Origin of the sequence: Microbispora sp. H10836 (genome assembly GCF_012999525.1) — a bacterium.
Classification (GTDB): Bacteria; Actinomycetota; Actinomycetes; order Streptosporangiales; family Streptosporangiaceae; genus Microbispora.
This window is the reverse complement of the sequence record NZ_JABBWU010000004.1, coordinates 339,852-396,134: the sequence shown is the minus strand read 5'-3', so window position 1 is coordinate 396,134 and position 56,283 is coordinate 339,852. Positions and strand designations below refer to the sequence as shown.

General features: G+C 71.1%; 57 protein-coding genes (2 of these 57 running past the window's edge). 27 read left to right on the top strand and 30 right to left on the bottom strand.

What is annotated here, in order from left to right; all coding sequences use genetic code 11:
* A protein-coding gene (locus tag HHX30_RS11355) for an acyl-CoA dehydrogenase (protein ID WP_169981841.1) crosses the window boundary here: on the top strand, positions 1-11 show its final stretch. It extends 1,813 nt beyond the left edge of the window; 11 of the gene's 1,824 nt are visible here — the last part of the coding sequence; its start codon lies off the left edge, out of view; it ends in the stop codon at positions 9-11.
* A 71-nt stretch (positions 12-82) separates the two neighbouring features.
* Here HHX30_RS11355 and HHX30_RS11350 read toward each other — a convergent pair whose 3' ends face one another.
* The 10 genes from HHX30_RS11350 to pdhA all read right to left on the bottom strand — a co-directional run bounded on the left by HHX30_RS11350 (position 83) and on the right by pdhA (position 11,625).
* The gene (locus HHX30_RS11350) at positions 83-1,594 is read right to left on the bottom strand and encodes a sodium:solute symporter family protein (protein WP_169981840.1); all 1,512 of its coding nucleotides are present in this window, start codon (positions 1,592-1,594) and stop codon (positions 83-85) included.
* 380 nt (positions 1,595-1,974) lie between these two features.
* The gene (locus HHX30_RS11345; protein ID WP_169981839.1) at positions 1,975-2,268 is read right to left on the bottom strand and encodes a Dabb family protein; all 294 of its coding nucleotides are present in this window, start codon (positions 2,266-2,268) and stop codon (positions 1,975-1,977) included.
* A gap of 43 nt (positions 2,269-2,311) precedes the next feature.
* A complete protein-coding gene (locus HHX30_RS11340) occupies positions 2,312-3,343 on the bottom strand; it encodes a hypothetical protein (protein WP_169981838.1) in 1,032 nt (343 codons plus the stop codon).
* A gap of 28 nt (positions 3,344-3,371) precedes the next feature.
* Positions 3,372-5,516 carry a peptidase domain-containing ABC transporter gene (locus HHX30_RS43210; protein WP_169981837.1) on the bottom strand — a complete coding sequence of 715 codons (2,145 nt, stop codon included), beginning with the start codon at positions 5,514-5,516 and terminating at the stop codon, positions 3,372-3,374.
* Between the two features lie 178 nt (positions 5,517-5,694).
* Entirely contained in the window at positions 5,695-6,672 is a 978-nt protein-coding gene (locus HHX30_RS11330) for a TIGR04500 family putative peptide maturation system protein (RefSeq protein WP_169981836.1), read from the bottom strand.
* Complete coding sequence (locus HHX30_RS11325; protein WP_169981835.1) at positions 6,669-7,652, bottom strand: MvdC/MvdD family ATP grasp protein; 984 nt, start codon at positions 7,650-7,652, stop codon at positions 6,669-6,671. The genes HHX30_RS11330 and HHX30_RS11325 overlap by 4 nt, the downstream gene beginning before the upstream one ends.
* Before the next feature lie 101 nt (positions 7,653-7,753).
* Positions 7,754-7,891 carry a putative ATP-grasp target RiPP gene (locus HHX30_RS11320; RefSeq protein WP_169981834.1) on the bottom strand — a complete coding sequence of 46 codons (138 nt, stop codon included), beginning with the start codon at positions 7,889-7,891 and terminating at the stop codon, positions 7,754-7,756.
* 245 nt (positions 7,892-8,136) lie between these two features.
* A complete protein-coding gene (locus HHX30_RS11315) occupies positions 8,137-9,546 on the bottom strand; it encodes a dihydrolipoamide acetyltransferase family protein (RefSeq protein ID WP_169981833.1) in 1,410 nt (469 codons plus the stop codon).
* A 16-nt stretch (positions 9,547-9,562) separates the two neighbouring features.
* Positions 9,563-10,537 carry an alpha-ketoacid dehydrogenase subunit beta gene (locus HHX30_RS11310; RefSeq protein ID WP_169981832.1) on the bottom strand — a complete coding sequence of 325 codons (975 nt, stop codon included), beginning with the start codon at positions 10,535-10,537 and terminating at the stop codon, positions 9,563-9,565.
* Positions 10,534-11,625 carry a pyruvate dehydrogenase (acetyl-transferring) E1 component subunit alpha gene (gene pdhA / locus HHX30_RS11305; protein WP_310742129.1) on the bottom strand — a complete coding sequence of 364 codons (1,092 nt, stop codon included), beginning with the start codon at positions 11,623-11,625 and terminating at the stop codon, positions 10,534-10,536. Before pdhA ends, HHX30_RS11310 begins: the two co-directional genes overlap by 4 nt.
* 296 nt (positions 11,626-11,921) lie before the next feature.
* Between pdhA and purS the strand changes: the two genes are divergently transcribed.
* The 4 genes from purS to purL all read left to right on the top strand — a co-directional run bounded on the left by purS (position 11,922) and on the right by purL (position 15,899).
* The gene (purS, locus tag HHX30_RS11300) at positions 11,922-12,167 is read left to right on the top strand and encodes a phosphoribosylformylglycinamidine synthase subunit PurS (RefSeq protein WP_169981830.1); all 246 of its coding nucleotides are present in this window, start codon (positions 11,922-11,924) and stop codon (positions 12,165-12,167) included.
* A 198-nt stretch (positions 12,168-12,365) separates the two neighbouring features.
* On the top strand, positions 12,366-12,791 hold the full coding sequence (locus tag HHX30_RS11295; protein ID WP_310742131.1) for an ATP-binding protein: 426 nt from the start codon (positions 12,366-12,368) through the stop codon (positions 12,789-12,791).
* Positions 12,792-12,960: 169 nt separating this feature from the next.
* Positions 12,961-13,644, top strand: a complete 684-nt coding sequence (gene purQ, locus HHX30_RS11290; protein ID WP_169981828.1) for a phosphoribosylformylglycinamidine synthase subunit PurQ — start codon at positions 12,961-12,963, stop codon at positions 13,642-13,644.
* Positions 13,641-15,899 carry a phosphoribosylformylglycinamidine synthase subunit PurL gene (purL, locus tag HHX30_RS11285; protein ID WP_169981827.1) on the top strand — a complete coding sequence of 753 codons (2,259 nt, stop codon included), beginning with the start codon at positions 13,641-13,643 and terminating at the stop codon, positions 15,897-15,899. The genes purQ and purL overlap by 4 nt, the downstream gene beginning before the upstream one ends.
* A gap of 68 nt (positions 15,900-15,967) precedes the next feature.
* On the opposite strand, the gene HHX30_RS11280 is transcribed toward purL, so the two are convergent.
* Positions 15,968-18,076 carry a M6 family metalloprotease domain-containing protein gene (locus HHX30_RS11280; RefSeq protein WP_311922319.1) on the bottom strand — a complete coding sequence of 703 codons (2,109 nt, stop codon included), beginning with the start codon at positions 18,074-18,076 and terminating at the stop codon, positions 15,968-15,970.
* Between the two features lie 108 nt (positions 18,077-18,184).
* Between HHX30_RS11280 and HHX30_RS11275 the strand changes: the two genes are divergently transcribed.
* The 3 genes from HHX30_RS11275 to HHX30_RS11265 all read left to right on the top strand — a co-directional run bounded on the left by HHX30_RS11275 (position 18,185) and on the right by HHX30_RS11265 (position 20,171).
* Entirely contained in the window at positions 18,185-19,363 is a 1,179-nt protein-coding gene (locus tag HHX30_RS11275; protein WP_169981826.1) for a helix-turn-helix domain-containing protein, read from the top strand.
* A gap of 110 nt (positions 19,364-19,473) precedes the next feature.
* Positions 19,474-19,749: a hypothetical protein gene (locus HHX30_RS11270; RefSeq protein ID WP_169981825.1), complete on the top strand. Its 276-nt coding sequence runs from the start codon at positions 19,474-19,476 to the stop codon at positions 19,747-19,749.
* On the top strand, positions 19,746-20,171 hold the full coding sequence (locus tag HHX30_RS11265) for a PIN domain-containing protein (protein WP_169981824.1): 426 nt from the start codon (positions 19,746-19,748) through the stop codon (positions 20,169-20,171). The genes HHX30_RS11270 and HHX30_RS11265 overlap by 4 nt, the downstream gene beginning before the upstream one ends.
* Before the next feature lie 177 nt (positions 20,172-20,348).
* Here HHX30_RS11265 and HHX30_RS42615 read toward each other — a convergent pair whose 3' ends face one another.
* Both HHX30_RS42615 and HHX30_RS42610 read right to left on the bottom strand, forming a co-directional pair.
* Positions 20,349-21,272 carry a collagen-like protein gene (locus HHX30_RS42615; RefSeq protein ID WP_169981823.1) on the bottom strand — a complete coding sequence of 308 codons (924 nt, stop codon included), beginning with the start codon at positions 21,270-21,272 and terminating at the stop codon, positions 20,349-20,351.
* A gap of 203 nt (positions 21,273-21,475) precedes the next feature.
* Positions 21,476-22,273 (bottom strand): hypothetical protein, encoded by a 798-nt coding sequence (locus HHX30_RS42610; protein WP_283246735.1) that lies wholly within the window; start codon positions 22,271-22,273, stop codon positions 21,476-21,478.
* Between the two features lie 238 nt (positions 22,274-22,511).
* Here HHX30_RS42610 and HHX30_RS11250 point away from each other — a divergent pair, with 238 nt between their 5' ends.
* The gene (locus HHX30_RS11250) at positions 22,512-23,963 is read left to right on the top strand and encodes an MFS transporter (RefSeq protein ID WP_169981822.1); all 1,452 of its coding nucleotides are present in this window, start codon (positions 22,512-22,514) and stop codon (positions 23,961-23,963) included.
* Here the strand turns inward: HHX30_RS11250 and HHX30_RS42605 are convergent.
* Positions 23,870-24,565, bottom strand: coding sequence for a TetR family transcriptional regulator (locus tag HHX30_RS42605; protein ID WP_169981821.1), 696 nt, complete (start codon positions 24,563-24,565; stop codon positions 23,870-23,872). The genes HHX30_RS11250 and HHX30_RS42605 overlap by 94 nt on opposite strands.
* A gap of 109 nt (positions 24,566-24,674) precedes the next feature.
* On the opposite strand from HHX30_RS42605, the gene HHX30_RS11240 reads away from it, so the two are divergent.
* The gene (locus tag HHX30_RS11240) at positions 24,675-26,087 is read left to right on the top strand and encodes an MFS transporter (protein ID WP_169981820.1); all 1,413 of its coding nucleotides are present in this window, start codon (positions 24,675-24,677) and stop codon (positions 26,085-26,087) included.
* Between the two features lie 92 nt (positions 26,088-26,179).
* Positions 26,180-26,620, top strand: a complete 441-nt coding sequence (locus tag HHX30_RS11235; RefSeq protein WP_169981819.1) for a sterol carrier family protein — start codon at positions 26,180-26,182, stop codon at positions 26,618-26,620.
* 13 nt (positions 26,621-26,633) lie between these two features.
* On the opposite strand, the gene HHX30_RS11230 is transcribed toward HHX30_RS11235, so the two are convergent.
* A complete protein-coding gene (locus tag HHX30_RS11230) occupies positions 26,634-27,263 on the bottom strand; it encodes a DUF4190 domain-containing protein (protein ID WP_169981537.1) in 630 nt (209 codons plus the stop codon).
* 163 nt (positions 27,264-27,426) lie between these two features.
* Here HHX30_RS11230 and purF point away from each other — a divergent pair, with 163 nt between their 5' ends.
* Together purF and purM are read left to right on the top strand one after the other, a co-directional pair.
* Positions 27,427-28,863: an amidophosphoribosyltransferase gene (purF, locus tag HHX30_RS11225; protein ID WP_169981818.1), complete on the top strand. Its 1,437-nt coding sequence runs from the start codon at positions 27,427-27,429 to the stop codon at positions 28,861-28,863.
* Positions 28,860-29,888, top strand: a complete 1,029-nt coding sequence (gene purM, locus HHX30_RS11220) for a phosphoribosylformylglycinamidine cyclo-ligase (RefSeq protein ID WP_169981817.1) — start codon at positions 28,860-28,862, stop codon at positions 29,886-29,888. The genes purF and purM overlap by 4 nt, the downstream gene beginning before the upstream one ends.
* Positions 29,889-30,250: 362 nt before the next feature.
* Here purM and HHX30_RS11215 read toward each other — a convergent pair whose 3' ends face one another.
* Positions 30,251-30,481 carry a DUF3073 domain-containing protein gene (locus tag HHX30_RS11215; protein WP_169981816.1) on the bottom strand — a complete coding sequence of 77 codons (231 nt, stop codon included), beginning with the start codon at positions 30,479-30,481 and terminating at the stop codon, positions 30,251-30,253.
* A 151-nt stretch (positions 30,482-30,632) separates the two neighbouring features.
* On the bottom strand, positions 30,633-31,751 hold the full coding sequence (locus HHX30_RS11210; RefSeq protein ID WP_169981815.1) for a Glu/Leu/Phe/Val dehydrogenase: 1,119 nt from the start codon (positions 31,749-31,751) through the stop codon (positions 30,633-30,635).
* Positions 31,752-31,885: 134 nt separating this feature from the next.
* Between HHX30_RS11210 and HHX30_RS11205 the strand changes: the two genes are divergently transcribed.
* Together HHX30_RS11205 and bldC are read left to right on the top strand one after the other, a co-directional pair.
* Entirely contained in the window at positions 31,886-32,752 is an 867-nt protein-coding gene (locus HHX30_RS11205; protein WP_169981814.1) for a hypothetical protein, read from the top strand.
* Positions 32,753-33,235: 483 nt separating this feature from the next.
* Positions 33,236-33,439 carry a developmental transcriptional regulator BldC gene (gene bldC, locus HHX30_RS11200; RefSeq protein WP_013133571.1) on the top strand — a complete coding sequence of 68 codons (204 nt, stop codon included), beginning with the start codon at positions 33,236-33,238 and terminating at the stop codon, positions 33,437-33,439.
* 403 nt (positions 33,440-33,842) lie between these two features.
* On the opposite strand, the gene HHX30_RS11195 is transcribed toward bldC, so the two are convergent.
* Entirely contained in the window at positions 33,843-34,523 is a 681-nt protein-coding gene (locus HHX30_RS11195; protein ID WP_310742127.1) for a TetR/AcrR family transcriptional regulator, read from the bottom strand.
* A 222-nt stretch (positions 34,524-34,745) separates the two neighbouring features.
* Between HHX30_RS11195 and HHX30_RS11190 the strand changes: the two genes are divergently transcribed.
* The 4 genes from HHX30_RS11190 (at position 34,746) to HHX30_RS11175 (ending at position 38,962) form a co-directional block, all read left to right on the top strand.
* A complete protein-coding gene (locus tag HHX30_RS11190) occupies positions 34,746-35,849 on the top strand; it encodes a LacI family DNA-binding transcriptional regulator (protein WP_169981813.1) in 1,104 nt (367 codons plus the stop codon).
* Between the two features lie 115 nt (positions 35,850-35,964).
* Positions 35,965-36,231, top strand: coding sequence for a hypothetical protein (locus HHX30_RS11185; protein ID WP_169981812.1), 267 nt, complete (start codon positions 35,965-35,967; stop codon positions 36,229-36,231).
* Positions 36,232-36,297: 66 nt separating this feature from the next.
* Entirely contained in the window at positions 36,298-37,233 is a 936-nt protein-coding gene (locus HHX30_RS11180; protein WP_169981811.1) for an N-acetylmuramoyl-L-alanine amidase, read from the top strand.
* An 88-nt stretch (positions 37,234-37,321) separates the two neighbouring features.
* A complete protein-coding gene (locus HHX30_RS11175; protein ID WP_169981810.1) occupies positions 37,322-38,962 on the top strand; it encodes a beta-N-acetylhexosaminidase in 1,641 nt (546 codons plus the stop codon).
* A gap of 30 nt (positions 38,963-38,992) precedes the next feature.
* Here the strand turns inward: HHX30_RS11175 and HHX30_RS11170 are convergent, their stop codons facing one another.
* Together HHX30_RS11170 and HHX30_RS11165 are read right to left on the bottom strand one after the other, a co-directional pair.
* Positions 38,993-40,123 (bottom strand): DUF4037 domain-containing protein, encoded by a 1,131-nt coding sequence (locus tag HHX30_RS11170; protein ID WP_169981809.1) that lies wholly within the window; start codon positions 40,121-40,123, stop codon positions 38,993-38,995.
* 109 nt (positions 40,124-40,232) lie between these two features.
* A complete protein-coding gene (locus tag HHX30_RS11165; RefSeq protein WP_169981808.1) occupies positions 40,233-40,703 on the bottom strand; it encodes a hypothetical protein in 471 nt (156 codons plus the stop codon).
* 129 nt (positions 40,704-40,832) lie between these two features.
* On the opposite strand from HHX30_RS11165, the gene HHX30_RS11160 reads away from it, so the two are divergent.
* Positions 40,833-41,687 (top strand): pentapeptide repeat-containing protein, encoded by an 855-nt coding sequence (locus tag HHX30_RS11160; RefSeq protein ID WP_169981807.1) that lies wholly within the window; start codon positions 40,833-40,835, stop codon positions 41,685-41,687.
* On the opposite strand, the gene HHX30_RS11155 is transcribed toward HHX30_RS11160, so the two are convergent.
* The 7 genes from HHX30_RS11155 to HHX30_RS11125 all read right to left on the bottom strand — a co-directional run bounded on the left by HHX30_RS11155 (position 41,653) and on the right by HHX30_RS11125 (position 45,866).
* Entirely contained in the window at positions 41,653-42,048 is a 396-nt protein-coding gene (locus tag HHX30_RS11155; protein WP_169981806.1) for a hypothetical protein, read from the bottom strand. The two genes, HHX30_RS11160 and HHX30_RS11155, sit on opposite strands and share 35 nt — an antisense overlap.
* A gap of 41 nt (positions 42,049-42,089) precedes the next feature.
* Positions 42,090-42,287: a heavy-metal-associated domain-containing protein gene (locus tag HHX30_RS11150; RefSeq protein ID WP_169981805.1), complete on the bottom strand. Its 198-nt coding sequence runs from the start codon at positions 42,285-42,287 to the stop codon at positions 42,090-42,092.
* A gap of 29 nt (positions 42,288-42,316) precedes the next feature.
* Entirely contained in the window at positions 42,317-43,369 is a 1,053-nt protein-coding gene (locus tag HHX30_RS11145) for a quinone-dependent dihydroorotate dehydrogenase (RefSeq protein WP_169981804.1), read from the bottom strand.
* A gap of 68 nt (positions 43,370-43,437) precedes the next feature.
* A complete protein-coding gene (locus tag HHX30_RS11140; protein WP_169981803.1) occupies positions 43,438-43,755 on the bottom strand; it encodes an STAS domain-containing protein in 318 nt (105 codons plus the stop codon).
* Between the two features lie 19 nt (positions 43,756-43,774).
* Complete coding sequence (locus HHX30_RS11135) at positions 43,775-44,503, bottom strand: GAF and ANTAR domain-containing protein (protein WP_169981802.1); 729 nt, start codon at positions 44,501-44,503, stop codon at positions 43,775-43,777.
* 66 nt (positions 44,504-44,569) lie between these two features.
* Entirely contained in the window at positions 44,570-45,043 is a 474-nt protein-coding gene (locus HHX30_RS11130; RefSeq protein WP_169981801.1) for a GAF domain-containing protein, read from the bottom strand.
* A 253-nt stretch (positions 45,044-45,296) separates the two neighbouring features.
* The gene (locus HHX30_RS11125) at positions 45,297-45,866 is read right to left on the bottom strand and encodes a hypothetical protein (protein ID WP_169981800.1); all 570 of its coding nucleotides are present in this window, start codon (positions 45,864-45,866) and stop codon (positions 45,297-45,299) included.
* 390 nt (positions 45,867-46,256) lie between these two features.
* Here HHX30_RS11125 and HHX30_RS11120 point away from each other — a divergent pair, with 390 nt between their 5' ends.
* Positions 46,257-47,180, top strand: coding sequence for a TIGR03620 family F420-dependent LLM class oxidoreductase (locus tag HHX30_RS11120; RefSeq protein ID WP_169981799.1), 924 nt, complete (start codon positions 46,257-46,259; stop codon positions 47,178-47,180).
* Between the two features lie 4 nt (positions 47,181-47,184).
* On the top strand, positions 47,185-47,430 hold the full coding sequence (locus tag HHX30_RS11115) for a hypothetical protein (protein ID WP_169981798.1): 246 nt from the start codon (positions 47,185-47,187) through the stop codon (positions 47,428-47,430).
* Positions 47,431-47,478: 48 nt separating this feature from the next.
* Here HHX30_RS11115 and HHX30_RS11110 read toward each other — a convergent pair whose 3' ends face one another.
* Positions 47,479-47,877 carry an SRPBCC family protein gene (locus HHX30_RS11110; RefSeq protein ID WP_169981797.1) on the bottom strand — a complete coding sequence of 133 codons (399 nt, stop codon included), beginning with the start codon at positions 47,875-47,877 and terminating at the stop codon, positions 47,479-47,481.
* A gap of 124 nt (positions 47,878-48,001) precedes the next feature.
* Here HHX30_RS11110 and lpdA point away from each other — a divergent pair, with 124 nt between their 5' ends.
* From lpdA to HHX30_RS11095, 3 genes are all read left to right on the top strand, one after another.
* Positions 48,002-49,402: a dihydrolipoyl dehydrogenase gene (gene lpdA, locus HHX30_RS11105; protein WP_169981796.1), complete on the top strand. Its 1,401-nt coding sequence runs from the start codon at positions 48,002-48,004 to the stop codon at positions 49,400-49,402.
* A 138-nt stretch (positions 49,403-49,540) separates the two neighbouring features.
* Positions 49,541-50,722, top strand: a complete 1,182-nt coding sequence (locus tag HHX30_RS11100; protein ID WP_169981795.1) for an FAD-dependent monooxygenase — start codon at positions 49,541-49,543, stop codon at positions 50,720-50,722.
* Positions 50,723-50,880: 158 nt separating this feature from the next.
* A complete protein-coding gene (locus HHX30_RS11095; RefSeq protein ID WP_169981794.1) occupies positions 50,881-51,726 on the top strand; it encodes an HD family hydrolase in 846 nt (281 codons plus the stop codon).
* 890 nt (positions 51,727-52,616) lie between these two features.
* Here the strand turns inward: HHX30_RS11095 and HHX30_RS11090 are convergent.
* A complete protein-coding gene (locus tag HHX30_RS11090) occupies positions 52,617-54,050 on the bottom strand; it encodes a hypothetical protein (protein WP_169981793.1) in 1,434 nt (477 codons plus the stop codon).
* A gap of 195 nt (positions 54,051-54,245) precedes the next feature.
* Positions 54,246-55,232 (bottom strand): YafY family protein, encoded by a 987-nt coding sequence (locus HHX30_RS11085; protein WP_169981792.1) that lies wholly within the window; start codon positions 55,230-55,232, stop codon positions 54,246-54,248.
* 55 nt (positions 55,233-55,287) lie between these two features.
* Here HHX30_RS11085 and HHX30_RS11080 point away from each other — a divergent pair, with 55 nt between their 5' ends.
* Both HHX30_RS11080 and HHX30_RS11075 read left to right on the top strand, forming a co-directional pair.
* Positions 55,288-55,767 carry a hypothetical protein gene (locus HHX30_RS11080; protein ID WP_169981791.1) on the top strand — a complete coding sequence of 160 codons (480 nt, stop codon included), beginning with the start codon at positions 55,288-55,290 and terminating at the stop codon, positions 55,765-55,767.
* Positions 55,768-55,883: 116 nt separating this feature from the next.
* Positions 55,884-56,283 carry the 5' end (the start) of a cellulose binding domain-containing protein gene (locus HHX30_RS11075; protein ID WP_211591852.1) on the top strand. Its footprint extends 1,661 nt past the window's final position, so only the first 400 of its 2,061 coding nucleotides appear in the window; the start codon lies at positions 55,884-55,886; the stop codon falls past the right edge of the window.

Sequence of the window (56,283 nt, the reverse complement as noted above, 5' to 3'; positions counted from 1 at the left end):
AGTCCTTCTGATCTGTGCTGGTCCGGTACGGCCGCCGCCCACGCTCTGGTGCGGCGGCCGTACCTGTAGAACTTCGGCTGGATCAGGCGGACGCCGGGAGCGGGCGGGCGGCGCCGTCCTCGTCGGTGTTGACGGTCCGGAGCAGTTCCTCGCGCTCGGGGGTGTTCTCCGGGCGGACGAAGCCGATGACCGTGAACAGCACGAGCGAGGTGGCCACCGGCGCGGCCGTGGACACGGCGGTCGACAGGCCGCTGACGCCGTAGTTGGTGAGCCAGAAGACGAACAGGCCCGCCGCCCACGAGATCAGCGCCGCCGTCGGACCGGACCGGCGGAACAGCGGCAGCATGCCGAGCAGCAGCGGGATCGAGATCGGGCCCATCAGACCGGCCACCCACTTGATGACGACCGTGATGATGTCCTTCAGCACTGGGCTGTTGACCTGCGTGGCCACGGCCATCGACAACGCGATGAACGCGACCGTGGTGACGCGGGCTGCGACCAGGGCGGCCCGGGTGTCCCAGCCCCGCGCCGCGCGGGACAGCACCGGGATCACGTCGCGGGTGAAGACCGAGGCGATCGCGTTGGCGTCGGAGGAGGCCATCGCCATCGTGTGGGAGAAGAAGCCGGCGATCACCAGGCCGAGCAGGCCGTGCGGGATGAGCTGGGTGGTCAGCAGCGCGTAGGAGTCGCTCGCGTCCGGTTTGGTCGCGTGGACCAGCAGCGGCGCGGCCCACATCGGGAAGAACAGCAGCAGCGGCCAGATCGCCCACAGCACGGCCGACAGCCGGGCGCCGCGGGCCGCCTGCGCCGCGTTCGGCGCGGCCATGTACCGCTGGGCCTGGTTCCACATGCCGCCGTTGTACTCGAACGTCTTAATGAACAGGAACGCGAGCAGGAACGTCACGGTGAAGGGACCGTTGAGCGGCTGAGCGTGCCCCTCCGGCAGGCGGTCCCACATCCCGCCGACGGCGTCGATGCCGCCGAGCTTGGCGAGGACGGCGACCAGCATGACGACGCCGGCGAGAAGCTGGATGACGAACTGCCCGAAGTCGGTGAGCGCGTCGGCCCACAGGCCGCCGACCGTGCAGTAGACGGCGGTGACGACGCCGGTGATCAGGATGCCCTGGTTGAGCGACAGGCCGGTGAACGTCGACAGCAGCGTGGCGATGGCGGCCCACTTGGCGCCGACGTCCACGATCTTCAGCAGGCCGCCGGACCAGGCGAGCGCCTGCTGCGTCGGCACGTTGTACCGCTTGGCGAGGAATTCCAGCGGAGAGCTGACCCTGAGCTTCGACCGGATCCGGTTCAGCCGCGGCGCGAACAGCACCGAGCCGATCGCGATGCCGATGGCGATCGGGAAGGCCCAGGTGACGTACGACGTGGCGCCGTAGAGGTAGGCGATGCCGGCGTACCCGGTGAACATGACGGCGCTGTAGCCGGACATGTGGTGCGAGATGCCGGCCAGCCACCAGGGCATCTTGCCCCCGGCGGTGAAGAAGTCACTGATATTGCCGATACGCCGGTGCGAGTAGACGCCGATCGCCACCATGACGATGAAATAGGCGCCGAGAACGTACCAGTCCAATTGGTTCACGCGCGTCGTACCTCCGGGTGAACGGCGGCACCCGGACCGACAACCGCCTGGCCTCGTTACGATGCGCCCGCCTCCCGGACGCCGTCAATGGCGGGTTCGCAGGTCACGGGCTCGCGGAGGACGGGACCGAGACCGTGACGCAGGTCACGGCCCGTTCACGTTCATGAACCGAATTCGCGTATCCGAATCGTTATCGAGGACGGCCTTGATCCCGCACACGCCGGAGGGTGAGAGTGTGCGGCGAAATGAGATTCCAGCAAGCGGCACATGACGGACCTGTCACCGCCTGGCACCGGTGATCGTCCGGCAAGGCACGTGCGTGGAAACGGGAGGACGAGGGGCGCTGCCCGATCGCCCTCCGCGTGAGCACGCTCAGCGGTTCAGAGGGTGTACTGCACGGCCGCACGGGCGGCGAGGATCGGCGTGATGCACTCGTCGATCACCGCGCGGTGGGCCGGGTGGTCCCGGTAGACGACGTAGTCCTCCGGGGAGTCGAAGCCGGCGACCACGGCGAAGGAGAAGTTGCCCTGGTTGACGCCCGCGTCCGGGCCGATCTGATAGGAACGCAACTCGGAGATGACGTCCGGCAGCCCGCCCAGCCGCCTGGCCACCTCGGCGCGCTGCTCCTCGGTGGCGTCATCGGTCCACTTCAGCAGCACGACGTGCCGGAACATGCTCACTCTCCTCCGCTACGGGAATCACGCGCGGCCCATCCTCTCATCCGGTCATGGCGCGGGCATCCAGAGGAGGCGAGAGGCCCACGGAATGATCATGGTCAGTGATGGCCGGAATCGCAGGTGTGGCCTCAGCGCGGGCGTCGCTCGGCGAAGGCCCGCCGCGCCGTACGGCGAGCCACTCGCGGAAGGCTGCTTCGCCCGCCACGGCCAGTGTCTCCGGATCGTCCCGCGCCGCCCGGCGCTCCAGCACGATCCCGGTCAGATAGCCGTCGCCGTACGCCATCGGGCCGACCCGCGTGTCGTGCGCGGCGTGCCGCAGCGGCGCGGGCAGGTCCCTGGCCCACCGCTCGCCCACGGTCACCGTGGCCTCTCCGCACCCCACCAGGCCGCCCACGCCGCGCAGCGACTTCCCGTCCACCGGCTGGGAGCCCGTCACCCACAGCGCGCGTACGCGGTCGAAGTCGCGGCGGTGGGCCGCGAGGTGGCCCGGCGCGAGCTCGGCCTCCTTCCGCCGCCGGAAGCGCCGCCACCGCGCGATCCCGGTGACGAACACCTCGAACTGCTCACCGGACAACGACATCTCCGCCAGCCAGGCCAGCGTGGAGGCGCGGTCGCGCAGGCCGTGGCCGGCGCGGAACTCCGCCACTGCCTCGCGCAGATCGCCCTCGTCCAAGGGCTCGTCGTCCTCCATGAGCTCACGTGACAGAAGGCATTGCTCGGCGATCACGGCCCGGAGATCCCGGCAGTCGGCCTGAAGCAGTGCGAGGGCCTCCGCCACCCCCGCCCGCAGGCGATCCGTGCCGAGCGGACCGCCGGGCGCCCGACCGTCCTGCTCCGACTCCGCCCCGCGCGGCACGGACAGCGTCACCGTGCCGCCCTCCGGATGGTTCAGCCGCAGGTCGTACTCGCCGCGCCTGCCCGTGAGGACAAGCCGCGGGCAGGCACGGGGATGGCGGGCCGCCCACGACCCGACCACCTCTCCCGCCTCGGCGAGGCCCGTACAGCGGCGCCGCAGTCCGCGCAGGATCTCGGTGCCCTCGCCGAGCAGGTCGGCGAACTCGAAGGTCGTCATCGTCACCTCACAGCCCGCGTTCGCACGCTCACGTCTCCGCCCCGGCCGTCTGCGCCGCGACCAGCGCGGCGTAGTGCCCCCCCTGCGCCAGCAACTCCCTGTGCGCACCCCACTCGACGATCCGACCGTCGTCGACAACGACGATGAGGTCGGCGTCCCTGACCGTGCTCAACCGATGCGCGATCACGATCCGGGTCTGGGTGAGCCCGGCCAGGTTCGCCTCGATCTGGGCCTCGGTGGCGCTGTCCAGGTTGCTCGTGGCCTCGTCGAGCAGCAGGACCTTCGGCCGGGACAGCAGTGCCCGCGCGAGCGCGAGGCGCTGGCGCTGACCGCCGGACAGGCCCGCCCCCTCTGTGAGCACGGTCTCGTACCCCATGGGCATGGCCGAGATCTCGTCGTGCAGGCACGCCAGCCCGGCGGCCCCGACCACCCGGTCGAACGACGCCTCGGGGTCGTTCAGCGCGATGTTCTCCCGGATCGTGCCGGTGAACAGCGACGGGTCCTGAGTGACCACGCCGAACTGGCGCCGCAGGGACCGCGGGTTGAGCTCGCGGAGCGGGACGTCGTCGTAACGGATCTCCCCCTCGGTCGGTGTGTGCAGCGCCAGCAGCATCCTCGCCAGCGTGCTCTTGCCCGCTCCCGAGGGGCCCACAAGCGCGATCTTCTGACCACGCTCGATCCGCACCCATACGTCACGCAGGATCCATGGCCCGCGGGGGTCGTAGCGGAAGCCCACCCCCCTCAGCTCGATCCGGCCGCGCAGCCGCAGGACCTCAATGCCGCTGTCCTGCTCGGGTTCGGAGCTCAGGATGTCCGACAGCCGGTCGAAGTGCGCTCCGGCCTGCTGCATGCTCTGCAGACTGGTCATGAGCGAGGACAACGGGGTCAGCGCCGCGGTCGCGACGGCGTTGAGCCCGAGCAGCGCACCGAGCGTGATGTCGCCGTCCAGCACCCGCCAGGCGCCCACCCACAGCAGCACGAGCGGAGCGAGCAGCCGCAGCGCGTTCAGCGCCGCCTCGAGCAGTCCCTGGGTGAGCCCGCCGCGTACGTCGGCGTCCAGTTGCTCGGCGAAGAACTTCGTCCACTGGTCGACGGCGCGTGACTCCGCGCCCGAGGCCTTGAGCGTCTCGATGCCGCCGATCGCCTGCACGAGCTGACTCTGCGTGGCCGCGTAAGCGGTCAGCTCCCGCTGGGTCAGATAGTGCACCCTGCGTGCGGTGGCGAGCAGCAGGGCGATCTGCGCGGCCGCGAACCCGAGCAGGCACAGCCCCAGCACCGGATCCCTGACGAGGACGAGCACCGCGTAACCGATCGCGAGCGGCCCGTCGATCAGGGCCGACAGCACCTGCCCGGTCAGCATCTCCCGCAACACCGCCACGCTGCCCGCCCTGGTGACCAGGTCGCCCTTGCCGCGCAGGGCGAAATACCGGTACGGCAGGGTCACGAGATGGGCGACCACTCCCCGGGTGAGCTCGGCGTCCGCCCCCGCCCGGACCGACACCAGCAGGACCGACCTGAGCCAGCCGACCACGAATTGCGTGAGGCCGGCGAGCACGAGCCCCGCGCCCAGCAGGAGGAGCAGCCGATCGGCGCCGTACGGCAGGACCCGGTCGACCAGCGACTCGGAGAACACGGGCAGGGCGAGCCCGAGCACCTGCAGCAGCACGGAGGCGGCCACGACCTGAGCGAGCAGTCCCTTGCGCCGCAGCACCAGGTCGTGCAGGAACCGCCGCCGCCATGCGGTGGCGGCGGTCGAACGGCCCGGACGAAAGCCGGGAGCCGGCTCGAAGGCGAGCAGCACCCCCGTGAAGCCGGAGTCGAACTCCTCAGAGGTGAGCCTGCGCCGGCCTCGGGCAGGGTCGACGACGTCCACCTGGTCGGGCGCCCAGCGCTCCACGACAAGGAAGTGGTTGAACTCCCAATGCACGATCACGGGCATGGGCAGCCGGGCGAGGTCCTCGGGCCCCAGTGAGAAGGCACGCGCCTTGAGTCCCAGCTCCCGGGCCGCGTCGGCGATCGCCCGTGCGGACAGCCCGTCCCTGCCGACCTGCAGCCGATCGGTGATCTCGTGCAGGGAGAGCCGGCGCCCGTGGTAGGAGAGGATCATCGTCAGGCACGCGGCGCCGCATTCGGTGGCGGTGTTCTGCAGCACGACGGGCACGCGCCTTCTCACGAGCCGCTCCCCGCTCCCGAGAGCACCGCGACGGCGACCGCACCGGTTCCGGACGCGAGCAGCACGGCCAGCGCCCACAGCAGAGTGATCATGCCGCGACGGATCATCACAGGCGGTCGCGCCCCGGAGCCGGGTCTCGCGTACCTGCTCAGGGCCTCCTCCCGGTAGAGGCCACGCCTCATGACCAGTGCCATTCGATCCTCGCCTGCCGTCGCCGCCCGGCCAGCCACTCGGCGAAGGCGGCGCGGCCCGCGGCCGCCAGCGTCTCCGCGTCGTCCTCGGCCGGCCTGCGCTCCAGGACCGTCCCGCTGAGGTAACCCTCCTCGCTCTCGCACGGGCCGACGACGGCGCCCGCGGGGGCGCCGCGCAGCTCGGCGGGCAACTCGCGGGCCAGACGCTCGCCGACGATCACCCGGGCCTCCCGGAGCTCCGGCAGGAGGACGAGCAGGTCCTGGGGAGAACTCGCCGCATACCTGTCCGCCGAGACCACCCAGACCGCCCTTACCCGGTCGAAATCGGCGCGGTGTGCCGCCAGGTATCCCGGCCCCAGCTCGCTCTCCTTGCGCCGCCGGAACCGCCTCCGCCGGGCGATGCCCGAGATGTAGGTCTCGAACATCTCGCCCGACATGCCGACCTCCTCAAGCCAGGCGAGGGTGGACGCCCGGTCCAGCAGGCCGCGTCCCCGGCGGAACTCGTCGGCCGCGGCCTGCAGGTCCCCCGGGGTGAGCGGCTCGTCGTCGTCCAGCAGTTCGTTGAGAATCACGCACTGGTCGACGATCTCCTCGTACGGCGTCGCGTCCCGGCGCGACAGCGAGCGCAGCATCGTCAGGGCCTGGGCGACGGACAGGTGGACGTCGTCCACGGTCACCAGCCCTCCGGCCGCCCAGTGCGTGGAATGGTCGACCAGCCAGGGCACGCCGTCCTCCGGCGGCGCGCTCACCGCGACCGTGCCGCCCTCGGGATGCGCGAGCAGCAGATCGTAGTCGACCACCGGGGTCCCCGGCCGCACGTCGACGACGAGCTGGGCCGACAGGCCGGGGCGCTCGGCCGCCCAGGCGGCGGCCGTACGCCTGGCCTCCTCGACGTCGGGGCGGCGGCGGGGCAGGCTCCGCAGCAACCGCACGCCGGACTCGACCGCCATGCCGAAGTCGCTCACCGCGCCCGCCTCCCCTCGTGGGCCGCCGCGAGCCAGCCGGCGATGGCGTCGCCGACCGGCAGCCCGGCGCGCTGCTCCGCGAAGCCCCAGGCGCCGTTCGGGTTGATCTCGAGGAACACGTACTCCCCCTCGGGGGTCAGGATGAGGTCGATCGCGCCGAAGGTCAGGCCCAGCGACGCGGTCAGCGCGACGCAGCGCGCGGCCACGGGCTCGGGAAGCTCGTGCGGGCTGTATCGCACCCGGTCGTCGTCGTAGTGGCGCCAGTCGTCCCTCGCGGTCCGGGACGCCCGGGTGTCGATCGCGGCGGCGAAGACGCTCTCACCGACCACGATCACGCGCAGCTCGACGTCCTTCGTCACGTAGGGCTGGAGAATGACCGGCTCGTGCCGGAGCCGATGCCGTGAGGTGAGCAGGCGCCGGGTGACGAGGGTCGTGTACGCGCGGTGGTCGGCCCCGTCGACGGTGAACGCGTCGGAGCTGATCTGCTTGGCGATCAGGCGGCCCGAGGCCCGCTCGTACGCCGGGACAAGCTCGGCCGGGTCGTTGGTGAAGACCGTCGGGGGCACGGTGAACCCCAGCTCGACCGCGCGGGCCATGTGAACGATCTTGTTGTGCGCGTGCCGCTCCACCTCACGCCGGCACGGCAGCCAGGGGACTTCGGCCAGCGCCCACACGCCGTCGAGCAGGAACTCCGCCTGCAGCGCGGCGTGCGCGCGATGAGTGGGGTCGGTCACGTTCCCGGCGCTCGCCGGGCGGTTCGGGCGTCTGCGCCAGACGGCCGTCACGTCGGCGAGGTCGATCCGCCCGTCCACGGTGTCGAGCACGACGCGGTGCCGGCCGCCGTCGAAGGCGGCGGTGATCCCGGCCCTCGCGGGGTGGTCTCCCGGGTCCCACCAGGTCACCGGCACCCCGCGGTGCTTCAGCTTGGGCAGGACCGCGTGGACCGCCTCGTCCCCCCGGTCGCTGAGTATCAGGATCACGTTCACTCCGGTCAAGCGCGGACGGCGGAGCGGGAGGTCCGCTCCGCCGTCCTGTGGGCGGCCCGCGGGTCGTCTCACCCGCGGGTCCCTATCAGCTCAGGTCAGCTGTTGACCCACTCGGCGGGCTTGCCGCCGATGTACCAGCTCACCGACCAGCGGCCGCCGCTGACCTCGCCGAGCTCGGCGTCGGTCAGCTCCGCACCCTCGAACGGAATGTCGTCAATGCTGATCTTCGACATGATGTCGTCCTTTCTCGCCGCTCGCGCGGCCTTGCCTGGTCCCCCCGCAGCGGCGAGGATCCCCCGGATCTCCGGCGTTCCCGGGGCCGGTGATCGCTTACGGCGAAGACGCTACGGACGGCGTCTTGGACGTCACTTGCATCCTGCTTGACACCTGCGCCACCTGGGTGACGCAGGAAAAGGGCCGGACACCCCTCGAATGCGCCATGCGCCTCGGGTGCCCGGCCCTTCCAAGCGCGTGCGGCTCAGCTCCAGGCGAGCATTCGGAGGGGGTCCTCCAGCATGGCGCCGACGTCGCGCAGGACGTAGGAGCCGAGCTCGCCGTCGACCACGCGGTGGTCGAACGACAGCGCCAGGGTGGTGACCTTGCGGACCGCGAGCTGCCCGTCGACCACCCAGGGCATGTCCCTGATCTGGCCCACGGCGAGGATCGCCACCTCTCCCGGATTGAGGATCGGCGTGCCGGCGTCGACGCCGAAGACGCCGACGTTGGTGATCGTGATCGTGCCGCCGCTCAGCTCGGCGGGCCGGCACTTCCCGGCCCGCGCCCGCTCGGTGAGGTCGCCGAGCGCCCGGGCGAGGCCGGGCAGCGACATCGCGTCGGCGTCCTTGACGTTGGGCACGATCAGCCCCCGATCGGTGGCCGCGGCGATGCCGAGGTTCACGTAGTGCTTGACCACGATCTCCTCGCCGGTCCACGAGGCGTTGACCATCGGGTGCCGCTTCACCGCCGTGAGCAGGGCCTTCGCGACCAGGAGCAGCGGGGAGACCTTGACCTCGGCGAACTCGGGCAGCGTCCGCAGCCGCCGGACCGCCTCCATCGTCTCGGTCACGTCGACCTGGAGCCACTCAGTCACGTGCGGGGCCGAGAACGCGCTGGCCACCATCGCCTGCGCGGTCGCCTTCCTGACCCCTCTGACCGGGATGCGCTCCTCTCGCGCGGTCGTGTCGCGCCCGGCGGTCGGTGCGAGGGCGGGCGCCGCAACCGCCGCTTCCACGTCGGCCCGGGTGATCGACCCCCGAGGGCCCGTGCCCGTGAGGGTGGTCAGGTCCACACCGAGGTCCTTGGCGAGCTTGCGGACCGGCGGCTTCGCCAGGACGCGCGCCCGTACGGACGCTCCGGAGCCGTTGCCGTGTGCCGCGCCAGCACCCCCTCCCGCGACGGCGGGGGCGGGAGTGGTCAGCGGGGGCGCGGCGGTCCGGACGGGCGGAACCGGCGGAGCAGACGCGGCGGGCGGAGCGGACGACGCCGGTTTGCGGGGGCGGCGGCGAGTGGCGCTCGTCTTGACGCCGTACCCGACCAGCACCGGCTGGCGCTCCTCCTTCGGCGGAGCTTGGGCCTCAGCGCGGTTCCGCACGTCCGGAACCATGTCGTCGGCCAGCGCCTCCCGGCCCGCGCCGGCGCCGTCACCGCCCGCGCCGTCGTCCACCGAGATGATCGGGGCGCCGACGTCGACGGTCTGGCCCTCGCCGACCATCAGGGCGGACACGGTGCCCTCGTACGGGCACGGGAGCTCGACGACGGCCTTGGCCGTCTCGATCTCCACGATCGTCTGGTTGATCTTCACCGAGTCGCCCGGGGCGACGTGCCACTTGACGATCTCGGCCTCGGTCAGTCCCTCGCCCACGTCGGGGAGTCTGAACTCGCGCAGCATGGCAGATCCCTCCCCCTCAGTACGCGAACGAGCGGTCCACGGCGTCGAGCACGCGGTCCAGGTCGGGCAGGTAGTGGTCCTCCAGCCGGGACGGTGGATAGGGCGTGGAGAACCCGCCCACCCGCAGCACCGGCGCCTCCAGGCTGTAGAAGCAGCGCTCGGTGACGCGCGCCGCGATCTCGGCCCCGAAGCCGGTGTAGACCGGGGCCTCGTGGACGACGACGCACCGTCCGGTCCGCGTCACGGACTCGGTCAGGACGTCCACGTCGAGGGGGTTGAGCGAGCGCAGGTCGACGACCTCGACGCTCCGCCCGTCCTCCTCCGCCGCCGCGGCGGCCTCCACGCAGGTCTTCACCATCGGCCCGTACGCGACCAGCGTGACGTCGCGGCCCTGCCGTACGGTGCGGGCGCGGTCGAGTGGCAGGCCGGGGGCGGCGAGGTCGACGTCGGCCTTGTCCCAGTAGCGGCGCTTCGGCTCGAAGAAGATGATCGGGTCGTCGCAGCGGACGGCGTCCTGGATCATCGTGTACGCGTCCGCCGGGTTCGAGCACGCGACCACCCGCAGGCCCGCGGTGTGGGTGAAGTACGCCTCGGGCGACTCGGAGTGGTGCTCGACCGCCCCGATGCCGCCGCCGCAGGGGATGCGTACGACGACGGGCAGCTTGAGCGTGCCGAGCGACCGCAGCGGCATCTTGGCGAGCTGGGTGATGATCTGGTCGGCGGCCGGGAACACGAACCCGTCGAACTGGATCTCGCACACCGGCCGGTAGCCGCGCAGGGCCAGGCCGATCGCCGTGCCGATGATGCCCGACTCGGCGAGCGGCGTGTCGATCACGCGGTCCTCGCCGAAGTCCTTCTGCAGGCCGTCCGTGACGCGGAAGACGCCGCCGAGCTTGCCGACGTCCTCTCCCATCACGAGCACCTTGGGGTCGTCCTCCATGGAGCGGCGGAGGCCCTCGTTCAACGCCTTGGCGAGAGTCAGAGTGGTCATCGCTCGAACCCCGCCAGGTAGGTCAGGTACTGCTCGCGTTCCTCGTCGAGGAGTGCGTGGGCGCCGGCGTACACGTGATCAAAGATAGCCCCGGGCGGCGGGTCGGGCAGCGCCAGGCACCGGCTTCGCACGTCCTTGCCGAGCGCGTCCGCCTCGGCGTCGATCTTCTCGAAGAACTCCTGGTCCGCGAGCTGGTTCTTGAACAGGTACGCCTTGACCCGCTCGATGGGGTCCTTCAGCTTCCACGCCTCCAGCTCGTCCGCGAGGCGGTAGCGGGTGGGGTCGTCGGAGGTGGTGTGCGCGCCCATCCGGTAGGTGAACGCCTCGATCAGCGTGGGCCCCTGCCCCTCGCGGGCGTTCTGCAGCGCCCGGCGGGTCACGGCGAGGCAGGCGAACACGTCGTTGCCGTCGACCCGGATCCCCGGGAAGCCGAAGCCGGACGCCCTCTTGTACAGCGGGATCTTCGACTGCTTCTCCAGCGGCTCCGAGATGGCCCACTGGTTGTTCTGGCAGAAGAAGACGACGGGGGCGTTGAACACCGAGGCCCAGATGAACGACTCGTTCACGTCACCCTGGGAGGTCGCGCCGTCGCCGAAGTAGACGATCGTGGCCGCCTCGGCGCCGTCGCGCTGGACGCCCATGGCGTACCCGACCGCGTGCAGGGTCTGGGAGCCGATGACGATCGTGTAGAGGTGGAAGTTGTGCTCGGCCGGGTCCCATCCGCCGTTGCTCACGCCGCGGAACAGGCCGAGCAGCTTGACCGGGTCGACGTCGCGGCACCAGGCCACGCCGTGCTCGCGATAGGTGGGGAAGGCCATGTCGGCGTCCGTGAGCGCCCGGCCCGAGCCGATCTGCGCGGCCTCCTGCCCGAGCAGGGACGCCCAGATGCCGAGCTCCCCCTGCCGCTGGAGCGCGACGGCCTCAAGGTCGATGCGGCGGACGAGGACCAGGTCGCGATAGAGGGAGCGGACCTCCTCCGCGGTCAGCTCGATGTCGTAGTCGGGATGCTCGACCCGCTCCCCTTCCGGGGTGAGCAGTTGGACGAGCTCCGGGGGTGCGTCTACACCACGAGGGGCGTCGGCTGTCACGTGCCACTCCTGTGCGTGTCGGGCCCCCGCGGGTGGGGTCACCCCCGCAGGAAGGCCGGGTCGTCTGGCGTACGGCCGCTGGGGTGGGCGACCGGGCGCATATGTGGACATCGTGGCAGAAGTCACACCCCACAGCGCAAGACCCCGCCCGCCTGTCCACACTTCTCCGATTCCCGGACCGTGAGACGCCACACCCCCGGTGCCGGGGCCACAGGGGGCGAGGCGGCGGGGCGGCACTAGGCTTGACCCAGGCGGACCCCCGATACCGGCGGGCCTATTCGAACTGGAGGAACATCGTGGCGCGCGTCATCGTCGACGTCATGCTCAAGCCGGAGATCCTCGACCCGCAGGGCCAGGCGATCGCCCGGGCGCTGCCGCGACTCGGCTTCTCCGGGGTCGCCGGGGTGCGGCAGGGCAAGCGGTTCGAGCTGGAGCTGGACGGCCCGGCCGACGAGGCCGCGCTTTCGGAGGTCCGAAAGATGGCCGAAACCCTGCTCGCCAACACGGTCATCGAGGACTTCACGATCCACGTCGAGAGGTGAAGTGGCGCATTTCACACCACTATTGCCGCTGCTTATCAACCCCAAATGGGGCTTCGGTCCCTCTCGAACCCACCTATACGCCACGCCCTGATTAACAGGGACGTGATTTTGCGGTTAGCCCTGATTCATCGGGGAAGCCTACCTTGGTGACCTTCGACACCGGGGAGGGGTCCGGTGGATATTGAGTTCTCACTGGCGATGCCACGAGATGCGATCGGCATCCCGATGGTCCGCCGGGTGGTGGGAGACGCGCTCCGGTCTCTGGGAGTGACCGAGGAGTGCGTGTCCGACATACTCCTGGCTACGTCCGAGGCGTGCGCCAACGCGGTACGGCACGGTGGTCCCGCCAACCGCTACGAGGTCATGGCCACCATCGGCAACGGTCGCTGCGAGTTGCGCGTCGCCGACGAAGGCGAGGGGCTGCACATGATCCCCCGGCAGTATCCGCCGGCGGAGACCGAGAACGGACGGGGCATCCTGATCATGCGTGCCGTCGTGGACGATCTCTCGTTCGACATCACGCCCGGGCGCGGCACCACTGTGCGCCTGTGCAAAGAGCTCGACTGGGACGAGGACGCCATCGCCCATCACCTCACCCTCGATCGGCATCTCGCCGGGGTCTGAGGGCCCCGGCGACGCACCGCGCCGGGCCCGGGGACCCGGTGTGACGAGTGATCGGTAGTGGCCTCCGCGAGGGGAGCCCGTTTGGCGGCTCCGATACCCTGAGGTGTACCGCCACTGACCGCCGTCCGGCACATGAGACGGTGGCGTGCGCCTTGGAGGGAAAACTGTCATGAGCGCTGCCCGGGTGGGCGTCGTCACCTTCCCCGGAACACTCGACGACCAGGACGCCGCGCGAGCCGTACGGCTGGCCGGAGCGGAGGCCGTGCCCCTGTGGCACGCCGACCACGACCTCAAGGGAGTCGACGCCGTCTTCCTGCCCGGCGGGTTCTCCTACGGCGACTATCTTCGCTGCGGGGCGATCTCCCGGTTCTCCCCTCTCATGACCGAGCTGATCCCGGCCGCCCAGGCCGGGCTGCCCGTGCTCGGCACCTGCAACGGCTTCCAGATCCTCTGCGAGGCGCACCTGCTGCCGGGCGCGCTGACCCGCAACGAGGGCCTCCACTACATCTGCCGTGACCAGCGCATCCGCGTGGAGAGCACGCGTACGGCGTGGACGACGGACTTCACCGACGGCCAGGAGATCGTGCTGCCGATCAAGCACGGCGAGGGCCGTTACGTCGCCGACGCCGACACGCTCGCGGCGCTGGAGAGCGAGGGCCGGGTGGTCTTCCGCTACGCCGGCGGCAACCCGAACGGCTCGCTCAACGACATCGCGGGCATCACCAACGAGGCCGGGAACATCGTCGGTCTCATGCCCCACCCGGAGCACGCGGTCGAGGACCTGACCGGCGCGCCCAGCGTGGACGGCCGGCACTTCTTCACCTCGATTCTCAAGAGGCTGGTGAACGCGTGAGCACCCTCGACAGCGTGAGGCGGGCGCAGGAGACGCCGGACGAGCGCCAGCCGTACGCCGAGCTGGGCATGAAGGACGACGAGTACCAGCGCGTACGCGAGATCCTCGGGCGCCGTCCGACCAGCTCCGAGCTGGCCATCTACTCGGTGATGTGGAGCGAGCACTGCTCCTACAAGTCGTCGAAGGTGCACCTGCGGCAGTTCGGGACCAAGGCGCCCAAGTCGGAGGCGCTGCTCGTCGGCATGGGCGAGAACGCCGGCGTGGTCGACATCGGCGACGGCTGGGCCGCCACCTTCAAGATCGAGTCGCACAACCACCCGTCGTACGTCGAGCCGCACCAGGGCGCGGCGACCGGCGTCGGCGGCATCGTGCGCGACATCATGTCGATGGGCGCCCGGCCGGTCGCGGTCATGGACGCGCTGCGCTTCGGCGGGGCCGACCAGCCCGACACGCGCCGTGTGCTGCCCGGGGTCGTCGAGGGCATCAGCCACTACGGCAACTGCCTCGGCCTGCCCAACATCGGCGGCGAGGTCGCCTTCGACCCCTGCTACATCGGCAACCCGCTGGTCAACGCCCTGTGCGTCGGCCTGCTGCGCAAGGACCAGATCAAGCTCGCCACCGCCCCCGGACCTGGCAACAAGGTCGTGCTGTTCGGCGCGCGGACCGGCGCGGACGGCATCGGCGGCGCGTCGGTGCTGGCGTCGGCCACCTTCGAGGACGAGTCGCAGGCCAAGCGGCCCGCCGTACAGGTGGGCGACCCGTTCATGGAGAAACTGCTGATCGAGTGCTGCCTGGAGCTGTACCAGGCGGACGTGGTCGTCGGCATCCAGGACCTCGGCGCGGCCGGGGTATCCTGCGCCACGACCGAGCTGGCCGCCAAGGGCACCGGCGGCATGGAGGTCGACCTCAACCTCGTCCCGCTGCGCGATCCCACGCTGCGGCCCGAGGAGATCCTCATGAGCGAGTCGCAGGAGCGCATGATGGCGGTCGTCACACCCGACGACATCCCCGCCTTCATGGCGATCTGCGACAAGTGGGATGTTCCGGCGACCGTGATCGGCGAGGTCACCGACACCGGCAGGCTCGTCATGACGTGGGACGGCGAGGTGATCGTCGACATCCCGCCGGGCACGGCCGCCGACGAGGGCCCGGTCTACGAGCGTCCGTTCCACGAGCCCGCCGGGCAGGCGGCGCTCAACGCCGACGGCCCCGAGCGCCTGCCCCGGCCCGAGGACCTGCGGGAGACGCTGCTCACCCTGCTCGGCTCGCCCAACCTCGGGTCCAAGGAATGGGTGACCTCCCAGTACGACCGGTACGTCCGGGGCAACACGGTCCTCGCCCAGCCCGCCGACGCCGGCATGCTGCGGATCTCCGAGGTCATGCCGGGCGCCCAGGAGACCACCCGGGGGATCGCGCTCGCCACCGACGGCAACGGCCGCTACGCGAAGCTCGATCCGTACACGGGAGCCCAGCTCGCGCTGGCGGAGGCGTACCGCAACGTGGCGGTGACCGGCGCGAAGCCGCTCGCCGTCACCAACTGCCTCAACTTCGGCTCGCCCGAGGACCCCGAGGTCATGTGGCAGTTCTCCGAGGCCGTGCGCGGGCTCGCCGACGCCTGCCGGACCCTCGGCGTCCCGGTGACCGGCGGCAACGTGTCGTTCTACAACCAGACGGGCTCGACCGCGATCAACCCGACGCCGGTGGTCGGCGTGCTCGGCGTGATCGACGACGTGGCGCAGCGGGTCAGGTCCGGCTTCACGGCCGCCGGCCTGCGCGTCCTCCTGCTGGGCGAGACCCGCGAGGAGTTCGGCGGGTCGGAGTGGGCGCACGTCGTCCACGGCCACCTGGGCGGCCTGCCGCCGCAGGCGGACCTGGAGGCCGAGCGCGGCCTGGCGGCGGTGCTGACCGAGGCGGCGGCCCGCGGGCTGCTGGAGGGCTCGCACGACCTGTCCGACGGCGGTCTCGCCGTCGCCCTGGCCGAGGCGTGCCTGGCCCAGGGCGTCGGCTGCACGGTGACCCTGCCGGGCGAGGACGCCTTCGTCGAGTTGTTCAGCGAGTCGGCCGCGCGGGCGCTGGTGTGCGTGCGGCCCGAGGCGTTCGAGGCCCTCGCCGACCTGTGCGCCCGCCACGAGGTCCCGTGCTCCGGGCTCGGCCTCACCGGCGGCTCCGCGCTCACGGTCGAAGGCGTCCTCGACGTCCCGGTCGAGGAGCTTCGCGAGGTCCACTCGTCCGCGCTCCCGCGCGTCTTCGGCTGATTCCGATTGAGTGAAAGGGCCCTTCCGGACGGACCGTCCGGAAGGGCCCGCTCGCCTTTTGTACGGCGTCAGACGGCGTTGACGTGGCAGGTGGCGGTCATCGTCTTGGACGGGTCGCTCTCGGAGGTAGCCGTGAGCTTCACCGTGGCGTGACGGCTGCCGCCCGCGGACTGCTGGGCGAAGACGGTGACGGTCTCCTTACCGCCGAAGTCGACGGCCGCGAGGGCGTTGGGCGTGATCGTGGTCCAGCCGTTCCCATCGACCTCGGCCTTCAGCCGGTAGACGTCACTGTTCAGGTACGCGCTGACGTCCTCGGGGTGTTGCCCCTGAGCTGAGGCGGCCTTGCCGGTGTTGAACAGCGGGAAGCCGCACATCGACACGCCCTTCTGGGCGGCGGGGACGCCGGCGCCCGGCAGCAGCTTCACGCCGCGCTTCTGCGGGCCCGCGCCGTCGAGGGACCTGATCGCCACCGTGTACGACAGGGTCCCCTTGGCGTCGCGCTGCACGTCTGTGACGTAGAAGTGCAGGCGGTTGACCTGGTCCACGTACTCGTACTGGCTGCCCGAGTCGGTGCCCGCGTGGAAGAGGGCGTCGGCGAGCTGCCGGTAGTCGCCGATCGTGATCGGGACCTTGGTGCCGTCGGGCAGCACGTAGTCGGTCATGTTGATGTCCTGCGGATTGGCGTCGATCACCCACTCGAACGGCGCCCGGTCCTGGTTCTTGGTCTTGGCCAGGAGCACGCCGGAGTCGGGGGTGAAGGAGTCGCTGCCGATCCGGTCGACGACCTCCACTGTGTAGTTGTCGTAGCCGCCGCCGTCGCAGAGCGGCTCGGTCCGCTGGCTGCACGACCCGGTGGACTTGTCGCCGGTGTCGAAGGAGACGTTGACGCCGGTCAGCCGGCCCTTGCCCGGCTGGATCTCGCGTGCGGTCACCTTGGCGACCACCAGGCCGGAGTCGCGGAGCGCCTCGCGCGACAGGCGCAGGACGTTCTCCTCGTCGACGATGCCCAGCTTGATCTTGTTGCGCAGCATGTGCTGAGCGCCCATCGACGCGCCCGCCGTGGGCGGGATCAGCCAGCGGCTGTGCGGGCCGCCGGGGCCGTTGAAGCTGCCGCGGCTGAGCATCTCCCAGATGCCGGTGTAGGACCGGACCGGCGGGTTGCCGTACGGGTTGTTGTAGTTGTCCAGGACGCCCAGGATGTGGCTGAACTCATGGGCGAAGACCCCCTGGCCGGAGCTCTCGGCCTGAACGGAGTCGACGCCGATGTTCGCGTTGGGCCAGAACGTCGAGCCGGCGGCCCAGGACGTCCAGTCCACATAGCGGGTCCTGGACCAGTTGGGCAGGTTCGGGTCCGGCGGCCCGAAGTCGTCGGTGACGTCCTCCTTGGTGGGGAACTTCATCATGCCGAACTCCTGCCAGGTCGACGACTCGTCCTGACCGGCGCTCAGATAGAAGACGAAGTCGAACTGGGAGGTGACGTCCTGGCCGACGTCGGCGAGCCAGGCGGCCTTGCCGTCCGCGCGCAGGTTCTTGGTGCAGGTGTCCCCCGCCGGGCAGGCGTCACGCTGGTACTCCATCGCGTACTCGTGTGACTTGCCCGGCATGGTGTAGGGGCCGAAGGCGGTGAGGTCGACGCCGTACCTGCCGCCGGAGTCCTCCATCCAGTACTCGTGCAGGGTGTGGCCCTTGTTGAGCTGGTTGGGGGTGTTGAGGAAGTCCTGGTAGAACTTGGCGACCTGGCCACGGGGGATGTCGTGGGCCTCGGCGCTGGGGTTGCCGAAGACGGTCGAGTTCCGCGGCTGGGTGACCACGAACGGCTGGTTGGGATAGTCCACCAGCACCAGCGCGCCCTTGAAGGTGCGCGTCGACCCCTTCACGGCGGGGTTCGCCCAGTCGGTGCCCGGGATCTTCTTGTAGTCCGCCCACGTCATGTGGTCGGGGTTCTTCCAGTTCTGCGGGTCGATCGGCGCGACGACCCGGGACGCGCGGCCGCGCAGGTTCTGCGCCTCGTCCGGCTGGTCGCGCTGCCAGGGCTGGGTCTGGGGCCAGTGGTCACGACGCCAGGGGAGATCGGGGTCTCCGCCGGGGGCCGCGGAGGCGGGAGCCGCCGTAAGCGCGAGCGGGGCGAGCGCAATGGCTGCCACTATGCCCGGGAACAGCGTTTTTGAGAGTTTCACGAATTATGACGCTATAGAGACTATTGACGCAGATCATCGGTCACTTGTAGGGAAGAGCAACGGGCCCTTCTCCTACAGATGTCGAAGCGTCCAGGTGGAGGCCGAGTGGTGGATCTGCAGCGAATCGTGGACGACCTCGCCCTTCGGCTCGAAAGACCCCTGCTGCTCGAGGACGGCCGCCAGCGCGTCGTCGCCTACAGCGAGCAGGACGGGCCGATGGACGACGTCCGCCGCCAGTCGATCCTGCGCCGCCACACCACTCCCGACGTGCGCGACTTCCTGCGCACGGCGGGCATCCACGAGGCGACCGGGCCGCTGCGCACGCCCGGCGCACCGGAACTGGGCCTGCTGCCGCGCGTCTGCGTTCCCGTACGGCACGACGGCCTGCCGCTCGGCTTCCTCTGGTTCATCGACGCGGCCCCGGCCATGACCGAGCCGGAGATCGCGGTCGCGGCGGAGACGGCGCCCACCCTGGCCCTGACCCTGTTCCACGAGAGCCTGGCCTCCGAACTCGCCTCGCGCCGCGAACTGGAGGCCGTCACCGGACTGCTGCTCCGCGAGCCCGACGCCGACAGGACCCTGATCGGGGCGGGCGCGTTTCCGCACGGCGCGCCCGTGACCGTGGCGGTCGCCCGGCCCACCGCCGGCGAGGCCGACGAGACCCTGCGGCTGACGCTGGAACGCGGGCTGCTGGCCCTGCGGCGGCGCCTGGTCAGGCATCATCCCCTTCACCTGGTGCGCTACGACCACGCCGTCCTGCTCACCGCGGGCACCGGCGCCTTCCCCGAGGAGATGCACGCCGCCCTCGGGACGCCCGTCCTGGTCGGGATCGGCTCGCCACGCCCCTCGCTCTCCCTCGCGGCCGAGTCGTACGAGGAGGCCTTGCACGCCGCCGAGATCGCCGCGAAGGTGCCGGAGTTCGGGCGCTCGGCCGAGTGGGGCCGCCTCGGCGTCTACCGCATGCTGTCCGGAATGCCGCACGGCAACCTCCACCCGGGGCTGGCACGGCTGCTGGACGAGGCCCAGCACCGGCCGCTGCTGGAAACTCTGGAGATCTACCTCGACCTCGCCGGCAACGCCCAGGCCGTCTCCCGCAGGCTCCGCCTGCACCGCACGTCGCTCTACTACCGGCTGCGGCGGGTGGAGGAACTGGCGGAGACCGACCTCAGGGACGGAGGAGAACGGCTGAGCCTGCATCTCAGCCTCAAACTCGCCCGCCTCTCCGGTCGCTACCGCCCCTCCCCGTTTCCGCCGCTCCCCGGGGAGGATTATTCACACCAAGGTTGAGCAGGCGGAAGCCGGGCCTTCGCTGCGATCCTCGGCGGCCAGAAGAAGCAGGATGCGCGGCTGACTTACGATCCCTGCCTGATTCATAACGCGTGCCGTACACTCGTGGAGTGGCGACTCCTGCGCACAACGAACTGCACCACCTGGTCGACCAGCTCCCGCCCGACCAGGCGCGTCGTCTGCTGCGTCTGGTGGAGACCGACCCCGAATTGACCCACTACATTCCGGAAACGCGGCAGCTTTGTGAGCACGACCGGGAAGGCCTTGTACCGATCCGGGAAGCTCGACGACGTATCTCGTTCGCGGGAATTTTCGATGACGGCCCAGCGGATCTGGCCGAATGCGCTGAAGACTATCTTCGCGAGCACTTCACTAGACCAGTGTGACGACCCTGCTTGATACAGGCCCGCTGGTGGCCGCCGCTCATCGCGGCGACAAGCACCACGAGGCGTGCGTACGCCTGCTGGAAGAGCTTCCCGGCCCGCTTCTGCTGCCCATCACCGTCCTGATCGAGGCGTGCTGGCTGATCAACAAGTACGGCGGCCCCGCAGCTCACGCGGCTTTCCTCGAACAGCTCCACGCCACCACGAGCAGCGGCGATCTCACCCTCGTCGCCGTCACTCCCGGCGATCTGCGTCGCATGGCCGAACTGGTGCGCGCCTATCCTGCCTTAAGACTCGATCCGGCGGACGCCTCGGTGGTCGCGTTGGCCGAGCGGCTCGGCGTCCGGCATGTCGCCACTCTCGACCGGCGGGACTTCTCCGTCATCCGCCCTCGCCACTGCCTCGCGCTGACGTTGCTTCCCTGAGTTGTTCGCCTGCGGGAACCACCGGCTGCCGGACGTCTCGGGTTACGGAACCGACGAAGGCCCTTCCGGTAACCCCTCCGGAAGGGCCTTCGCAGTCGCCGTACGCCAACGCCTCATCGCGTACGGCAAGCATGGGCGGCGCGTGCGCGGAGCCCTAGGGGCTCCACCGGCACGCTCTTACGAGATCTTGGTGCAGATGGCGTAGACGAGGCCGTTGTCGCCGCCGCTACCGCCGTTGCCCGTCAGCTCGACCTTCCAGCCGTTGCCGCTCATGTAGCTGCCCGTGACGGTCTTGCTCGAGCCGACCTTGTAGCCGCCGCCGGTGACCGTCTCACCCGCCGCGCAGGAGACGGATCCGCTGTTCCCCGAGATGAACGCGCTCGCCATCCGTGAGCTCAGGGTGGCGGCACCGCCGCCGGAGTCACCCTGGCCCTTGAGCCACTTCAGGAAGTCGGCCTCGTCCTTGGCGTTGCAGGCGCCCTTGTTCCAGATCTCGCAGGCGCTCTTGCCGTCCTCACCGGGCAGGCCGCGAGGACCGGTGTCGCCCTTGGCACCGGCGGGACCGGCAGGACCGGCGGGACCACGGTCGCCCTGGGCGCCCTTCAGACCGGTGTCGCCCTTGGGACCGGTGTCGCCCTTGTCCCCCTTGGGACCGGTAGCACCGGTGTCGCCCTTCGGGCCCTCCGGCCCGCGCGGACCCGCGGGACCGGCGGGACCCTGCGGTCCGGTGTCGCCCTTGTCGCCCTTCGCGCCGGTGTCACCCTTGGCTCCGGTGTCGCCCTTCGGGCCCTGCGGGCCGCGCATGCCCTGAGGACCACGCAGACCCTGCGGGCCGGCGGGACCCTGCGGACCGGTGCCGCCGATGCCCACCGGACCCTGCGGGCCGGTCTTGTTCCACGACACCTTGGTCTCGGTCGTCTTGCACGTGGTGGTCGCGTTCACCAGGCGCATGTACCGCGTGCTCTTGTTCACACACGCGTAGAACACGGCGTCACTCGCCGACGAAGCGGTGGCCGCGCCACCCAGAACCAGGACCGACCCGGCCAGAGCACCGGCCGTCATCAGGCCGATGGTGCGTCCGCCCGGCAACTTGATAGCCACGGAACTTCCCTTTCTGAAGCGCACGAAGTGCGCGGAAAACGCATGTTGTGCATGTGATACACGCGCCAGGAGTTATGCCGGTTGTCGCGCTAAACATCACGTATGCGCATCTTCGCTACCGGTGAGTGCGAGCGGTCAAGAAATCGGGGCCCGGGACGCGGGCGTGGTGGAGCCCCCACGGACTCCACCACCTCTCATCGTCTTCAGTTGCCGCTGGTGGGGCTGGGAGTCCTCGACTGGAGGGCCGGCGTCTTGTCCTCGGCCTTCTTCTCGTCCTCGCCGGACTGGGAGGCGGCGTTGCCGCCACCGCCGACGGTGGCGCAGATCACGTACGCGGTGCCCTTGGTGCCGATCGATCCCTTGATCTCCCAGCCGGTCGGCTTGCCGCCCTCGATGATCGGGCCGTTGGTGAGGACCTCGCCGATGATGCTCGTGCCGCGGTAACCGCCGCCCGTGGCGTAACCGCTGCCACAGCTCAGCTTCACGGTGTTGTTCTTCAAGCCGAAATTGAACTCCGCCTGCTTGTAGGAGATGCCGCCGACGCCCGAGTCGCCCTTCGGGCCCTCCGGTCCGCGCGGACCGGCGGGACCCTGCGGTCCGGTGTCGCCCTTGGCGCCGTCGGCTCCCTTGGCGCCCTGGGGGCCCTGCGGACCGGCGGGACCCTGCGGGCCGGTGGCACCCTTCGGGCCCTGCGGGCCGCGCATGCCCTGAGGACCACGCAAACCCTGCGGACCGGCCGGACCCTGCGGACCGGTGCCGCCGATGCCCACCGGACCCTGCGGGCCGGTCTTGTTCCACGACACCTTGGTCTCGGTCGTCTTGCACGTGGTGGTCGCGTTCACCAGGCGCATGTACCGCGTGCTCTTGTTCACACACGCGTAGAACACGGCGTCACTCGCCGACGAAGCGGTGGCCGCGCCACCCAGAACCAGGACCGACCCGGCCAGAGCACCGGCCGTCATCAGGCCGATGGTGCGTCCGCCCGGCAACTTGATAGCCACGGAACTTCCCTTTCTGAAGCACATGAAGTGCGCGGAAAACAGAAGTGATGCACGTGATACACGCGCCGTGGGATATAGGGGTTGTCACGTTAAACATCACGTATATGCATCTCCGCTATCAGTAAGCACGGATGGTCAAAAAACCCCGTTCTATGGCAGGGCAGCCTTCAGCGGCACATCTGTCCGGTGAGTGGATCCGGGACAATTGAGACGTACGGCGCACGCCAGAATCGACGGCATGGCCGACAACCCCCCAGAACCCGGCTCTGCCGAGCATGCGAACGCCCTCCGGTACGCCTGGAGGGTCTGCTCTGTCACCGGGCTCGGTCTCGTGCTCATCGGGCTCAGTTCCAGCACGCTGAACGTCGCCCTCCCCTCGGTCGTCCGGCACTTCGAGGCCGGGCCGCTGGCGTCGAGCTGGATCCTGCTCGCGCACCTGCTGATCAGCACCGCGACACTGGTGTTCTTCGGGCGCGTCGCGGACCTGCTCGGCAGGCGGGAGGTCTACCTCGTCGGTTTCGCCCTCTTCACCGGCGCGTCGCTGCTCGCCGGGATCGCGCCCGACGTCGGCGTCCTCATCGTCCTGCGGGCCGTCCAGGGACTCGGTGCGGCCATGATCCTGGCCAACGGCACGGTGATCGTCACCGCCGTCTTCCCGCCCGACAGGCTCAGCCAGGGGATGGGCGTCTACATGGCCACGCTCTCGGTGGCCCAGCTCGCCGGGCCGACCCTCGGCGGCCTGATCGCGGACACGCTCGGCTGGCGGTGGATCTTCTGGATCAACGTCCCGGCGGGGGTGGTCGCGCTCGCCTGGGGCACGGCCGTGCTGCGGAAGGTCCCGACCGGTCCCCGGCAGTCGGTGGACGTGCTGGGCAATCTACTCGTGTTCGCCGCGCTGTCGGCCGTACTGGTCGCGATCAGCCAGGGCGAGCCGTTGCCCGGTGTGGCCGCCGCCGCGCTCGTCCCCGCACTGTTCGCGGTGGAGCGCAGGGCGCGCAACCCGGTGCTCAACCTCACGTTGTTCGGCGGGCGCATGCTGCTGTGCGCCAACCTGGCGTCGTTCGCCAACGCGCTGGCGCGGTCGTCGCTGATCCTGCTCGCCGGGCTCTACTTCCAGGCCGCGCGCGGGGCCGACGCGCTGGCCGCCGGCGTCGCCGTGCTGCCGGTCCCCGTGGGCATGACCCTCGCCTCTCCTCTGGCGGGCGCGCTGGGCCGCAGGGTGAGCCCGTACGCGCTGTCGGTGGGAGGGTCCGCGCTCTCGGCGTCGGGGCTGCTCGTCCTCACGCTCGCGGTCGGCCCGGCCACGCCGTACTGGGTGATCGGCGTCGGGCTCTTCGTGTGCGGGTGCGGCAGCGGCGCCTTCCTCACCGGCAACACGACGCAGGTCATGGGCGCGCTGCCCGAGGAGAGCCGGGGAGTGGTGAACGGCTTCCGGCTGATGGTCATGAACGTCGGCGTCGTGCTCAGCGTGGCGACGACGCTGACCGTGCTGACCGCCTCGGTCGCGCCGGCGCTGCGGGACCAGGTCTACGCCGGGACGCTGTCACGGGTGTCCCCCGACGCGCTGCGACAGCTCATGGCCGGGTTCCACACCACCTACCTCGTGTTGTTCTGCGTCGCGCTGCTCGGCGTCCTCTTCGCGGCCATGGCCTCGACCCCGGACATCAGGAGATCCAGGCCGAACGCGTAGTAGGCGTCGAGGTCGGGCTCCTGCTCCATCGTCCTGGCGTACTCGACGATGCGGGGGAACTCGTCGGCCGGGAGCCGTTCCAGGGCCAGCCGCTTCTGGCGGCGCAACTCCGCCGCCTGCTCGGCGGTGAACGCACCGGGGCAGCCGGGCTCGTTGTCCACCAGGGCCATGGCCCCGTGCAGCAGGTAGGTGGAGACGGCGTAGCCCTCGCTCAACGTGAAACCGGCCTGGGAGAGCAGGTCGAGCGCGGTGTCGGTCGCGCGGCTGAAGCTCGGCAGATCCTGCTTCTCGACCATCGCGAACAGCCCCGGCATGTACCGGTGCCGCCGCATCACTCCGATCAGCGCCTCGACCATCACCCGCAGCCGCGCGTTCCACGGCGCGGCCGGGTCGAACTCGGCGGCGACCTCGGCGAGCAGATGGTCGGCGACGCAGACGAGCAACTGGTCCTTGTTCTTGACGTGCCAATAGAGAGCCATCGGCGTCACCCCGAGCTCCTGGGCGAGCCGCCGCACCGTGACCGACTCCAGGCTCTCGGCGTCGGCCAGCTCAACGGCCTTCTCGACCAGACTCAGGCGGCTCAGCCGCTCCGCGTTCGCCATGGCCCGCAGCCTCCCTACCTCTTCGGCACTTGACAACTATACGCCGTACAAGGTCTCCTATGCACCGTACATGTACGCCGTACATGTACCGCGTATAAGAGGAGGACACATGTCCGGACGGTGGTGGGCGCTGGTCGCGGTTTCGCTCGCGACTTTCATGACCTACCTGGACAACAACGTGGTCAACGTGGCCCTGCCGACGATCCAGCGGGACCTGGCGCTGACGATCTCCGGGCTGGAGTGGATCGTGAGCGCGTACATCCTGGTGTTCGCGGGCCTGCTGCTCGCGGGCGGACGCCTGGCGGACGTCTTCGGCCCCCGGACCGCGTTCTTCACGGGCCTGACGGTCTTCACGCTCGCGTCGGTCGCGGCGGGTCTCGCCGGGAGCCAGGAGACGCTGATCGCGGCGCGGGCGGTGCAGGGGCTCGGCGCCGCGCTGGTGACGCCGTCGACGCTGGCCCTGCTGCCGCGGATCTTCCCCGATCCGCGCGAGCGGGCGACGGCCGTCGGCATCTGGAGCGCGGTCGGCGCCCTGGCCCTCGCGATCGGCCCGCTCACCGGCGGGTTCCTCAGCGAGAACGCCGACTGGGGCTGGATCTTCCTGATCAACCTGCCGATCGGCGTGGTCGCGGCCGCGATCGGCCTGCGTGCGATCAGGGTCGAGCGGGCCGCGTCCGGGCGGGTGTCCCTCGACCTGCCCGGCCTGGCCACCTCCGCCGTGGCGCTGTTCGCCCTCACCTACGCGCTCATCGAGGGCGAGTCGCGGGGGTGGACCTCGGCACCGATCCTCGGGGCGTTCGCGGCCTTCGCGGTGGCCGCCGTCGCGTTCCTGGTCGTCGAGTCCCGTACGGCGCAGCCGATGATCGACCTCAGCCTGTTCCGTGCGCGGATCTTCAGCGGCGGCCTGCTGTCGATGGGCCTGTGGTCGTTCGGCGTCTTCGGCATCTACTTCTTCACCGCGCTCTATCTGCAGAGCGCGCTCGGGTTCTCCCCGACAGAGGCGGGCGCGGGCTTCGTGCCCATGGCGCTGCTCATGGCGGTGATCGCGAGCGTCTCGCCGCGGATCGCCGAGCGCTTCGGCAGCGCGGGCACGGTCGCCGCCGGGCTCGGCCTGATGGCGGTCGCCATCGGCGGGCTGTCGAGCGCGGGCGAGGGCTCCCACTACGGCGACCTGCTCCCCTGGTTCCTGCTGTACGGCGCGGGCGCCGGCCTGCTCGTCCCCCTGACGAACGTGGTGCTCAATGCGATGCCACCCGCGAGGGCCGGTGTGGCCTCGGGCGTGCTCAACGTCTCCCGCGAGGTCTTCGGCCTGCTCGGCATCACGATCCTGGGCGCGATCCTGAGCGCCAGGCAGAGCGCGGTCGGCGGCGCCCCGCTGCACGCCTTCCTGGAGGCCTACCGGTTCACGCTGCTGATCGCGGCGGCGATCGTGCTGGTCGGCGTCCCGGTCAGCCTCTACTCCCTGCGCCGCACCCGTGCCGCCGCCGTCGCCGAGCCCGCCGTGCCCGAACCCGTCGCCTGAGTCCCCGTACGGCTCCGCGCGTGCGGAGCCGTACGGGGAACGGCCGAGCCGCAGCGAAATCGAGCGGAGGCGGAATCCTGGACAATGGGCCGGTGCCGGTACGCAGACTCGACCCGGGGAAGATCAGAGAGGCGCTCGACGCCCAGCTCGCCGATCTCGGACGGCCACCGTTCGACGGCCCCGAGAGCGCGGCGGGGAACGCGTGCGTGCTGGCCGTGCTCGACGCCTACGAGGCCGGGCTCACGCCGGTCAGGACCGCCGCCCGAGTCGCCGTGCGGCACCTGCTGGACGAGCTGGCCGCGCGGGCGCCGGGCCGGTCGGTGGAGGTGCGAATCCCGCCGTACGCCGCCGTGCAGTGCGTGGAAGGGCCCCGGCACACCCGGGGCACCCCGCCCAACGTCATCGAGACCGACCCCCGCACCTGGCTCGAACTGGCCACGGGCCGGTTGTCCTGGACCGGCGCCACCGACGCCGGGAAGATCTCGGCCAGCGGCTCCCGGGCCGACCTGTCCGCGCTGCTGCCTCTCTGGTGACCTCCGCCCCGGGTTATCGCGGCCCGGCGAGCCGGTCCTCCACGCAGCGCTGCGCGTCCTCCTGGGTGGGATAGAGCCGGCGGTCGAAGCACTCGCCGACATGCCTGGTCTGGAACCAGGTGTAGAAAATCACCCCGATGACCAGGGCGAGCACCAGCGTCAGCCCGCTCAGCACCAGCCCGCCGACCGCCCTGCGCCTGTTGGAGTTCCGCACGATCGCCACGATGCCGAGGACGAGTCCGACGACCGCCACGAGCGTGCCGACACCGCAGACCAGCAGCAGGACGAGCGAGCAGATCCCGAGCACCAGCGCGGCGGTCCCGAGCCCGCCGCCCGGCTGGGGCCCCCAGGGCCCACCGGGAGGTCCGCCCGGCGCCGGAGGCGGCGGCAGCGGCCCCCCGTACGGCGGCTGCCCATATGGCGGTTGTCCGGAGGGAGGCTCCCCATACGGCGGCTGTCCGTAGGGCGGGCCTCCGGGTCCGCTCCACGCCCCTCCGGACGGGCCCTGGCCGGGCGTCCCGGGGGCCGGAGGCTCATGGGGCCGCCGGGGTTCGCCGGGTCCTTCGGGCATCCCCGCCGACGGCTCCCGCCCCTCCGGGCCGTACGGCTCCCGCGGCTGCCCGGGGTCGTGGGGTGTCGCCACGATCATCCCTCCCGTACCGATTCTGGGGCCTGCCCGAAAGCTCAGGCTCCCCCGAAATCCGCGTGTGAGCAGGGACGACACGGCAAAGAGCGGGTGATGCTTCCGGCACCTCACAGGCATGCCCCGGTTTGAGCAGCGCCAATGCCCAAATAGACTCAAGTACGTGTTGAAGGGCGACGGCCGGCTGGGCCATGACCTCGACCCCCAGGACCGCGCTCCGAAGGACGCCTGTGGCGTCTTCGGCGTATGGGCGCCCGGGGAGGACGTCTCCAAACTCACCTACTACGGCCTCTACGCGTTGCAGCACCGTGGACAGGAGTCCGCGGGCATCGCGGTCAGCGAGGGCAGCCGCATCCTCGTCTACAAGGACATGGGCCTGGTGGCCCAGGTCTTCGACGAGTCGATCCTCGGCACCCTGCGCGGGCACCTGTCCATCGGGCACTGCCGTTACTCCACGACCGGATCGAGTGTCTGGGAGAACGCGCAGCCCACGCTGAGCTCGACCGACGGCGGCGGGCTCGCGCTCGCCCACAACGGCAACCTGATCAATACCGCCCACCTGGCCGAACGGCTCGCGCCGGGCTCCACCCGCGCGACGACCGACACCGAGGTGCTCACCGCGCTGCTCGCGCAGGACTCCTCGCGCCCGGTCGAGGACGTGGCGGCCGAACTGCTTCCCGAGATCAAGGGCGCCTACTCGCTCGTCTGGATGAACGAGACGACGCTGTTCGCCGCCCGCGACCCGCAGGGCATCCGCCCGCTGGTGCTGGGCCGGCTGGAGCGCGGCTGGGTGGTCGCCTCCGAGACCGCGGCCCTCGACATCGTCGGCGCGTCGTTCATCCGCGAGATCGAGCCCGGCGAACTGCTCACCATCGACGAGCGCGGCGTCCGCTCGCGCCGCTTCGCACCGGCCGAGCCCAAGGGCTGCCTGTTCGAGTACGTCTACCTCGCCCGGCCCGACACCACGATCGCCGGGCGCGGCGTGCAGTCCACCCGGGTCGAGGTCGGCCGCGTGCTGGCCCGCGAGCACCCGGTGGAAGCCGACCTCGTCATCCCCACGCCCGAGTCCGGCACCCCCGCCGCCATCGGCTACGCCGAGCAGAGCGGCATCCCGTACGGCCAGGGCCTGGTGAAGAACTCCTACGTCGGCCGGACGTTCATCCAGCCGTCGCAGACGATCCGGCAGCTCGGCATCCGCCTCAAGCTCAACCCGCTGCGCGAGGTCATCGAGGGCAAGCGCCTGGTGGTCGTGGACGACTCGATCGTCCGCGGCAACACCCAGCGGGCCATCGTGAAGATGCTGCGCGAGGCCGGGGCGACCGAGGTCCACGTCCGGATCTCCTCGCCCCCGGTCGCCTGGCCGTGCTTCTACGGCATCGACTTCGCCACCCGCGCGGAGCTGATCGCCGGGTCGCTGTCGGTCGAGGAGATCCGCGCCTCGCTCGGCGCCGACTCCCTGGGGTACATCTCCCTCGACGGGCTCACCCGGGCGACGACGCTGCCGGCCGACCGGCTCTGCCGCGCCTGCTTCACCGGTGAGTACCCCATTCCCATCGAGGACGACAGAGTGGGCAAGTTCGTGCTGGAGGCCCAGCGATGACCAGCTACGCCGACGCCGGCGTCGACATCGAGGCGGGCGACCGCGCCGTCGAACTGATGAAGTCGCGCGTGGCGCGGTCCCGGCGCCCGGAGGTCGTGGACGACGTCAGCGGCTTCGCCGGTCTCTTCGACGCCTCGGCGTTCCTGCGCTACCGCAGGCCGCTGCTGGCCACGTCCACCGACGGCGTGGGCACCAAGGTCATGCTGGCCCAGCAGCTCGGCAAGCACGACACGATCGGCATCGACCTCGTCGGCATGGTCGTCGACGACCTCGTGGTCTGCGGGGCCGAGCCGCTGTTCATGACCGACTACATCGCGTGCGGCAAGGTCGTGCCCGAGCGGATCGCCGACATCGTGGGCGGCGTGGCCGAGGGCTGCCGGCTCGCGGGCTGCGCGCTCGTCGGCGGGGAGACCGCCGAACACCCCGGGGCGATGGGCCCCGACGAGTACGACCTCGCAGGCGCCGGCACCGGGGTCGTCGAGGCCGACGAGCTGCTCGGTCCCGACCGGGTCGCGCCGGGGGACGTGGTGCTCGGGCTGGCCTCCAGCGGCGTCCACTCCAACGGATACTCGCTGGTCAGGCACGTGATCAAGACCGCCGGGCTCGGCCTGGAGCAGGAGCTGCCCGAGCTGGGCCGCACGCTCGGCGAGGAACTGCTCGAGCCCACCCGCATCTACTCGCTCGACTGCCTGGCGCTCATCCGCGAGACCGAGGTGCACGCCCTGGCCCACATCACCGGCGGCGGGCTGGCGGCCAACCTCGCCAGGTCCCTGCCCGGCACCGTGGACGCCCTGCTCGACCGTGACTCCTGGACGCCGCCCGCGATCTTCGAGGTGCTGGCCGGGCGCGGCGGCGTGCCCCAGGAGGAGATGGACAAGACGTTCAACCTCGGCGTGGGCATGTGCGCGATCGTCCCGGCGGCGGAGGCCGACAAGGCACTCGCGCTGCTGACCGGGCGTGGCCTGCCCGCCTGGGTGCTGGGCGAGGTCGTCCCCGGGGAGGGGCGAGCCCGTTTCCGCCGGTGAGGTCCCGGGTTCCCCGGCCCCATCCGGCTCTCGGCGCGTGACGGCCGTCGCCTGCCACCCGGCAGCGGCGGCCGCTCAGCTACGTCATCACCGGGAGAACGGCCCCCTGGGAACCACGTCGGCAGTGCCTTCGCCGGCTGGACGTGAACGCACGGACCAGCCGCCCGTGGGAACGCGGAAACACGCCGACGGCACGACTGCCGCGACCCCATCGCCACAGGGCATGGCCGACGGCGACCGTGGCACCGTACGAGAACTCTCACGCGAGCGGAGAGGCTCGAGGGAGCACGAGTCGCCGATATGTGAGAGTAACCCGGCGGGAACGTCCCCGCCGGGTCACTCACCTGGCGATCAGAACCGGGTCAACGCCGCCCACGGCGGTCGTCCTCGCCGTCATCGTCGTCGACGACCCCGTAATCGGCGTAGCGATCAGCCAACTCTTCGTAAGGGTCATGCTCGTCACTGTGGCCGGAATCGTCGGCGTCCACGACTCCGAGCTCCGCGCGCAGGCGCTCAAGATCCGTCCCGCCGCTGTTGTACTTCAGCTGACGGGCGACCTTGACCTGCTTGGCCTTGGCTCGGCCGCGCCCCATTGGCTCGACCCCCTCATGCGGGGTCGTGCCCGACCCCTCGTCACTAACGCACCGCGCACCGACGCCACCTGACTTCAGGCGTCAGTCTCTCGTTCGCCTATTACCGTACCTGGTTTGTGCGCCGCTCGGTACGTCGTACGAGCGGCGGCGGTCAGCGCCGGAGCCAAATACCCCTTAGCCGACCGATTTCTGACATTCTCCGCTCTGCCAGCCTATCCGCTGCGACCGCGGGAGGGACGCCTTCCTCATCGGCGGAGCGGAAGATCTTCAAGGTCGTGTCGAAGATCCTCGCGGCCCGCGCGCGGGCCCGGTCCATGTCGAAGCCCTCGATCTCGTCGGCCACCTGGATGACCCCGCCCGAGTTCACGACATAGTCCGGCGCGTACAGGATGCCCCGCTCGGCGAGCTGCTTCTCGACGCCGGGATGGGCGAGCTGGTTGTTGGCGCCGCCGCAGACGATCCTCGCCTTGAGCCGGGGGACGGTCTCGTCGTCCAGCGCGCCGCCGAGGGCGCAGGGCGCGTACACGTCGATGTCGGACGCCGCGAGCGTGGCGGCGTCGGCCACGATCTCGACGGCGGGGTGGCGCCGGCGCACCCGTTCGACGGCCTGCTCGTCGACGTCGCAGATTACGACCTCGGCCCCGTCCTCGATCAGGTGGTCGACCAGGCGGTGGCCGACCTTGCCGACCCCCTCGACCCCGACCCGCCTGCCGCGCAGGGAGGAGGCGCCGTACACGTGGTCGGCGGCGGCCCGCATGCCCTGGAACACGCCGAAAGCGGTGAGGATGGAGGAGTCGCCGGCGCCGCCGTGGGCCTGGGTGCGGCCGGTGACGTAGGAGCACTCGCGCGCCACCACGTCCATGTCCTCGCTGTAGGTGCCCACGTCGCAGGCGGTGTAGTAGCGGCCGCCCAGCGACTGGACGAACCTGCCGTAGGCCCGCAGCAGGGCCTCGCTCTTGTCGGTGGCGGGGTCGCCGATGATGACGGCCTTGGCGCCCCCGTGGTCGAGGCCGGCCAGCGCGTTCTTGTAGGCCATGGCCCGCGAGAGGTTGAGCGCGTCGGCGAGCGCGGCCTGCTCGCTCTCGTAGGGATAGAACCGGGTGCCGCCGAGCCCCGGTCCGAGGGCGGTGCTGTAGATCGCGATGATGGCGTAGAGGCCGCTTCGCTCGTCGGAGCAGAAGACGACCTGCTCGTGTCGCACCGGCTGGACGGGGTTCGCGTCGTCGCCCGAGCCGGAGTCCTTGTGGGACAGCCCGAAAACGTCGGTCACGGTGGTGACTCCTGATCGTGTACGCCGCCTCGTTGCGGCGATCGGACTTCAGCTTATCCGATACACCCACGAAACGATCATGAAAACCCTGGGTGGTGCTGCACATGCGTCCGGCGGCGTGGCACGATTCTGGTGTGCTCCCCTACGCCGCCTATCTCCGTGTGTACGAGCCGCTGACCGCTTTCGCCCCTCAGGATCAAGCTCGGTGGGCCCGGTACGCCGAATCACGCGACCGGCCGCGCCGGGCGGGGGCGCTCGAGGTCGAACATGGCGAGGCGGTCCGCCGCCTGCTGTCCGTCCCGCCGCTGCCGGCGCCCGAGCGGGAGAGCCCCAACGCGTACCTGCGCCGGGTGGAGGAGACGCTGTACGTCTGCCCGTGGCAGAGCAGGCTGCGGTCGTGGCTGGCGTTCGCGTCGTTCCGCGGAAGCGTGCCGGTGAAGCTGTCCTCCCGGTTCGTCCCCCAGGCCATCGCGGAGCAGACCGCCGACGACTTCGACCGGTTCAAGCGCGAAGAGCGGTCGCTGCGGACCCACATCCGCACGGGCGCCTGGCACGTGCCGATCTCGTGGTTCGTGCCGTTCGACTCGGCCGAGCGGTGGCTCGTGCTGGGCTCGGAGCAGCCGGCCGAGCCGGGCGCGCAGACCACCGCCGCCCCGCCCAGGAACATGCTGTACGTCACCTCGATGGCACAGGCCCGCCGCCGGGTGGCCCGGGCGCTGGTGGTGATCCGCAGGCACGTCGGTCAGGTGGCGGCCCTCACCGAGGTCGAGGAGGTGGGCCGCTGGCTGGAGGAGTTCCACCCCCACTCGCTGGTGGAACTCGACTACGGCGGCCTCGTCCACCTGATGGACGACAGGACACTGCAGGGCGATCAGTCCGTGGCCGAGGTGGCGACGGCGCTCGCGGGTTTGGACAACGGTCAGGAAGAACTTGCCTTCGCGATGTATCAGCGGGTGATTCTCCGCTGGAGGTCGATCCGCGCCCTGGAGTCGGCAAACTGACGGTCATGAAGATGGCCCGACCTGCCGATTCTGGTCATGACATAGTCGATCTCACATCTACGAACTGAGTAGTTTGCCGTTTTCACTGCGATACCACGAAACGTGTCGCTAGAATCACCCAGCGTGACATCAACCCGTGGTCGAGACGTTGTGCCCTAAGGGCTCGCCAATCGCGCTACGTGGCTGTATGGTCACATCGGGTGATTCCGTAAATGATCCTAGAAACCGCACGTTTTGGATCATTGAAGGACATCCGTGACAGTGCCACGACCGACAAGATTTACCCGATCGGAGCGGTCCAGAGAGGTGCACCGCACAGCGGCGGAGGAGGAGCCCGTAGCGGAGAGCTACGAGCCCGCCCTCACCGCCGTCGGACGCCTCTCTGAGCGACACGACGGGCAGAGATTGCCGGCTGGGGGCACTTTGCGCCAGACAAGTCGCAGGATCGCTGCCGGCGGTCCACACGGAGGAGAGGCCGCACAAATGTCAGCTCGTACACCCGAGGCCGAGCCACTGCTCACCCCGGCGGAGGTCGCCACGATGTTCCGCGTCGACCCCAAGACCGTGACGCGGTGGGCGAAGGCGGGCAAGTTGACGTCCATCCGCACCCTCGGCGGTCACCGGCGCTACCGGGAGACCGAGGTCCGGGCGCTGCTCGCGGGCATTCCGCAGCAGCGGTCCGAGTAGGACGTGGCCGTCACGCCAGGGGGGAACAACGGCGCGCTCGCGTCGGGGATGTGAGCGCGTCCGTCATCGGACACAGCGAGGGGACCGCCGGCCGCAACCGGCACGCACTGTCCGCACCTGCCCCGCAGGGGCATCGGTCAGGGCCCGGTCGTCCTCGCCTGCATCCGGCTGCCTCAGCCGGAGGCGACAAGCCGTCCTCTCTGGGACGGAGATGTCACACTCCCATGACCGCTACCCCGTCATGGGAGGAATCTGGGGGTCGGCGCCGCCCGCCCGGCGCCTCCCCGCGCGAACGCCCGGTCCTTCCGCCTCCCCGGCGGTTCCTCTCTCCCCATGCGTACGTCGTCCTGACCGCCGTACCTTGGGGCGCTCTCCGGACGTCCCGGGGGGCTTTCCCGACGGATCAGGGAACGGCCTCACGGTTCGTGGCGGGCAGCAGGGTCTCCAGCAGCACCCGCACCCCGGGATCGTGCCCGCTCGCCGTCCGCAGGAGCGCGACCATCTGGTCCACCAGCAGGCGCTCCAGCTCGGCCCGTTCCATGTCGCGGTGCTCCAGCCAGTCGAGGCCGGCCGTCTCCACCGAGGCGACCCACGACCTCAGCGTGACGCGCAACGCCGGACCGGGCGCGTCGACCCCCATCTGATGAACGATCATGCGCAGCATACGCTGGCGCACCCCGTCGACGATCTCGCCGATCTCCCCGGCACGGTTGGCCGGTCCTCCCCTGAGCAACGCGGCGAAGCCGGCCGCGTGCTCCTCGACGAAGTCGAAGTACCGCGTCAGCCCCGAGGTGAGCTGCTCCAGCGGGCCGCCCTCGCCCTGCGGCTGTAACCGTGCCCGCAGTTCGGCCGCCGCGCTGCGCAGGGCCGCCACGTAGAGCTCCTGCTTGCCGCCGAAGTAGTGGTAGACGAGCGCCCGCGACGCGCCCGCGGAAGCCGCCACGTCGTCGATCGAGACGTCCTCTGCGTCGTGCCTGCTGAACAGCTCGAGTGCGGCGGCGATGAGCTCTTCCCGCCGCCGATCGACGCTGAGCCTGCGGCGCGCCGGCCGTGCACCGTCTTCCGCTTGGCGTGTGGCACCCACACTCCGCACCCTAGCGAATCGTCCCTCAATGAGGGGGACCGGCCGGATCAAGGGTTTCCCCGCGAACCCCCTCCCGGCGCCGCCTCCCTACCCATGGTCCGGCTAACCTTCCCAACGCCCGATTAGAGGAACGATCCTGTCTTACCGCGATCAACCCGTACCCTCTGGGCAACTCGATCGTTTGGTGTGTCAGGTGCACGTCCACGCATCGTGGGGAGAACCATGTCAGGACCGTCCATGCAGACCACTGCCCGGAAAGACGTCGGGGTCGATATCCCTGCCGGCGGACTGTCCGATGGGTTCAGCCCACGGCCCCGCCCAACCATCCGCAACGTCGCCGAGCGGGCAGGAGTCTCCAAGTCGCTCGTGTCTCTCGTGCTGCGGGGCTCCCCGCACGTGAGCGAGCATCGCAGGGAGGCCGTCCTCCAGGCCGCCCGGGAGCTCGGCTACCGGCCCAACGCGGTCGCCCGCAGTCTGGTCGAGGGGCGGACCCACCTGGTGGGCGCGCTCGTGGCCGACCTGCACAACCCCTTCTACGCGGAGTTCCTCGACGGCCTGCAGGAAAGCCTGCACGGCGATGGGCTGCGGCTGCTCATCGGCAGCGGCCGCTGGGACCCGGCGTTCGAGGACGAGGCCGTCGAGGCCTTCCTGGAGCTGCGGGTGGACGGACTGGTCCTGCTCGGGGTCGCGCCGTCCAGCGACACGCTGGCCGAGGCCTCGGCCTACACGCCGACCGTGGTGGTGGGCGAGCGCGACGTCGAACTCGAGGGCGTGGACATCGTCGTCGACGACGACCAGCTCGGCGCCCGCTTCGCCGTCGACCACCTCGTGGAGCTGGGGCACCGGCGCATCGCCCACATCGAGGGCGCGCCGTCGTCGGCCGCCCGGTGCCGCTGCGAGGGCTATCTGGTGGCCATGCGCCGCCACGCGCTGGCGCCGTACATCATGGTGGAGCACGGCGACTTCAGCGAGGAGGGCGGCCGGCGCGCGGCGCTGGCGCTGCTGAAGCGCGAGCCCCGGCCGACGGCGATCTTCGCGGCGAACGACATCGTGGCCATGGGCGTGCTGACCGCGGCGAGCGAGCTGGGACTGCGGGTGCCCGAGGACCTGTCGGTCGTCGGGTACGACAACACGCACCTCGCGTCCGTCACCCACATCTCGCTGACCAGCGTGGACCAGCCCCGGCGGGCCATGGGCCGCTCGGCGGCGGCGTTGCTGAGCGACCGCATCACCGAGCCGGGCAAGACCGCCCGGCTGCGGCAGGTGAGCCCGCAGCTCGTCGTACGGCGCAGCACCGGGCCTGCTCCAAGTGGTGACCAAAGCTAGGTCAATCACCGACGTGTCCCCTCGCGGCGGGTGTTGACTTCAGCCGTGGCGCCGGCCCCCCGGCGGGTCGCGGAAGGGCTGCCCGCGGGCCGGCGACCGGGAATCGGGGGGATACATGCGTGATCCTGAGTTGGTCTCGTGCGCGCAGCGGGCCGCCGGCGAGCTGGAGCGGGCCTGGGCGTACTGGAGGGAGAGCCGGGGGCTCGGCAGCGAGGACATCGCCGAGTCGGTGGCGAGCTACGTCGCCCACTCGATCGACCACCCCTGGGGACGGCCCCGCGTGGTGCTGGGCCTCGACGCCGAGGACGCCCGTGAGCTGGCCGCTCTCCTGCACCGGCAGGAGGTCCCCGAGCCGGCGTGGGCGGGCAGGTTTCCGGCATAACGGTCTGATCACGACTCCGTTCCGGTTAGGTTGGGGAGACTGCACCTCCGGGAAGGGATTTCGACCGTGATCAGACGACCACTCGCCGCCGCAGCCCTGGCCCTGTGCGGGGTCGGAGCCGTCGCCTGCGGCGGCGCTGAGGTCTCCGACACGGGGGCCTCCGTCCCCGCCGCCGCCACGCCCCAGGTCGGGCAGCCGGCCGCGACCCAGAACCGGGCGGCCGACACTGCGGGGCAGGGGACGTCCGAGCCCGCCGGGTCCGAGACGGACATCACGACCGTCCCCGACACCCGTACGGCCGCCGCCTCCGAGACCGCCTCCGAGACCTCGGCCAAGCCGCTGGCCGGGAAGCGCGTCGTGATCGATCCGGGTCACAACGGCGGGAACTTCCGGCACGCCCGGGAGATCAACAAGCTCGTCGACATCTCCAACCAGAAGAAGGCCTGCGACACCACCGGCACGTCGACCAACGACGGCTACACCGAGGCCGCCTTCACCTGGGACGTGTCCAACAAGCTCGCGAAGCTCCTGAAGGCCCGGGGGGCCACGGTCACGCTCACCCGGTCGAGCAAGACCGACTGGGGTCCCTGCATCGACAAGCGGGCCGCCATCGGGAACGAGAACGACGCGGACGCGGCGATCTCCATCCACGGCGACGGCGCGGCGGCGAACCTTCACGGCTTCCACATCATCATGCCGAAGAAGATCGGCGGGCCGGTCGACGCGGTCGTGGACGACTCGGCGCGGCTCGGTGAGGACGTGCGGAACGCCTTCCAGAAGGGCACCGGCCTGCCGTACTCGAACTACATCGGCAAGGATGCGCTGAACTACCGCAGCGACCTCGGCGGGCTCAACCTGTCGAAGGTGCCGAAGATCTTCATCGAGTGCGGCAACATGCGCAACGCGGCCGACGCCGCCAAGTTCAAGGACCGGGAGTTCCGCCAGCGGATGGCCGAGGCACTGGCGCAGGGCCTGGAGAAGTACCTCACCTCCGCCCGCTGACCGAACCCTCGCCGGGGGTGGCGCCCCCGCCAGGAGGGCTGTGGACGGGGTGGCGGGGCTGTCGGTGAGGTTTGGCATCATCGGCGGCATGGACCACCTGCTTCCCCGGCCGAGGCTGACCGAGACCGGTTCCGGGTCTGCCGAGATCGCGCCCGGTTCCGCCGTGTCGGGCCCCGCCCCGCTTGCCGACGCCGTACGGCTCGCGCTCCCCGTGCTCGACCTGAGGCCCGGCGACGCCGCCACGGCGGCCGTACGGGTGGCGGAGGACCCCCGGCTCGGGCCGGAGGCGTACGCACTGACGATCGCGGGCGACGGCGTGCACATCACGGCCGGGGACCGCGCGGGGGCCTTCTACGCCGGGCAGACGCTGCGGCAGCTCCTGCCGGCCGAGGCGTTCCGGTCGGCCCTCGTGCCCGGGACGTCCTGGACGGTCCCCCGCGGGCGGGTGGAGGACGCGCCGGGGTTCTCCTGGCGCGGCACCCACCTCGACGTGGCGCGCAACTTCCTGCCCAAGCGGGAGGTGCTGCGCATGATCGACCTGATGGCGCTGCACAAGCTCAACCGGCTGCACCTCCACCTGGCCGACGACCAGGGCTGGAGGGTGGAAAGCAGGGCGTTCCCGCTGCTGCACGAGGTGGGCTCGCACCGTTCGCGGACGATCACCAGCCACCGGGGGGAGGAGCTCGCCTTCGACGGCGTCCCCCACGGCGGCCACTACACGCCGGCCGACCTCGCGGAGATCGCGGCGTACGCCCGGGCGCGGGCCGTCACCGTCGTGCCGGAGATCGATGTGCCGGGGCACGCCTCCGCCGTGCTGGCCGCCTACCCCGCGCTGGCCTCCCGGCCGCAGGAGCGCTACGAGGTGCTGGACCGGTGGGGCATCTCGTCGGCGATCCTGTCCCCGCTCCCGGCGACCGTCGACTTCCTGACCACCGTGTTCGCCGAGATCGCCGACGCGCTGGGGGATGTGCCCTACTTCCACATCGGCGGCGACGAGTGCGTGCTGGACGACTGGGCGGCGTCGGCCGAGATCTCGGCCTACCAGGCGTCGCTCGGCCTGGAGAGCACGGGTGACCTGCACGCGTGGTTCCTGCGGCGGCTCGCCGACGCGCTGGCCGAGCGCGGCAGCCGCACGGTGGTGTGGGACGAGGCGTTCGTCAGCGGCAGGCTGCGGCCGGACACGATCGTCATGCCGTGGCGCGGCGAGCACGTCGCCCGCCGGGCCGCGGCGGCGGGGCACGACGTGGTGGCGACGCCGGTCTTCCCGATGTACTTCGACTATGCCGAGGCCGCCTCGCCCGAGGAACCGGCCGGGCTGGGCGACGCGATCACCGTGGCGGACGTGGCGGCCTTCGCCCCCGCGCCGTCGCAGTGGCCGGAGGAGGACCGGGCCCGGGTGATCGGCGCCCAGTTCCAGCTGTGGAGCGAGCGCATCCCGGACGGGCGGACGCTCGACTACCGCGCCTGGCCCCGGGGCTGCGCGGCGGCCGAGATCGCCTGGACCGGCGGCCCGGCCGGGACCGAGGACTTCTTCCGCCGCCTCGACGCCCACCTCGCGCGGCTTGACGCGTTCGGCGTGGAATACCGCCCGCTCTCCGGCCCCCGGCCCTGGCAGCGGGGCGGCAGCGGATGGCGCCGCCACCGCCCGGGCGCCGTCGCGGTGCACGACGTGATGCGCCACCTGCACGAGCTCAGCCTGTCGGCCGACTCCACCCGGCCCAGCATGTGACGCCGCACCACCTCCAACGCCACACCGCCTTCAACGCCACACCGCCTTCAACGCCGCGCCGCGTCGGCGACGCGCCGCGTCGGCGACGCGCCGCACACGAGGCCGGTCGCACAGCACGTCGGTGCTGTCGACGTACTGGTCCACCGCGCCGATGAGAGGCAACCGCCGCACCTCCGGATCGGCGATGGTCTCCAGCAGCGCCTCGGTGAAGCGCTCGGCGCGCAGCACCAGGTACGGCCGATCGTGGTAGAGCCGGGTGCACGCATTGACGGGCGCGGTGAGGGCGAGGCCGTTGTGCAGGGCCGCGAGGGCTTCGTAGGCGGTGGCCAGGTAGCGCTCGCGGTCCCGCCAGCCGGAAGCCGACACGGCCGCCCTCAGCACCGGCGCCAGGTCCGGGCCGCACGGCAGGCCGGCGAAGGCGCTGCCCAGCCACTTGCCGTACGGCGGATAGCGGCGGTGCATGAGCAGGGCGAGGCGGACGAGGTCACGCACCAGACGGGCGCAGGTGACGGCGGAGCCCAGTTCGTCGCCGGCCTCGCCGGCTCGGCCCACGAACGCCTCCTCCTGGGCGATCCGCCGCCACTGGCAGGCCAGGACGTAGCGCCAGACGTCGCCGGGATACCAGGCGAGGCGCCGCCGGACGGGCAGGAGGAGGCCCAGGCCGTCGTGGAAGACCTCTCCCGACGTCATCTCCGCGAGCGTCTGGGTCGGCGTCGCCAGCCAGTCGGAGAGGCCGACGCCCGCGGCCGGGTCGAACCCGAGGTGCCCGGTGAGCCACGCGGTCAGATCGGCCACCACCACACCGTGCCGGCTCGGCCCGTCCGTCGCCTCCAGGCGCCGGGTTCCGTCGGCCCCGGGAGCGCCGAAGCTCGTGGGATAGCCGAGGAACCGCGGCGGCAGGCTCTCGGCGAGCGCGGCGTCCACGGCCTCGCCGTGGGCGGTGGCGTCCGCAGGGCTCAGGAACAGCTGCAGCCGCGGACCCCAGTCGTGGTCGGTGGACCGCTCGGTGTCGTACCCGAGCACCTCCGAGCCCGGACCGACGAGTGCCGCCGAGTGCGTGAGGCCGCCGAAACGCCGCGCCAGCAGCGGTGCCACCGCCTCCTCGTAGAACCGCCGTGACAGCTCCAGTCCGCGTACGTGCCCGTCTCCCACAGCCGACATCGTCCGCAGGCCGCGTCCCGGGGCGCAACCGGCTTTCCCCGGTGTGCCCCCCGCCCGGCGCCGGCGGGCGGGCCGCACTCCGTGTACCGGGATGCGGCCTACCGGGGTGTCACGTTCCGTCGAGGACCTCGGCGACGACGGCGGCGGCGATCTTCTCCGCGTCCAGGCCCTGGTGGGCGTCGATGACCTCGCGAATCCTCGTCGTGAGGAGCTGGTCGGCGTGCGCGGCGTCGCCGATGTGGCGGGCGGCCACCGCGACGGCGGCCGCGAGCTCGTAGGCCTCGTCCGGGCCGAGACCTTGGGGGTCGGTCTCCACGAGGACGCGTGCGCCGTTCTTGGGTGAGACGCGGACCTTCCACCGTCCGGAGGTGCCGGAGACCGACAGGGTGTCCTTCCGCAGGGCGGGCGGGAACAGGACGACGGCCATCCGGCCCGCCGCGGCGAGGATCCGCTCGGCGAGCCGGCGGGCGTCCTTCTTGGCGACGACGATCCTCGCGGAGCGGTTGACGATGCTCACCGAGTCACCGCTGTCCGCCACGGCGATCCGCTCGCCGTCGGCCTGGTCGTAGATGGCGCTCATGCGTGGGGGCCGCTCGCTTGGCAGTTTTGTCGGGGCGGGCTGTGATACTCCGCCCATGCATGATCTCGTACTTTCGGAGGACATGATCGCGGCGTGTCCTCCGGGCACGGGCCGTAGCGAGCGGCGGGCATGAGCACGTCCGAGCGGTTCAGCCTCCGGCCGAGCGCGGAGGAGTGGCGGCAGAACTGGATCGCCCGCGGGGAGCTGCACGACCAGCGGTTCGAGTTGCCGCCCGGCGCGTCGAGCGTGACCTTCGACCGGGCACGGCTGGTGAACGTCGACTTCTCCGGTATGCGGTTCACCGACGTCTTCGTCGACCACAGCGAGTTCGACCGCTGCGACTTCTCCGGCACCGCGTTCGACAACCTGTCGATGGGCACCGGCCTCCGGCGGACGTGGCGGGGCGGCAGGTGGCCGCAGTCGGTCTTCCGCGACTGCGTCTTCCGGCGTACGCGCTTCGCGCCGCTCACGTCCTTCGGCAACGTCCGGTTCGAACGATGCGTCTTCGACCGCTCCCGGCTGCGGCGGCAGACGTTCACGATGGAGGCCGAGTTCGTCGGCTGCGTGTTCTCCGGGCGGCTCCACGACATCAACTTCTGGGGCCGACCCATCCGGCACGAGAGCGCGCTGGGCAGGGAGCGCAACGCGTTCACCGGCAACGACTTCACCGCCGCCGAGCTGGACTACGTCGCCTTCAAGCACATCGACCTGCACGCGCAGCGCTGGCCGCCCGGCTACGCGCTCCTCGACCGCGTCGGCGCGCGGGTGACGGCGGTGCTGCCGCTCGTGGAGACCTGGCCGGACGAGAAGCACCGGGAGGAGGCCCGCCTCAGCCTGGAGTTCCTCACCGGCGGCGCCGTGAAGCACAACGACGACCACGCGGTGGTGAGCCCGCTGGACATGGGCCGCAGGCTGCCGCCCGCCCTCCGCCAGGAGCTGTTCGAGGCGCTCAGAGGCACATCCAGCGATACATGCCCTGGTTGAGCCGTACGGCCGTGCGGGCCAGGTCGCGCAGCTCCGTGACCCGCTGGATCTCGAACTCGACGAGGAGTTCCTCATCGGCGTACTCGCGCAGCCGGGCGTCGTCGACGGCGGCGAGCGCCTCGACGGTGCCGGCCGCCATGCGGTCCAAGGCCGGCCCTTCTTCGTCGTCCGCCACGACCGCCTCGGTGTCGCCGAACTCGCTGAGGTCGCGTCCGCTGAGCTCGGCGACCAGCGTGTCGAGCTCGTCGAGCCATCCCTTGCAGTCGACGTACGGCAGGCCGGCCGCCCCCGGCCCACCGGACAGGGCACGCCGGGCCGACCGGTCCGAATCAGCGGTGAAGTAGTCGACCAGGACGCCCATGCCGGACACCTTATCGATCACGACAAGGGCGCGGCCGGGGCTCAGGCGAGGGTGTAGCCGGCCTCCTCGACGGCCTTGCGCACGGCGTCGTCGGCGACGTCGCCGGAGACGTCGAGGCGGCCGCTGTCCAGGTCGACCTCGACGCCGGTGACCCCGGCGATCTCACCGACCTCCTCCTTGACCGAACTCACGCAGTGGCCGCAGGTCATGCCCTGCACGGTGTAGGTCTTCACACTCATGACGATCTCCATATCCGGGGTGAGGGAACTCATGCGGTGCGGCCGACGATCTCGCGGACCGAGCTGTAGCCGTGCCGCCGCAACCTGCAGGCGAGCTGCCGGTTGATCCGGGACGGCCACAGGGGGCCCTCGTAGATCAGGCCGGTGTATCCCTGCACGAGGGTGGCGCCGGCCAGCAGCCGCTCCCAGACGTCGTCGACGTCCTCCACGCCGCCGACGGAGACCAGCGTGAGCCGGTCGCCGGCCTTCTGGCGCAGGCGGCGCAGCACCTCCAGGGAGCGAACCTTGAGCGGCCGCCCGGACAGGCCGCCCGCCTCGGTGCTCGCGACGCCCTCGCGGCTGATCGTGGTGTTGGTCGCGATGACGCCCGCCAGCCCGAGCTCGGTGGCGAGCTCGGCCACGGCGTCCACGTCCTCGTCCGCCAGATCCGGCGCGATCTTCACGAGCAGCGGGGTGCGCCCGGCCGCCTCCTTGACCGCCGCGAGCAGCGGCCGCAGACGGTCCACGGCCTGCAGGTCGCGCAGGCCGGGGGTGTTGGGCGAGCTCACGTTGACCACGAGGTAGTCGGCGAGTGGCGCCAGCCTGCGGGCGCTGTCCACGTAGTCGCGCGCGGCCTCGGACTCGGGCACGACCTTGGTCTTGCCGATGTTGACGCCGACCACGGCCGGGATGTGCCGCACCCTGCGCAGCCGCTTGGCCGCGGCCGCCGCCCCGGCGTTGTTGAAACCCATCCGGTTGATGATCCCCCGGCTCTCCGGCAGCCGGAACAGCCGCGGCCGCGGGTTGCCGGGCTGGGCGTGCGCGGTGATCGTACCGACCTCGACGTACCCGAATCCGAGCGCCGAGAGCGGCTCGGCGCATCCGGCGTCCTTGTCGAACCCGGCGGCGAGCCCGAACGGCGAGGCGAAGTGGACGCCGAACGCCTGCACGCGCAGCGACTCCGCCCTCGGCGCGAGCAGCCGGTGCAGCAGCCGCACGAGGGGCGGGAACATCCCGAGCAGGCGGAGCAGCCTGATCGTGAGGTGGTGGACGGCCTCGGCGTCGAGGCGGCTCAGGACCTGCGTGAACACGAGTCGATACATCACGGCAAGACTATCGCCCGGTCACGGCTCGTCCGGGACCGCACGCCGGTCACGCGGCGTACGGCCGGTCAGTTGGGCCGGGGCCGGGCCTCGGCCGTGGGCTGGGGCAGCGGCACGTGTGACGCCGTACGGATCGACAGCGTCGCGTCGAAGCCCAGCAGCCGCAGCAGCCGCAGCACGAGCCGGGTGGGGCGGACGAAGGTCACACCGCCGCCCCACTCCCGCACGCACGCGTCGGCCCACAGGAGGCTCCGCGCGCCCGCGCAGTCGAGGAAGCCGACCCCGGCGAGGTCGACCTCGACGTGCCCGGGCCGGTACGTCCCCAGCGTCTGCCGCAGGCAGGCACGGAACTCCGGCACCCCCGACATGTCGAGGTCGCCGCTCACGGATACGTGGATGCCGGTTTCAGACGACGTGGTCTGGATTCGCAACATTCCTCGGGTTCTGCTCGCCCAGCAGCTCCGCCGCGAGCTCGGATACCTTCCGTCTGCTGTCCCTGGCCTGCTTGCGCAGCCCGGTGAACGCCTGTGACGCCGTCAGATCGTGCTTGCCCATGAGGTAGCCGATGGCACGCTCGATCACGACGCGGTAGTCCAGCGCGTACTGGAGCTGGTCGGCGAGCACCGCCTTCTCGTCCGCCTCCATCGACGCCACGAGGACCTGCTCGATCACGTGGGCGTACGCGTGGAGGGCCTGGGTGTCGCTCTCCTGCCACTCGTGCGGCGCGTCCTGGTAGACGTTCAGGGTGCCCACGGGCACGCCGCCGAGCCGGATCGGCACTCCCGCCACCCCGCGCACCTCGGGGTGCAGCAGTTCACGCAGGGCCGGCCACCGCCGGTCGGCACGCACGTCGGACGTCGTCACCGCGGTGTCGCCCACGTACGCAGCCACACACGGGCCCTGGCTCGTCACCGCCTGAGCACGTTCGAGGCTGCGGCCGCGTTCGTCCGTGGCGAAGAGGTAGCGGAGTGTGCGGTCCTCCTCGGCGAACATCAGGCCGGCGCCGGAGTATCCGAAAAGCCGGTCGACCACTTGGACGATGCGCTCAAGGTGGTGCACGATCCCGGTCGCCGCCCTGTCCTTCTGCAGACGTCTCAGGCTGGCGACTAGAGCCTCAGGATCGATATGGGTCATTCCGTATCCTCTCGTGAACCTCACCTCGCACCGCCGTGGCCTGTGGGAGAGGTGCCGATTCGGCCATCACAACTGCCCGAATGGGGCTCGATCAGTCCTGCTCTCGGCCAGGACCTGGAGAACGATGACCATCAGCTCGCCGAGACGGGAACCGGCCTGCGCCTCCGCGCGGTCCCAGACCCGCCCGTCGCGGGCGTAGAAGTCCAGGACGCCGATGAGTTCGCGATCCTCGATGAGCGGTACGGAGAGGACGGCCCGGACCGGCGGGGCGTGGACGGCCACGTGCGGGAACCCCATGGGGCTCGCGGCGTGCAGATCGTGGATCGCGACGAGGCCGCCGCTGGCGGCGCTCTCGATGGCGGGGCCGTCGCCCACGGACTCCTGGGCGGACTCCAGCAGTACGCCGTCGTCGTCGGTCGCCCCGACCGCGCGGAGGCGGTCCTGACCGTCGAGCAGCATCAACGCGGCGCCGTCGACCCCGAACAGGCCGGCCATGCCGGTGAGGACGTTCTCGAGAACGGATGACGCGTCCGATGCCATCGCGAGCCCACTTTCAAATGATGAAGCGGCCGCGGACACAGGGCGGAGTGGTGCTAAGCCTAGTGGGCTCCGGGCGGTTTTGACGCGCTCCTCGATCTGAAGAGCAGACGAATCCGCCCTCCAGTACGGCGGGCGGGGAGCCGTACGGGAGGGCGGATCGGTTCGAGAGGTAGTAGTGGTGAGGTCATTCGCCCCGGAAGGCGCCGGCCTCGTACTGGTCGCGGCACGGCCGCGGTCCGGGACGCCCGAGGCGTCAGCGCTTGGCCTTCTTGCCCTCGGGCGTGACGGCGTACCACTCGCCGCCGAAGTCGTGCAGGTCCTGGCCGAGCACGTCCCCGGCCTTCTGGTCCTTGGCGTAGTAGTAGAGCGGGTGCTTGTTGTAGGTCACCTGGGTGCTGCCGTCCTCCCGCCGGATCGTCCCGAGCAGGTTGGCGCGGGCGCCCGTGCCGGCCTGGGGCGCGCCCGCGGTGAGCACGGGCGGCCACGCGGCGGCGCAGGCCTGCGTGCAGGTGGCGGCGCCGCCCTTGTCCTTGGTGAACAGGTACACCGTGCGGCCGTCCACGCCGACCAGCACGCTGCCGAGCGACGTGGGCGCCGCGTCGATGCGCGCGGGCCCCGTGGGGGACGCCTGGACGGGGGAGGTCGGCGACGCCGGAACGCCCGCGGACGGCGTCGTCCCCGAGGGGCTCTCGGAGGTCTCGGGCGTCTGCGACTCGTTGAGCTGGTCGTTGGCGACGTGGCTGGCGCCCTCGTCGCCGGCACCGCCGCATCCGGCGGCCAGCAGGCTGATCGCGACCGCGCCGGCATACAGCAGTTTCCTCATGTTCGGCCTCCTGGGAAGTGAGCAATGCGGCTCCCAGGAGACACGCGGTGACGCCGGCCCCGCCGCCGGACGCGAAGATCCGGGACAGGGCTTTGCCGTTTCATGGGTTCCGCCACAACGACCTCGCCGCTCCCTCAGGACACACGAGTGACCTATGCGGATGAACCGCCGGACTCGGGGAAATCGGAGTAAGCCGCACGGCTGCGGCGGCGCGTGCCGACACGTGAACCGATCGCGAGGGAGGTGCCGAGGTCCCCGGCGCGTGCGATGCGATGCTGAGGCTGCGACGCCCGCCGGCGAAGCCGTCCGGCCCGTGGGGGACGTCCCCGGCGAACCGCCCCGCCCGATCTCACCACAACCCGACTTCACGACAGACAAGGAGCCGTCCGGATGGCCGAGCGCACGCAACCGCCCATCGTCGACGTGGCCGAGCTGAGGCGCCGCCTCGGCCGTACGGGAGTGTGGCTGTCCTCTCTGGCGGTGACCCCGGCGGCCCGGGTCAGGAAGGCCGCCGCGGAGATCGAGGAGCTCGGATACCCGGCCCTGTGGGTCGGCGAGACCCCCGCGGGTCGGGAGGCGTTCACGCACGCCGCGCTGTTGCTGTCGGCGACCGGGCGGCTGCGGGTCGCCACGGGCATCGCCAACATCTACGGCCGCGACGCCGTCGCCGCCGCCAACGGCGCCGCGACCCTGGCGGAGGCGTGGGACCGGCGGTTCGTGCTCGGCCTGGGCGTCAGTCACAAGCCCCTGGTGACCGGTCGCGGGCACGACTACTCCGCACCGCTCTCGTACATGCGGGACTACCTCGACGCGATGGACCAGACGTCCTTCGGCGCGCCGCTCGCCGAGACGCCGCCCCGGCTGCTGGCGGCGCTGCGGCGCGGGATGCTCGAACTGGCGGCCGAGCGCGCGCAGGGCGCGCACCCCTACTTCGTGCCGCCCGAGCACACCGCGAAGGCGCGCGAGATCCTGGGCCCCGCCCCGGTGCTGGCGCCCGAGCAGGCGGTGGTGGTGGAGACCGACGCAGGCCGGGCACGGGAGATCGCCCGCGAGTACACCGCCGGCTATCTGGCCCTGCCCAACTACGTGAACAACCTCCGTGAGCTCGGCTTCTCCGACGACGACTTCGCGGACGGGGGAAGCGACCGGCTCGTCGACGCGATCGTGGCCCGGGGCGAGCCGGAGGCGATCGCCGAGCGGGTACGCGCCCACCACGACGCGGGGGCGGACCACGTGTGCGTCCAGCCGCTCGCGGACTCGGTCGACGTCCAGGTCGAGCATCTGCGGCTGCTGGCCCCCGCCCTCCTGGGATGACGACGTGACCGCGGCGGATCCCGGGCGAGGGCACGGGGAGCACGGCCGGCAGGACCCTCTCGCGCCGCCGGATCCTCTCGCGCCGCCGGACCCGACGGGCCTGGAGACGTGGATACGCCAGGTGCTCGGCCTGGCCGGCGCCCGGGCTTCGGCGTTCGCCCCACCCCCGGCCCCGACCCCGCCTCCGGCCACCGGTCAGGGACCCGCGGAGGAGCCCGACGGCCCGGGCGCCGCCGGGCAGGCCCGGTAGCGACGGGCGGTCAGGCCGCCGTGCAGGGCGAGTGGATCGCCCGGGCGGTCAGGCCGCCTGGCTCACCTGCTCGGCCAGCCGTTCGAGGCTCTCGTCCAGGGCGTGCTCCACCGCCTCGGCCGGGGGTGTGTGCCCCTCGTCGAAGAAGGACAGGTGGACCGTCACGTCGCTGCTGGCGTCGTCGATGCCGGCCACCTGCAGCCATCCGGCGTACCGGTCCACGTCACGGGTGCCCCACTCCATCCGCAGCTGCTCCCGCTCGGCCCGCAGCAGCGCGCGTTCGTCCTGCCCCGTCTCGTCCTCGTGGACGGTGACCGCGGGCGGCTCCTCCGCGCGGACGTGCAGGTCGCGAGGCATCCAGAGATCGAGCTTGCCGACGTCGGACGCCTGGCGGAACACCTGGTCGGCCGGCGCGGGCATCCTGCGCGAACGCTCGAACTCACTCATGGTCCGTCACTCCTCCCTCTGGTCGACGTACGACGCCCCTACCCGCGACGGCCCGGTCCATCCGGCGCAGGGGAGGACGGACCCCGCGCGGGCCGGGCCGTCGTGGCGGCGTAGGGTCCGGTGCATGACCGATCATTACGATGTCGTGGTCCTCGGCGCCGGGCCCGGCGGGTACACCGCCGCGGTCCGCTCGGCCCAGCTCGGGCTCAGCACGGCGGTCGTCGAGGAGCGCTACTGGGGCGGCGTCTGCCTCAACGTGGGCTGCATCCCCTCGAAGGCGTTGCTGCGCAACGCCGAGCTCGCCCACATCCTGACGAACGAGACCAAGACGTTCGGCATCCGGGCGGACGGCCCGATCACCCTCGACTACGGCGCCGCCTTCCGCCGCAGCCGGCAGGTCGCGGACGGGCGGGTCAAGGGCGTCCACTACCTGATGAAGAAGAACGGCATCACCGAGTACGACGGACGCGGCGCCTTCACCGGCCCGGACACCATGGAGGTGCGCGGCGCGGACGGCTCGGTGCGCACGGTGACGTTCGACCACTGCATCATCGCGGCCGGGGCGACGACCCGCCTGCTGCCGGGCACGTCCCTGTCCGAGCGCGTGGTGACGTACGAGGAGCAGATCCTCAGCGAGACCCTGCCGGAGAGTGTGGTCATCGCGGGGGCCGGGGCCATCGGCGTCGAGTTCGCGTACGTGCTGCACAACTACGGCGTGAAGGTCACGATCGTCGAGTTCCTCGACCGGATGGTCCCGCTGGAGGACCAGGAGGTGTCGGCGGAACTGGCGCGGCGCTACCGGCGGCTCGGCATCGAGGTGCTGACCTCCACCCGGGTCGAGTCGATCGACGACAGCGGCGACAAGGTGCGGGTCACGGTCTCCAGGAACGGCGAGACCTCCGTGCTGGAGGCCGACAAGGTGCTGCAGGCCATCGGCTTCCAGCCGCGCGTCGAGGGATACGGCCTGGAGAACACCGGCGTACGGCTGACCGAGCGGGGCGCGATCGCCGTGGACGGCCGCTGCCGCACCAACGTGCCGCACATCTTCGCCATCGGGGACGTCACCGCGAAGCTCATGCTGGCCCACGCCGCCGAGTCGATGGGCGTCATCGCCGCCGAGACGATCGCGGGCGCGGAGACGATGGAGCTCGACTACGTGATGATCCCCCGGGCGACCTACTGCCAGCCGCAGATCGCGAGCTTCGGCTACACCGAGGCCCAGGCGCGCGAGCAGGGCTTCGACGTGAAGGTGGTCAAGTTCCCGTTCACGGCCAACGGCAAGGCGCACGGGCTGGGCGACCCCGGCGGGTTCGTCAAGGTCCTCAGCGACGCGAAGTACGGCGAGATCCTCGGCGCCCACCTCATCGGGCCCGAGGTGACCGAGCTGCTGCCCGAGCTGACCCTGGCTCAGCAGTGGGACCTCACGGTGCACGAGGTGGCGCGCAACGTCCACGCCCATCCGACGCTGGGCGAGGCGGTCAAGGAGGCGATCCACGGCCTGGCCGGACACATGATCAACATGTGACGGCGACGGCCGGTCAGCGCCCGGTGGGCGGGCGGTGGGCGGGCGGTGGGCGGGCGGTGGGCGATCGGTCAGCGCCGGGGCCGACGCTCCTCTCGTGGGCCGCGGCACCTCGCGGCCCCTCGATCCAGAGGAGCGCACATGAAGACCCCGTCCGTCCTGATCTCCGGCGCGAGCATCGCCGGGCCGGCCGTCGCCTACTGGCTGCGCCGGCACGGCTTCTCCCCCACCGTCGTCGAGCGGGCCCCGGCCCTGCGGGAGGGCGGCCAGGCGGTCGACTTCCGCGGGGCGGTCCACATGAACGTGCTGCGGCGGATGGGCGTCCTGGACGAGATCCGGCGCCTGCGCACCGACCCCGGCCCGCTGCGGGTGGTCGACTGGCGCGGCGACCAGGTCGTCGCGCTGCCGGCGGAGTTCGCCGGCGGCGAGATGGAGATCCTGCGCGGCGACCTCGCCCGCGTGCTGTACGACCGGACCAGGGACGACGTGGAGTACGTCTTCGGCGACTCCGTCGCGTCCCTGACCGAGACCCCGGACGGGGTGGAGGTGACCTTCGAGCGCGGGGCGCCCCGGACGTTCGACCTCGTGGTCGGCGCGGACGGCCTGCACTCGAACGTGCGGCGGCTGGCCTTCGGCCCCGAGTCCCGGTTCGTGCGGCCGTCCGGCTACCATGTCGCGATCTTCAGCGCGCCGGACCATCTCGGACTCGTCCGCGAGGCGCTGCTGTACAACGAGCCCGGCCGGGGCATATCGGCCGGGAGCACCCGTGACGCCGGCACGGCCGGGGTGATGTGCGTCTTCCGCGCCGACGGGCTGGAGTTCGACCACCGCGACGTGGCGCAGCAGAAGAAGATCCTCTTGGACGCGTTCGCGGGAGCGGGCTGGGAGACCCACCGCCTGCTCCAGGCCGTGCCCGACGCGGCCGACTTCTACTTCGACTCGATCAGCCTCGTCCACATGGACCACTACACCCACGGGCGGATCGCGCTGCTCGGCGACGCCGGCTACGGCGCCACCTGCGGCGGCATGGGGGCGGGCATGGCCGTCGTGGCCGCGTACGTGCTGGCGGGCGAGCTGGCCGCCGCCCGCGGCGACCACCGCGCCGCGTTCCCGGAGTACGAGCGACTGATCAGGGGGTTCGCCAAGGCGTGCCAGCGGGTCGCGGGCAACGCGGGCCCCTTCCTCGCCCCGCCGACACGGGGCGCGATCCGGCGGCGCAACCTGACCTACCGGATGCTCACCGCCGGGCCGCTGGCGCGGGTGCTCGACAAGATGAGCACCAAGGCGGCCACCTCGATAACGCTCCGGGATTATGCGGCCTGAAATGCGGAAATGCCGATTACCGAACACGCATTCGGCTTTCGGTGACTATTCACTAGGGAATACTTCCCGCTGCGTCGATGAATGCTCAGCTACTCTGGCGAGAAGGCCGTGCGCGAAACGCCGTGGCCGCGTACGGGCGAACAATGCGAGGCGGCCCGATGGCGAGGGACGACGCGAAAACCACCGGCCCCCGGGTCGGCGCGAGCACGCTGATGGCTCTCATGCGCGAACTGGTCTTCCCGCCGTGCGTGATCGAACGCTCCTCGGTCGTGCCGCAGGACGTCACCCGGCGCGAGAACGACGCGGAGCACTCCTTCGCCCTGGGCCTGGCCGCGGTCTGCCTCGCCCCGCTGATCGACGAGACCCTGGACCCGGGGCGAATCGCCAGGTACGCGCTGGTCCACGACCTGCCGGAGGTCCACGCGGGAGACGTGTCGGTCTACGCGGGCCCGGCGGAACGGGAGAAGAAGGCCGTACGCGAGGAGGAGGCACGGGAGATCATCACCCGCGACTTCGGCCGGACGTTTCCCTGGCTCGTCGAGGACCTGTACGGCTACAAGGCGCAGCGCGACCCGGAGAGCAGGTTCGTCTACGCGCTGGACAAGCTGCTCCCCCACGTCAACGTGCTGCTGGCCGACCATCACCCGCTGCGCCCGACCTGGGCCGCGTACAAACGCACCGAGATCACGGCCAGGCGGAAGATACGCATGAGCTGCCCGGCACTGCTGCCGTTGTTCGACGAGCTGTGCCGGGAGTTCGCGCGGCGCCCGCACCTGTTCTCCGGTGGGGTGTCACCTGCCGTGGGAGATGACGATGTTCGCGACGGCGAGCAGGGCCGCTCCGCAGACGGCGGACAGCACCCTCCAGGGCAGGTCGGCGCCCGGCCCGAGTATGGCGGGCAGGGCGACGAGGAAGGCCCCGGCGGCGCTGGCCGACACCCGCGTGAGGAGGCGCGACCGCGAGCGGCGCACGACCACGGGAAACCCGGCGCTCGTCGTCAGTGAGTCGCCCGGCGGAGCCGGGCCCGCCCGGGTGTCGACGGCCAGCCTGATCCCGACCCGCGCGAGCGCGTCGAAGCCCAGCATCTCGGGCCGCAGCCAGAACTCCACCGTGTCGTAGCGCGACGCCACGTCGTAGGAGTCGTCGGACGCGATCTTCAGGAAGGTGCCGTCGGTCGCGCAGACGAGCCGCTTCGCGGCCGGCGTGTAGCCCTCGGAGTAGAAGCTGACCCGCATCTTCACCGTGTCGCCGTCGCTCAGGTGCAGCCGTCCCTCGGCGTCGAGCGCGCCCGTCCTGTCCCCGCTCAGCAGCGGTTCCTCCGTACGGACGAAGCAGGAGGAGCGGAAGGTGGGATGCCGCGCGAGCCGCCGGGCCACCCCGAGCCACGCGGCGGGGTCGCCGTCCGGCCGCTCGTGCAGGTGGAGGTCGGGAAATCGGGTGGTGGCCGGATACCAGCGCCCGCCGTTGGCCTCCGCGAGCCTGTCCACGAACCAGCCGCCCTTGGCCCTGATCTCCGCCTCGGCCAGCGGGAACTCCTCCAGGTTCGCGTAGTCGTCCACCCTGAGCCGGAACACGGCCATGTCGGCGACGCAGGCGGTCGTCACGACCGTGGCGAAGCGCACGGGCACGACGAACGGCTCCGCCTCGGGCGATTCCCGGTCCGCCAGGAAGGCCACGAGGCAGCGCCGCCCGACGGCCGAGCCGTCCGCGATCGCCTGTTGCAGAACGCCCGCCACGTAGTCGGTCTCGTACCGGAACTGGATGATCGCCCCTCGGGGCAGGGCCAGCGCCGTCAGGACGTCCTCCGCGTACCTCCTCCTGCTGTCGGACGACAGCAGCAGCACCGAGGGCCGGACCCCGGTCATGCCGGGCGCCCTCTCCGCGACCCGCGCCCTCATCGCGGCACCTCCCGCAGGCGGTCCTCCATCGCGAGGAAACGCGGCCACACCCGGTCCTTCGGCAGCTCGTCGAGGCGCAGGCGCGTCGCGGTCTCGTACCGCAGCCCCCGCTCCGCGAGCGCCCGGTGCTCGCCCAGGATGATCGGCTCGCGTACGCCCTCCGACTGGTCGCCGGTGAGGTCGATGACGAACCGCCGCGGGTCGTGGGACGGCCCGATCTCGACCCAGCAGTGGTGGCTCACGTCCTCGGCGTCGTCGCGGCCGACCCGCAGGCGCCCGTAGCAGTACACGGGTTCGAGCAGCAGGTCGGCGCGGAGCCTGCGGGCGAGCCAGACGGAGGTGACGCCGCACTGCCCCCGGGGATCGCCCGCCGCGACCGGCGGCTCCTGATACCGCGGATGGGCCGTGCGGTCCGACCAGCAGGGCTCCAGCATGCGGCGGTATCCGTGCAGGCGGTCCGTCCACTCCGGCGCGGTGAAGTCCGCCTTGACGGGTCTCACGTGGTCGCCGCCCGAGTGGGTCCGGTGCGGCACCCTGATCAGGTCCCCGATCCCGGCGACGCACCGCTTCGCCGCCGCGGTGATGCCGAGGACCATGAGCACGTTGTCCGGGGTGTCCAGGAGTTGCGGCACCGAATCACCAGATATCCGGCGCGTCTGGAAAAGGCCTTTGTCGTCGTAGCGATAGGCCACCGGTGACAGGGCGATCGGCGTGAATCCCGACGCGAGGAACGCGGTGCCGTCGAATCCGAGCATGGGGTTGTACGCGGTGATGACATAATCCCCGGCGTTTTCCGCTCTGATCTCCCGGACCGCGCGCGCGATCGTCAGGCTCATGAGGTTCGCCGGAATTCCCGCCAGCCCGTGCATTCGTGTCAGCACCGTTATCCGGTCCGGATTCACGTCCAGTCCGTGCCCGGTGAGCGCGTCCAGGACGTACTGGCGGTCGCAGCGCGAGAAGGCGGCGTACGTGAGCGGCATCGTCGCGCCCGGCAGGAAGAGCCCGAACTGCGCGACGGTGTCGGCCCTCTCGCTGTGCAGGTAGTGCAGCCTCGACTGCACGAGATGGCCCACGCTGGGCCTGACCTCGGCGAAGCGCAGGCAGGTGCGGTAGCCGTCGGTGAACGACAGGCTCAGGTCCCGGTGCGCCTTGTTCACGTTGAGGAGGACGGAGGCATGGGCCTGGTACGCCGCGTCCTGCGCGGACTGGCGCACCTGGGCCGCCCGGACGACGGCCTGCAGCCGTATCTCCTCGTACACCTTGTCCGGAGACCAGCCGGCGATGGCCGGTCTGCTCAACCGGGGCAGGTGCAGTCTTACCTGGATCTCCAGGGTCCGGAGGTCGACTCCGACCGTCTCGGCGTCCGCGCGGATACGCGTTCCCATCGCGCCGACGAAGGTCTCGACATCCGGATCACGAAGCCCGTCCACTCGCGCGCCCTCGCTTCGCGCTTTCTCCCTTCGCGGCGTACGCGTGGTTCTGGGCACTTTTTCTCCCGCAAGTCGCGAGAAGTCTGTCAGTGACGCCGTCAAGGATAGAACTCGAACCCACCCCTGTCAGGGCGCTCGCCGAGTTGCTATCAGCTTTTGTCGGGGCTCACCTCGAATTAAGGCCGCTTTTCATCATCAAAGCCGCGAAGGCGGCAGATAGAGGCCCGCGAGAGCGTGCGCGGTCACCGCCATCTCGTGCCGCAGCTCGGCCGGTTCCAGGACCTCCACCTCGGCCCCGAGCTTGAGGAACTCCGTCCGCGCGTGCGTCACCGACTCGATGGGCACGGTGGCGGTGATCCAGCCCCGCTCGTCCGGCGGGCCCGCCGTCTCGGCCACGGCGCCGGCGACGGCCGAGCTCATGACCTCCCCGAGCCGCTCCCGGCCCCGCTCGGACAGCCGGATCACCGCGTGCCCGCGAAACAGCCGCGACCGGAAGCCGGCCAGGTGCTCGCGCCAGTGTCCCGCCAGGTCGAAGCCCTCCTGGCGCTCGAACGTCTCGCCGGTCACCGTGAGCGCGAGGATCTGGCCGACGCGGTAGGTGCGCAACGCGCCGTCGCACCGCGCCACGAGATACCACTTCCCCGCCTTCAGGACCAGCCCGTACGGCTCCAGCCTCCGCTCGACCTCGCAGGGCTCCGTCCAGCGGCGGTAGCGGACGCGGACGACCCGGGCGTTCCAGACGGCCTCGGCGACCTCCGGCAGGTGGGACGACCGGTCGCCGTCGTAGTACCAGCCGGGCGCGTCGAGATGGAAGTGCTCCCGCACGCGCCGCGCCTCCTCCCGCGGACCGGCCGGGAGCGCGGCCTCGATCTTCAACTCGGCCGCGGCCAGCAGAGCGCCGAGGCCGAGGTCCGCGGCCGGTCCCCTAAGCCCGGCCAGGAACAGCGCGCCCGCCTCCCGCTCGGTCAGGCCGGTGAGCCGGGTGCGGAAGCCGTCCATCAGGCGATAGCCGCCCTCGTGCCCGGCCTCGCCGTACAGGGGGACGCCGGCGGCGTGCAGCGACTCGACGTCCCGGTAGATCGTGCGAACGCTGACCTCCAGCTCGGCGGCGAGCTGCCGGGCCGTCATCCGGCCGCGCGACTGCAGCAACAGGAGGATCGACAGCAGCCGGGACGCGCGCACATCGCCACGATTTCACTGCCGGAGGGTGTCAGTGAAGCGGTCCTACCGTCCCGTCATGGCTTTCGCGGAGAAACTGCTGTTCGTGCCGCCCCCGATCGAGGTGGGCGGTTACCACGTCAAGCGCTACCACGTCACCGCCGACCCGGTCGGCATCGACCCCGAGGTCGAGAAGGCGGCGTACGCCGTCCTGCCCGAGCTGCTGCCCGAACCGGACGGCACGCCCCCGGCCGCCTTCGTCGTCCTGCACAGGGGTGGGGACGACGGGGCCTACATCAACGCCTACACCTGGGCGTGGGACAACGCCCTGCACTACGGCAACGCGGTGGCCGGTCAGCCCGCGCTCGGCTGCCCCGACCGGGATCCCACCCACTTCATCCGGCCGGAACGCCCGCTCATCGGCTGTGTCTGGGAGCTGCCGCCGATCCTGCACGAACGCGACGCGTGGGTGCGGCACGTGCTCGCCCCCGGCCGTCCCGACCTCGGCGCCTATCTCGCCGACACACTGCCCGAGGGCACGACGGGAGACCGCCGATGAAAGACCCACGCGCACTGATCAGGGGTGATGTTCCGCGCACTTGACCGGGAGATCATCACGGGTGATCGTCGGGGCCTGACGCCACGAACCGGTCCCCTTCGACCCCGGAGTGATCGATGCGAAGAGCCCTGGCCGTCCCGCTCGCCGCGGCCCTGGCCGCCTCCCTGCTCGCGGCGGCGGACCCCGCCCAGGATCCGCCGCCCCCGAGAAGCGACGCCGTCGAGGTCTCGGTCAACGCGCACGCCGGGCTCGGCACCGTCCACGAGGCGGCGTACGGCGCCAACGCGGCCGTCTGGGACTCCCACATGAACGACCCGGAGGTGGCGCGGCTGTACAAGCGGGCGCGCATCGCCGCGGTGCGGTACCCCGGCGGGTCGTACGGCGACCTCTACCACTGGGAGACCCACACGGTTCCGGGCGGGACCGTGGCGCCGAACACGGGATTCGACGCGTTCATGCGCACGGTCAGGAACGCCGGCGCGCAGGCCGTCGTGATCGCCAACTACGGCACCGGGA

Excerpts from the sequence above, each read along its gene's own strand:
- HHX30_RS11150 (WP_169981805.1), bottom strand. The coding sequence starts at position 42,287 with ATGAGTGTGAAGACCTACACCGTGCAGGGCATGACCTGCGGCCACTGC.
- HHX30_RS11135 (WP_169981802.1), bottom strand. The coding sequence starts at position 44,503 with ATGACCCATATCGATCCTGAGGCTCTAGTCGCCAGCCTGAGACGTCTG.
- HHX30_RS11145 (WP_169981804.1), bottom strand. The coding sequence starts at position 43,369 with ATGTATCGACTCGTGTTCACGCAGGTCCTGAGCCGCCTCGACGCCGAG.
- HHX30_RS11160 (WP_169981807.1), top strand. The coding sequence starts at position 40,833 with ATGAGCACGTCCGAGCGGTTCAGCCTCCGGCCGAGCGCGGAGGAGTGG.
- HHX30_RS11340 (WP_169981838.1), bottom strand. The coding sequence starts at position 3,343 with ATGACGACCTTCGAGTTCGCCGACCTGCTCGGCGAGGGCACCGAGATC.
- HHX30_RS11125 (WP_169981800.1), bottom strand. The coding sequence starts at position 45,866 with ATGAGGAAACTGCTGTATGCCGGCGCGGTCGCGATCAGCCTGCTGGCC.
- lpdA (WP_169981796.1), top strand. The coding sequence starts at position 48,002 with ATGACCGATCATTACGATGTCGTGGTCCTCGGCGCCGGGCCCGGCGGG.
- HHX30_RS11240 (WP_169981820.1), top strand. The coding sequence starts at position 24,675 with ATGTCCGGACGGTGGTGGGCGCTGGTCGCGGTTTCGCTCGCGACTTTC.
- HHX30_RS11080 (WP_169981791.1), top strand. The coding sequence starts at position 55,288 with ATGGCTTTCGCGGAGAAACTGCTGTTCGTGCCGCCCCCGATCGAGGTG.
- HHX30_RS11130 (WP_169981801.1), bottom strand. The coding sequence starts at position 45,043 with ATGGCATCGGACGCGTCATCCGTTCTCGAGAACGTCCTCACCGGCATG.
- HHX30_RS11345 (WP_169981839.1), bottom strand. The coding sequence starts at position 2,268 with ATGTTCCGGCACGTCGTGCTGCTGAAGTGGACCGATGACGCCACCGAG.
- HHX30_RS11170 (WP_169981809.1), bottom strand. The coding sequence starts at position 40,123 with ATGTCGGCTGTGGGAGACGGGCACGTACGCGGACTGGAGCTGTCACGG.
- HHX30_RS11215 (WP_169981816.1), bottom strand. The coding sequence starts at position 30,481 with ATGGGGCGCGGCCGAGCCAAGGCCAAGCAGGTCAAGGTCGCCCGTCAG.
- HHX30_RS42605 (WP_169981821.1), bottom strand. The coding sequence starts at position 24,565 with ATGGCGAACGCGGAGCGGCTGAGCCGCCTGAGTCTGGTCGAGAAGGCC.
- HHX30_RS11315 (WP_169981833.1), bottom strand. The coding sequence starts at position 9,546 with ATGCTGCGCGAGTTCAGACTCCCCGACGTGGGCGAGGGACTGACCGAG.
- HHX30_RS11110 (WP_169981797.1), bottom strand. The coding sequence starts at position 47,877 with ATGAGTGAGTTCGAGCGTTCGCGCAGGATGCCCGCGCCGGCCGACCAG.
- purQ (WP_169981828.1), top strand. The coding sequence starts at position 12,961 with ATGAGCGCTGCCCGGGTGGGCGTCGTCACCTTCCCCGGAACACTCGAC.
- HHX30_RS11095 (WP_169981794.1), top strand. The coding sequence starts at position 50,881 with ATGGCGAGGGACGACGCGAAAACCACCGGCCCCCGGGTCGGCGCGAGC.
- bldC (WP_013133571.1), top strand. The coding sequence starts at position 33,236 with ATGTCAGCTCGTACACCCGAGGCCGAGCCACTGCTCACCCCGGCGGAG.
- HHX30_RS11175 (WP_169981810.1), top strand. The coding sequence starts at position 37,322 with ATGGACCACCTGCTTCCCCGGCCGAGGCTGACCGAGACCGGTTCCGGG.
- HHX30_RS11190 (WP_169981813.1), top strand. The coding sequence starts at position 34,746 with ATGTCAGGACCGTCCATGCAGACCACTGCCCGGAAAGACGTCGGGGTC.
- HHX30_RS11185 (WP_169981812.1), top strand. The coding sequence starts at position 35,965 with ATGCGTGATCCTGAGTTGGTCTCGTGCGCGCAGCGGGCCGCCGGCGAG.
- HHX30_RS11250 (WP_169981822.1), top strand. The coding sequence starts at position 22,512 with ATGGCCGACAACCCCCCAGAACCCGGCTCTGCCGAGCATGCGAACGCC.
- HHX30_RS11295 (WP_310742131.1), top strand. The coding sequence starts at position 12,366 with ATGCCACGAGATGCGATCGGCATCCCGATGGTCCGCCGGGTGGTGGGA.
- HHX30_RS11120 (WP_169981799.1), top strand. The coding sequence starts at position 46,257 with ATGGCCGAGCGCACGCAACCGCCCATCGTCGACGTGGCCGAGCTGAGG.
- HHX30_RS11155 (WP_169981806.1), bottom strand. The coding sequence starts at position 42,048 with ATGGGCGTCCTGGTCGACTACTTCACCGCTGATTCGGACCGGTCGGCC.
- purM (WP_169981817.1), top strand. The coding sequence starts at position 28,860 with ATGACCAGCTACGCCGACGCCGGCGTCGACATCGAGGCGGGCGACCGC.
- HHX30_RS11310 (WP_169981832.1), bottom strand. The coding sequence starts at position 10,537 with ATGACCACTCTGACTCTCGCCAAGGCGTTGAACGAGGGCCTCCGCCGC.
- HHX30_RS11100 (WP_169981795.1), top strand. The coding sequence starts at position 49,541 with ATGAAGACCCCGTCCGTCCTGATCTCCGGCGCGAGCATCGCCGGGCCG.
- HHX30_RS11165 (WP_169981808.1), bottom strand. The coding sequence starts at position 40,703 with ATGAGCGCCATCTACGACCAGGCCGACGGCGAGCGGATCGCCGTGGCG.
- HHX30_RS11320 (WP_169981834.1), bottom strand. The coding sequence starts at position 7,891 with ATGTCGAAGATCAGCATTGACGACATTCCGTTCGAGGGTGCGGAGCTG.